Below are 57,671 nucleotides of genomic sequence, written 5' to 3' on the forward strand. Positions count from 1 at the left end.
CTCCCCGTCTCCCTCGCCGTCGGGGCCTGGCTCCTCGACCGGGCCCGCTGGTCCGGCGCGCCCGTCGAAGGGCGGGGAGTGGAGGAGGGAACCCCGGCCGAAACCTGCGCCGGGACCGGCCGCGAGCTCGCCGCCTCCGCCGGCCGCGTCGCCCTCCTCGTGATGGGCGACGGCAGCGCCTGCCGGACCGTGAAGGCCCCCGGCTACCTGGACGAGCGGGCCGCCGGCTTCGACACGGAGGCCGTCCGCGCGCTCGCCGGGGCCGACGTGCCCGCGCTGCTCGCCCTCGACGCGCGGCTCGCGCACGAGCTGAAGGCGTCCGGCCGCGCTCCCTGGCAGGTCCTCGCGGGCGCCGCCGAGGGCGCCGGACTCGACGGCCGACTGCTCCACGAGGACGACCCCTACGGGGTGGAGTACGTCGTCGCGGCCTGGTCCTGAACGACCCCGGAAACACCCTCGGAGGCATCCGGGCACATCCCGGGGCAGCCCGGAGCATCCGGGAGACACCCCGGACATGACGACGGCGGACGGCCGCAGAGCTACGCAGCTCTGCGGCCGTCCGCCGTCTCCGCCGGAGAACCGGCGGAGGGGGGAGACCGTCAGGCGGCCGGGGAGACCGTCAGGCGGCCGGCGGCGGCGTCACGCCACCGCCGCTGCCCGGAGTGCCACCGGTCCCGGGAGCACCACCGGTCCCGGGCGTCCCGCCGCTGCCCGGAGTGCCACCGGTCCCGGGCGTGCCACCGGCGCCCGGCGTGCCGTCGTTCCCCGGAACGCCGCCGTCCTTGTGGCCCATCCGGTCGATCGCGTCCTTCGCCTTGCCCGTACCGGAATGGATCTTGTCGCTGTACTTGCCCTTGGTCCTCTCGTCGACCACCTTCGCGGCCTTGTCCAGGCCCTGGTCGATCTTGTCCCCGTGCTGGTGCGCCAGATCGGCGACCTTCTCCTTGGCCGGGGCGAGCTTGGCCTTCAGCGAATCCATGAGACCCATGGGGGCACCTTCCCTCCGCGGACCCTCGCGGGCCCGTCCGTCGTGTCCTGCCCCCAGCACCCGGGGGCCTGCCTGCGCGCCTTCGGCCGCCTCGGCGCCCTCCGCACGGTCCGCCTTCCCGCTCTTCCCCGAAGAACTCACGCTTCTCCGGAGAGCGCGCGACCGCGTCCGTCTTGCTGCGCCGCCCGACAGGCCCTGGGGCGGGAACCTATGGCAAAAACTTGCCAAAACACCCATATCCACTCCTCACCCTACTCGGCGGGAGGGGCCCCCGCGACGACCGGCGCCCGAGCGCCGCGTACGGGGCGACGAGGCCGGAGGGGGCCCGTCACGCGGCTCGTTCGGGGACGGTGCCGGAGGTTTGCGAGACTGGGGCGGTGAGAAGCGCAGCTCCCGCCCCGCGGGTCATCGCCGTCGTCGGCCCCACGGCGGCCGGAAAGTCCGATCTGGGTGTGTTCCTGGCCCAGCAGCTCGGCGGCGAGGTCGTCAACGCCGACTCGATGCAGCTCTACCGGGGGATGGACATCGGGACCGCCAAACTGACGCCCGAGGAGCGCGGCGACGTCCCGCACCACCTCCTCGACATCTGGGACGTCACCGAGGCCGCCAGCGTCGCCGAGTACCAGCGCCTCGCCCGCGCCGAGATCGACCGGCTGCTCGCCGCCGGCCGCACCCCGGTCCTCGTCGGCGGCTCCGGCCTCTACGTACGGGGGGCCGTCGACGCCCTGGAGTTCCCCGGCACCGACCCCGCCGTCCGGGCCCGCCTGGAGGCCGAGCTCGACGAGCGCGGCTCCGGCGTCCTGCACGCCCGGCTCGCCGAGTCCGACCCCGGGGCGGCCCGCGCGATCCTGCCCAGCAACGGGCGCCGCATCGTCCGGGCCCTCGAAGTGATCGAGATCACCGGCAAGCCCTTCACCGCCAACCTCCCCGGCCCCGACTCCGTCTACGACACCGTCCAGATCGGCGTCGACGTGGCCCGTCCCGAGCTCGACGAACGGATCACCACGCGCGTGGACCGGATGTGGGAGGCCGGACTCGTCGACGAGGTGCGCGCCCTGGAGGCGCGCGGCCTGCGCGAGGGCCGCACCGCCGCCCGCGCCCTCGGCTACCAGCAGGTCCTCGCGGCGCTCGCGGGGGAGTGCACCGAGGACGAGGCGCGCGCCGAGACCGTGCGGGCCACCAAGCGGTTCGCCCGCCGCCAGGACTCCTGGTTCCGCCGCGACCCGCGCGTGCACTGGCTCAGCGGAGCCGCCGACCACCGGAGGGAACTCCCGCGAGAGGCGCTGTCGTTGCTCGAACGAGCGGTTACAGCCTGATCACGTGATGGCATCGGGACGCCCTGCCCGTCATTCCGGCGGTCGGGAGCGTGCCATCATCGAGCATCGATCGACCAAGTGGAGTCCGAGTGGGGAGGGCGCGTGGCGATGGAGGCCGGCCCTCGCGACAGAGAACAGCACGAAGCGGTCCCGGGCGACCCGACGGCGGTTCCGCCGGGTGACGCCCCCGGACGTCCCGGGCATCCCGCGGACGACGCTCCGGTGGGGCCCCCGGGGCTGACTCCGGACGGCCCCGACGACGCGGTCGGCACCGCCGTCGAGGTGGACGCCGACGAGGTCGAGGTCGAACTGCGCCCCCAGCGACGGCTGCGGATCTGGCAGCTCGCCCCGATCGTGGGCCTCGCCGCCGTCGGCTCCCTGATGTTCGCCTTCCCGCTCGCCTTCGGCTCCGGGGACGGCGGCGCCGTCGTCGCCATGCTCGGCCTGCTCATCAGCTCCTGCGCGGCGGGCTGGGGCGTGATGGCCGCCCGCAAGGTCGGCCACACCTGGCCCGGCCTCCCGGCGCGCGGCTCCGGCGAGCGCCCCGACTGGCGCGTCCTCGCCCTGTACGTGGCGACCATCGGGGCCCTGGTGACCCTCGCGGTCTGGCGCGTGGCCCGCCTCCGCTGAACCCGCATCGCGGGATTCGTACGCCCCGGTCCCGTATCCGTCGAACCCGCATCGCGGGATTCGTACGCTCCGCCCCCCCCCCCGTATCCGTCGAACCCGCGTCGCGGAGCACCCACGTGCCCCGCCCCCGCCGAGCCCGCCCCGCGGCACCCGCACGCCTCCGCCCCGTACAGTTGATCTCGTGACCAGCACGCAGACCTCCCCGCTCCGTTTCCTCAAGGGCCACGGCACCGAGAACGACTTCGTGATCGTCCCCGACGCGGAGAACGCCCTCGACCTGCCCCCCGCCGCCGTCGCCCGGCTCTGCGACCGGCGGGCCGGCATCGGGGGCGACGGACTGCTGCACGTCGTGCGCAGCGCCGCCCACCCCGAGGCCCGGCACCTGGCCGACGAGGCCGAGTGGTTCATGGACTACCGCAACGCCGACGGCTCGGTCGCCGAGATGTGCGGCAACGGGGTCCGGGTCTTCGCCCGCTACCTGGAGCACGCCGGACACGTCACCGCCGGCGAGGTGGCCGTCGCCACCCGCGGCGGGGTCAAGCGCGTCCACCTCGACAAGGACGGTTCCGTCACCGTGGCCATGGGCCGCGCGGTCCTCCCCGAGGCCGCCGCCACGATCACCGTCGACGGCCGCAGCTGGCCCTCCCGCAACGTCAACATGGGCAACCCCCACGCGGTCGCCTTCGTCGAGGACCTCGACCACGCCGGAACCCTGTTCACCGAGCCCGCCTACGCGCCCGCCTCGGTCTACCCGGACGGGGTCAACATCGAGTTCGTCGTCGACCGGGGCCCCCGCCACGTCGCCATGCGGGTCCACGAGCGCGGCGCCGCCGAGACCCGCTCCTGCGGCACGGGCGCGTGCGCCGTCGCCGTCGCCACCGCCCGCCGGGACGGCGCCGACCCCGCGGAGACCGGCACCCCCGTCACGTACACCGTCGACGTCCTCGGCGGGACCCTGGTCATCACCGAGCACCCCGACGGGCGGATCGACATGACCGGCCCGGCCGTCATCGTCGCCGAGGGCACCCTCGACCCCACCTGGCAGGCAGAGGCTCCCGCGAACGCCGCAGGCCCCGGAATCGAAACTGTCAACGACTGAATCATCGCTCGAATGGGTGATCCGATTCACGCTGAGCGAGAGCGTGACTGCGCCGCGTGGTGGGGTCGGTAGCATCAAGCACCGGCCCCCGGGCACGCCTGGCCCGCCCACCGCCGGTCTGTCGCCGGAGGTGCCCCATGAGCGCAGAGGCCACCAACCCTGTGAGCGCGGCGGAGGACGACGCCGCCGACACGACCGTCCGCAGACGCGGACGCGCCCGTATCGACCTGCGCCGGCTCGGCCGTGCCGCCCTGCTCGGCGCCACCGCCGGACCGGCCCCCCGTGACCGGCTGCCCGACGCCATCGGCCACGTGGCCGAGGCGCACCGCGCCCACCATCCCGAGGCCGACCTGACGGTGCTGCGCCGGGCGTACGTCCTCGCCGAGTCCTCGCACCGCGGCCAGTTCCGCAAGAGCGGCGAGCCGTACATCACCCACCCGCTCGCGGTCACCCTCATCCTGGCCGAACTCGGCGCCGAGACCACCACCCTGACCGCCTCCCTCCTCCACGACACCGTCGAGGACACCGAGGTGACGCTCGATCAGGTGCGCCGCGAGTTCGGCGACGAGGTCGCCTACCTCGTCGACGGCGTCACCAAGGTCGAGAAGATCGACTACGGCGCCGCCGCCGAACCCGAGACCTTCCGCAAGATGCTCGTCGCCACCGGCAACGACGTCCGGGTCATGTCGATCAAACTCGCCGACCGCCTCCACAACATGCGCACCCTCGGCGTCATGCGCCCCGAGAAACAGGCCCGGATCGCCAAGGTCACCCGGGACGTCCTCATCCCGCTCGCGGAACGCCTCGGCGTCCAGGCCCTCAAGACCGAGCTGGAGGACCTCGTCTTCGCCATCCTCCACCCCGAGGAGTACGAGACCACGCGCGCGCTCATCGCCGGCAACCCGCACGCCCCCGACGCGCTCGGCGCCGTCGCCGAACAGGTCGACGCCGTCCTGCGCGAGGCGGGCATCGGCGCCGAAGTCCTGGTCAGGCCGCGGCACTTCGTCTCCGTCCACCGCGTCCGCCTCAAGCGCGGCGAACTGCGCGGCTGCGACTTCGGCCGGCTCCTCGTGCTCGTCGCCGAGGACGCCGACTGCTACGCGGTCCTCGGCGAGCTGCACACCTGCTTCACCCCGGTGATCTCCGAGTTCAAGGACTTCATCGCGGCGCCCAAGTTCAACCTGTACCAGTCCCTGCACACCGCCGTCGCCGCCCCCGACGGGGCCGTGGCCGAGGTCCTCATCCGGACCCACCGGATGCACAAGGTCGCGGAGGCCGGAGTCGTCGCCCTCGGCAACCCCCACGTGGGACAGGAGCAGCCGGAGGGCACGGCGCCCCCGGCGCCCGAGGACGGCGAGCGCGTCGACCCCACCCACCCCGGCTGGCTCTCCCGCCTCCTCGACTGGCAGCAGTCCGCCCCCGACCCCGACACCTTCTGGACCTCGCTGCGCGCCGACCTCGCCGAGGACGACGAGATCACCGTCTTCCGCGCCGACGGCGGCGCTCCCGGCACGATCAGCCTGCCCGCCGGCGCCAGCTGCGTCGACGCCGCCTACGCCCAGCACGGCGAGGCCGCCCACTCCTGTCTCGGCGCCCGCGTCAACGGGCGCCTCGCACCCCTGAGCACCGTCCTGGGCGACGGGGACACCGTCCAGCTCCTGCTCGCCCAGGACCCCGTGTCCGGGCCGTCCCCGGAGTGGCTGGACCACGCCCGCACCCCCGCCGCCCGGATCGCCATCACCGAGTGGCTGCGGGCCCACCCCGAGAGCGCCGAGCCCCGGCTCCAGTCCCGTCCCGACGCCCAGCCCGGGATGCGGCCCGATCCCCGTCCGGCCACCGCCCGCCGCTCCGGCGCCGAACTCCACGCCGACCTGGACGGCGAGCAGCCCCCCGCCGTCCGGCCCGCCGGGTGCTGCACCCCCGTGCCCCCCGACGAGATCACCGGCTTCCGGGTGCGCGGCGGATCGGTCACCGTCCACCGCTCCGGCTGCGCCTCCGCCGACGCCATGCGCCGGGTCGGCCGCGCGCCCGTCGCCGTCCGCTGGGGCGACACCGCCCAGGGCCGGGTCACCCTCGTCGCCGAGTCCTTCGGACGGCCCGGACTCCTCGCCGACCTCACCGAGGCCATCGCCGCCGCCGGGGCCGCGGTCGTCTCCGCGACCGTCGAGCCGCCCAGCGAGCAGCGGGTCCGCCACACGTACACCCTCCACCTCCCCGACGCGGCGGAGCTCCCCGCCCTCATGCGCGCCATGCGGGACGTGCCCGGGGTGTACGACGTGAGCCGCGCCCGCCACCGCGCGTCCCCCCGCCCCCGCCCGCGCCGGACCTGACGGGACGCGACCGTGACCTGACGGGACGCGACCGTGACCGGGCGGGACGCGACCGTCACCGGGCGGGACGGGCACGCGGGCGCGGGGAAGGGGCTTACGGCCGGGCAGGGTGGGCACGCGCGCGAGGGAGGGACGTGCGACCGAGACCGGGCACGTGACCCCCAGGTGCGACCCCCTTCGGGTGGCGGGCGGGCGAGCCGCCCCGTCGCGCGGCGAAAGCCCTGGTAGCCGTAGGTCCAGTCCTCCGGAAAGGCCCTGGCCCATGCCGTTCGCCCGATCCCCCGTGCCGTTCGACCGCGCCCCCCTGCCCCGTGCCCGGTGGCTCCGCTCCGCCGCCCTGATCGCCTCCTCGGCCGGGCTCGTCGCCGCCTCCCTGCCCGCCCCCGCGCCGCTCGGCATCGGCGACCCGCTCTTCCCGCACCTCGGCAACCCGGGCTACGACGTCCTCGCGTACGCCCTCGACGTCGCGTACCCCGGCGTGAACACGAAGCCGCTCTCCGCCGTCACCCGGATCGACGCGCTCGCCACCGACGACCTGGAGCGGATCAACCTCGACTTCACCCACGGCGAGGTCTCCGCGGTCACCGTCAACGGCCGCCCCGCCGCGCACGCGAGCAGCGGCGAGGACCTGGTCGTCACCCCCGCCGCGCCCGTCGGCGAGGGCGAACCGGTCCGGATCACCGTCACCCACACCAGCGACCCCTCCGGCCCCGCCGACACCGGCGGCTGGGTCCGCACCGGCGACGGCCTCGCCATGGCCAACCAGGCCGACGCCGCCCACCGGGTCTTCCCGTCCAACGACCACCCGGCGGACAAGGCGTACTTCACCTTCCGGATCACCGTCCCCGACGGGCTCACCGCCGTCGCCAACGGCCTGCCCGCCGGCCGCGTCCGCCAGGGATCCCGGACCACCTGGACCTACCGCACCCGCCACCCCATGGCCACCGAGCTCGCCCAGATCTCCATCGGCCGCTCCGCCGTCGTCCACCGCGCGGGCCCCCACGGGCTGCCCCTGCGGGACGTGGTGCCCACCGCCGACCGGGAGCTCCTGGAACCCTGGCTCCGCAGGACGCCGGGGCACGTGGAGTGGATGGAGCGGCAGGTCGGCCCGTACCCCTTCGAGACGTACGGCGTGCTCGTCGCCGACGCCACCACGGGCTTCGAGCTGGAGACCCAGACCCTCTCGCTCTTCGAGCGCCGCCTCTTCGCCGACACGGCCCTCCCCGAGTGGTACGTCGACTCGATCATGGTCCACGAGCTGGCCCACCAGTGGTTCGGCAACAGCGTCTCGCCCCGCAGCTGGTCCGACCTGTGGCTCAACGAGGGGCACGCGAGCTGGTACGAGGCCCTGTACGCCGAGGAGACCGCCGGCCGGTCCCTGGAGCGGCGCATGAAGGCCGCCTACGCCGCCTCCGACGGGTGGAGGGCGGCCGGCGGGCCCCCGGCCGCCCCCGAGCCCCCCTCGCCGGACCACAAGATCAGCCTCTTCCGGCCCGTCGTCTACGACGGCAGCTCCCTCGTCCTCTACGCGCTCCGCCAGGAGATCGGCACGGACGCCTTCCGGCGCCTGGAGCGCGCCTGGGTCACCCGGTACCGGAACGGGAACGCCGCCACCGCCGACTTCGTCGCCCTGGCCGGCCGGACCGCCGGCCGCGACCTCACCGGCTTCTTCCGGGGCTGGCTGTACGGGGAGAGGACCCCGCCCATGCCCGGGCACCCGGACTGGCGCAGCGACCCGGCCCCGGGCGCGGGAAGCGCCCCGAAGACCGGGTGACGGGTCCGGCGGGCGGCGGAAACCCGGACAGCGGGCGCCGGTGGGCGCCGGGAAGCCCGGACGGCGGGCCACGGCGGGCCCTGGCAGGCGCTGGAAACCCGGATGACGGGCCTCGGCGGGCCGTGTCACCATCGTCCGGTCGGCGACGCGGCCGGGGCCCGGGAATCTTCCGGCACCCGCGCGCGTTGTCACCGTCACACACCTGTTTCTCCCCAGACGTAAGGATCCAATGACCTCCTCTTCATCCCCTTCCCAGGACAACCAGAGCTTCGCGGAGACGAGCCGTACCGAGAGCCTTCGGGCCGATGCCCTGATGGAAGAGGACGTCGCCTGGAGCCACGAGATCGACGGAGAGCGGGACGGCGACCAGTTCGACCGCTCCGAGCGCGCGGCCCTGCGCCGCGTCGCCGGCCTCTCCACCGAGCTCGAGGACGTCACCGAGGTCGAGTACCGCCAGCTGCGCCTGGAGCGCGTCGTGCTGGTCGGCGTCTGGACCTCGGGGACCGTGCAGGACGCCGAGAACTCCCTCGCGGAGCTCGCGGCCCTCGCCGAGACGGCGGGCGCCCTCGTGCTCGACGGCGTGATCCAGCGCCGCGACAAGCCGGACCCGGCCACCTTCATCGGCTCGGGCAAGGCGCGCGAGCTGCGGGACATCGTGGTCGAGACCGGTGCCGACACCGTCGTCTGCGACGGCGAGCTCAGCCCCGGCCAGCTCATCGCCCTCGAAGACGTCGTCAAGGTGAAGGTGGTCGACCGGACCGCCCTCATCCTCGACATCTTCGCCCAGCACGCCAAGTCCCGAGAGGGCAAGGCGCAGGTCGCGCTCGCGCAGATGCAGTACATGCTGCCGCGGCTGCGTGGCTGGGGCCAGTCGCTCTCCCGGCAGATGGGTGGCGGCGGCGGTGGCGGCATGGCCACCCGCGGTCCCGGTGAGACCAAGATCGAGACCGACCGGCGCCGCATCCGCGAGAAGATGGCGAAGATGCGCCGGGAGATCGCCGAGATGAAGACCGGCCGCGACATCAAGCGGCAGGAACGGCGCCGCAACAACGTGCCGTCGGTCGCCATCGCGGGGTACACCAACGCCGGCAAGTCCTCCCTGCTCAACCGGCTCACGGGCGCGGGCGTCCTCGTGGAGAACGCGCTGTTCGCCACGCTCGACCCGACCGTCCGCCGGGCCGAGACGCCCACCGGCCGGGTCTACACCCTGGCCGACACCGTCGGCTTCGTCCGGCACCTTCCGCACCACCTGGTCGAGGCGTTCCGCTCCACCATGGAGGAGGTCGGCGACTCCGACCTCATCCTGCACGTGGTGGACGGCTCGCACCCCGCCCCGGAGGAGCAGCTGGCCGCCGTCCGCGAGGTCTTCCGGGACGTCGGCGCGGTGGACGTGCCGGAGATCGTCGTCGTCAACAAGGCCGACGCGGCGGACCCGCTGGTCCTCCAGCGGCTGCTGCGGATGGAGAAGCACTCCATCGCGGTCTCGGCCCGCTCGGGCCAGGGCATCGAGGAACTGCTCGCGCTCATCGACGCCGAACTGCCGCGCCCCAGGGTCGAGATCGAGGCCCTGGTGCCGTACACGCAGGGCGGTCTGGTCTCGCGGGTGCACGCCGAGGGCGAGCTGGAGTCCGAGGAGCACACCCCCGAGGGCACCCTGCTCAAGGCCAGGGTGCACGAGGAACTGGCGGCGCTCCTGGCGCCGTTCGTGCCCGCCGCGCACTGACGACCCCGTACGCCGAAGGCGCCGGCCTCCTCCCTTCCGGGAGGGGACCGGCGCCTTCGGCCGTTCTCCGTACGGTGCGGGTCAGCGGGCGTACTTCTTGCTGACCATCTCGTGGGCCGCCTTGGCGCCGCTGCCGAGCTGCGGACCGGCGAGCCAGCCGTTGCCGCCGGCCGGGCCGATCGAGGTGTTCGACACGAGCGCCGTCTTCCCGTTCGGCAGCACCCGGAACCAGCCGCCGCCGGACGAACCGGCCGTCATCGTGCAGCCGATCCGGTACATCACCGGGGTCGCGGGCGCCGTGGTGAGCCGCGTCGCCCGGTCCACGCACTTGTGCATGATCACGCCGTTGTACGGAGCGGCCTGCGGGTAGCCCCAGGCGCCGATCGTCCCGGCCCGCGCGGGCGCCGGGGCGGAGAAGTCGACCGGCAGGGCGGCGCCGACGGTCTCCTCCAGGGACTTGGTGCCCCGCTGCGGCTTCACGTGCAGCACGGCGTAGTCGTACGGCCAGGCCTGGCCGGTGCCGCCGGACTTGATCCACTCGCCCGAGGTCACGGCCCAGTCGGCCCAGTACTGGCCGTACGGGTACACCTCGTGCGGCTTGGCGTTGCGCAGCGCGGCGGGGGACTTGCCCAGGTCGTTGTACGAGGGCACGAAGGTGATGTTGCGGTACCAGCCGCCCTTCTTGCCCGCGTGGACGCAGTGCCCGGCCGTCCAGACCAGGTTCGACTTCCCGGGGCGGCGGGGGTCCTTCACGACGGTGCCGGAGCAGACCATGTGGCCCTGCGGCGCGTCGAAGAAGATCTTGCCGACCGGGGCCGCGTTGCGGTGGTACGGCGTCTTCTCGGGCTGCGCCCGCACGGGCCGGGGCGTCGGGTCGGTGCCACTGGCACCGGCCTGGGCGGTGATCGTCTGGTCCGGGCTCTTCGCGGACTGCATGCGCGCCGGGTCCCAGAGGCCTTCGATCACCGGGTTGACGAAGTCCTCGGCCTCACGCAGCCAGGTCTCCCTGTCCCAGTTCTTCCACTCGCCGTCCTTCCACCTGTCCGGATCGACGCCGTGCTTCCTGAGCTTGTCGGCGAGGTCCTTGGTGAGGCCGGAGCCGCCGTCACCGGCGCCGTCTCCGCCGTCGGACGCGGGCGCGGAGCTGCTCGCCCCGGCGGCCGGCTTGTCGGCGGCGGCCGGGGTCCCGGTGGGGCCGCAGGCCGTGGCGGTCAGCGCGAGCGCCGTGACCAGGCCGAGGGCGGCGGGTATGAGTCGTGCGGAGCGCATGTGGTGAGTTCCCCCTGAGGTGTGTCCCGCTGAGATGTGTCCCGTCGAGGCCTTCTGCCGAAGTGCTTCGCCGGGACGTGTTCCGGTGCCCGGGGCCGGCCGCGGGCCGGCGCGGCCCGCGGGGCGGGTGCGACATGGGTGGAGGCGGGACCCGGGGGCCCCGCCTCCGTGCCTGGCCTACTGTCCGGCGTACTTCTTGCTGACCTCGTCGAAGATGCCCTTGGCCTCCGGGCCGAGACGCGGACCGGCGAGCCAGCCCGCCGTCGACGGGCCGATCGAGGTGTTCGACACCAGCGCCGGCTTGCCGTCGCCGCCCTTGGCGACCCAGCCGCCGCCGGACGAACCGCCGGTCATCGTGCAGCCGATCCGGTACATCGTCGGCTGGTTCGCCTTCAGGGACAGCCGACCCGGCTTGTCCTGGCACTGGAACATCTTCTGACCGTCGAACGGCGCCGCCGCCGGGTAGCCGGTCGCCGTCAGGCTCGCGATCTTCGGCACGGCGGGCGCGTTGAACTCCACCGGGAGCGCCGAACCGACCGTCTCCTCCAGCGACTTGGCCGAGGAGCCCTTCTCCGGGGTCACCTTGATGACCGCGAAGTCGTAGGGAGCGCCCGCGCCGCCCGTGCTCGCGCCCTCGGCGATCCACTGGTCGGAGGTCTTGACCCACTCCGCCCACCACACGCCGTACGGGGCGATCTGCTCCCGCGTCGCCTTCTCCAGGTCGGAGGTCGCCAGCGCCGAGTCGTTGTACGAGGGCACGAAGGCGATGTTGCGGTACCAGCCGCCCTTCTTCCCCTTGTGCACGCAGTGACCGGCCGTCCAGACCATGTTGGACCTGCCCGGGTGCGCCGGGTCCTTCACGACGGTGGCCGAGCAGACCATGGAGCCCTCGGGACCGTCGAAGAAGACCTTGCCGGACTCGGGGGCGTTGTCGTGGTACTTCGCGTCCACGGCCTTCGCCCGCACCGGGTCCGGAGTCGGGTCGGTGACGCCCTCGTCACCCGAGATGTCCTCCTCCTCGACCGGCTTGTCGGGGCGCTCGGCCTCCCGCATCCGGTCCGGGTTCCAGAGGTCCTCGATGATCGGGTTGACGAAGTCCTTGGCCTCACGCAGCCACTTGTCGCGGTCCCAGTTCTTCCACTCGCCGTCGCGCCACTTGTCGAGGTCGATCCCGTGTTCCTTCAGGCGGTTCTTCAGGTCTTCCGGAATCTTGATCTTCTCGGCCGGGTTCGAGCTCGCGGGCGCGCTGGGCTTGTCCCCCGCGTTCTCCTCGCTCGGCCCGCAGGACGTAACGGTGAGCGTCAGCGCCGCGACGGCGGCGGCCGCCGTCAGCAGCGGACGAATCGATCGCATCTCGTGATCCCCCTGGGACTGCGTCAACTTGTACGGCTCGTGCAATGGCTCGTTCACGGGCTTGCTCGTGGGCCTGCCCGTGGGTGAACAGTGGCCGAATCCGGGTGGACCGCGGCCGACGGCCCCCACTATGCCGGTGCCGGAGGGGACGGTACGCGCCCCGTCGGCGGTTCCGGGCACCGTTCGGCCGTTGCCGTGCCGTGATCCGGGACACGCCAAGAACTTGCTTCCGGCCCGTGATCCCGGGGAGTTCCCGTCGTTGGTACGTACGGGGGACACAACGGAGGCGCTCGGGACGGCCCTTGCGGCCACTTCGTGACGTCCCGATGTGCAACGCAACTGTTACAGCGGGAGGACACCGAGCCGTGGCCGTGACCGAATCAGCTCCGTCCGCCCCGGCGGAGCCGCACGCCCCGCCGACCCCGGCGGATGCGACGGACGAAGCGGATGAAAACCCCGAAGGCCCCTCGTCTCGCGCACGCTTCGAGAAGGCCGAAGGAGCCGGAGCCGGCGACGGTGAGGGAGAGGGCGTAGGGAGCGGAGGGACCGGGAAGGCCGGCGAGGACGACGGGGCCGGAGGGGCGCACGCGTCCCCGGCGGGGCGGACGGTGCGGGGGACCGGGTACGAGGGGATCCTGCGCCGCCAGTCCCTGCGCGAGTCCGCCGCCCGCACCTACGCCCGTTCCCTGCCGATCGTGCCCGTGCGGGCCCGGGGGCTGACCATCGAGGGCGCCGACGGCCGCCGCTACCTGGACTGCCTCTCCGGCGCCGGGACGCTCGCGCTCGGCCACAACCACCCCGTGGTCCTCGAAGCCGTCAAGAAGGTCCTCGCCTCGGGCGCCCCGCTCCACGTCCTCGACCTCGCCACCCCCGTCAAGGACGCCTTCACCTCAGAGCTGTTCGCCACCCTCCCCGGTGAACTCGCCGACGACGCCCGCATCCAGTTCTGCGGACCGGCCGGCACCGACGCCGTCGAGGCCGCCCTCAAGCTCGTCCGCACCGCCACCGGCCGCGACGGCCTCCTCGCCTTCACCGGCGCCTACCACGGCATGACCGCCGGAGCCCTCGCCGCCTCCGGCGGGGCCCACGACGTCCGCGTGACCCGGCTGCCCTACCCGCACCCGTACCGCTGCCCCTTCGGCACCGGCGGCGAACGCGGCGCGGAACTCTCCGCCCGCTGGACCGAGAGCCTCCTCGACGACCCCAAGAGCGGCGTCACCACCCCCGCCGGAATGATCGTCGAGGCCGTCCAGGGCGAGGGCGGCGTCATCCCCGCCCCCGACGGCTGGATGCGCCGGATGCGCCGGATCACCGCCGACCGCTCCATCCCCCTCGTCGTCGACGAGGTCCAGACCGGGGTCGGCCGCACCGGCGCCTTCTGGGCCGTCGAGCACAGTGGCGTCGTACCCGACGTGATGGTCCTCTCCAAGGCCATCGGCGGCTCCCTCCCGCTCGCCGTCGTCGTCTACCGCTCCGCGCTCGACGCCTGGGAACCCGGCGCCCACGCCGGCACCTTCCGGGGCAACCAACTCGCCATGGCCGCCGGCACGGCCACCCTCGCGTACGTCCGCGAGAACAAGCTCGCCGAACGGGCCGGCACCCTCGGCGCCCGCATCCTCGGACAGCTCCAGGGCCTCGCCGCGGCCCATCCGTGCGTCGGCGACGTCCGCGGCCGGGGCCTGATGATCGGGGTCGAACTCATCGACCCCGACGCGGCCGGACCCGACGACACCGTCCCGCCCGCCGCCCCCGCCCTGGCCCTCGCCGTCCAGCAGGAGTGCCTGGCCCGCGGGCTCATCGTCGAACTCGGCGGCCGCCACTCCGCGGTGGTCAGGCTCCTGCCGCCGCTCACCCTCACCGACGAGCAGGCCGCCGCCGTACTGGACCGCTTCGCCGACGCCCTCGCCGCCGCCGAACGGGCCCGCGCCCCCCACCCGCCCCCTTCCCGCAGGGCTCCGGCCCCCGTGCCCGCCCCCGGGCCGTCCCACTGACCCCGGACCGCCCCCGGCCCCACCCCCCAAGGAAGCCCGTGAACGCCACGCCCACCTCCCCGGCGCCCGCCACCACCCCCCTCCTCACCACCGGCCCCCTCACGGCCGGAACCTTCACCTCCGGGACGCTCGGCCCGGGGACGCCCACCTCCGAGAAGCCCGACTCGGAGAAGTTTGATTCGGAGAAGTCCGGCCTCGGAAGGTCCGACTTGGAGGAGCCCGACTTCAGGAGGCCCGGCCCCGAGCGTCCTGGCCCAGAGCAGCCTGGCTCGGAGCGGTCCGCCTCCGGCCGGCCTGGCTCGGAGAGGCCCGCCTCCGAGAGGTCCGTCTCCGAGAGGTCCGCGAGGCCCGCCTCCGCGAGGCCCGCTTCCGGGGGGCCCGACTCCGCGGAGCACACCGTCCCGCGCCAGCACGCCGGACCGTACGACCTCCGGTCCTCCCGGCCCACCGCCGACCCCCTGGACGACCCCGACCCGCGGCGCGCCGCCGACACCGCCACGGTCGAGAGCCTCCTGCGCTGCTGGGTCCGGGAGAAGAACCTCCCCGCCCCCGACTCCACCACCCTGCGCGTCCCCCTCGACGCCAGCGGCACCGCCCTCCTCGTTCCCGTCCACTACTGGTCGCCCACCGGCTGGCACCGCTTCGGCGCCCCCGCCCTCGAAGGGCTCCCCGCCTCGGCACCGACGGTCGACGCCGTCACCGTCGCCGCCCTCCTCAGCCGGGAGACCGGCCGCCCCGAGGGCACCGAACTCGTCGGCCGCGTCGCCGACTCCGCCCGCCGCACCGCCGACTTCATCACCGAGCGCCGCCGCCGGCCCCAGCCCCACCCGGACGCCGACCTGTTCCTCGCCGCCGAGCAGTCCCTCCTGCTCGGCCACCCCCTCCACCCCACGCCCAAGAGCCGCGAAGGCCTCACCGAGGCCGAGTGCCACCTCTACTCACCCGAGCTGCACGGTGCCTTCCCCCTCCACTGGTTCGCCGTCGACGCCTCCCTCCTGGCCTCCGACTCCGCCTGGACCGAACAGGGTCGGCCCGTCACCGCCGAGCAGCTCGCCCTCGGCCTCGCCGAGGGCCTCGCCGTTCCCACCGGCACCGTGCCCCTGCCCCTCCACCCCTGGCAGGCCCGCGAACTCCGCCACCGCCCCGACGTCCGCGCCCTCCTCGACGGCGGCCTCCTCCACGACCTCGGCCCCCACGGCACTCCCTGGCACCCCACCTCCTCCATCCGCACCGTGCACCGCCCCGGCGCCCCGGCCATGCTCAAGCTCTCCCTCGGCCTGCGCATCACCAACTCCCGCCGCGAGAACCTCCGCAAGGAACTCCACCGCGGCGTCGAGGTCCACCGGCTGCTCCGGACCGGCCTCGTCGACGAGTGGCAGACCGCCCATCCGGGCTTCGACATCGTCCGCGACCCCGCCTGGCTGGCCGTCGACGCCCCGGACGGCACCCCCGTCCCCGGCCTCGACGTCATGATCCGCCACAACCCCTTCGGCCCCGGCGACGACGCCGTCTGCATCGCCGCCCTCACCGCCCCCCGCCCCTGGCCCGGGTCCACCACCATGCGCTCCCGGCTCGCCGACGTCATCGGCCGGCTCTCCGCCCGCACCGGCCGTCCCACCGCCGCCGTGGCCGCCGAGTGGTTCCTCCGCTACCTCGACCACGTCGTCCGCCCCGTCCTCTGGCTCGACGGACACGCCGGCATCGCTCTGGAGGCCCACCAGCAGAACACCCTGGTGATCCTGGACCCGGAGGGCTGGCCGGTCGGCGGCCGCTACCGCGACAACCAGGGCTACTACTTCCGCGAGTCCCACCGCGGCGAGCTGGAGAGCCGCCTCCCCGGCATCGGCGCCCACAGCGACACCTTCGTCTCCGACCCGGTCACCGACGAGCGCTTCGCCTACTACCTCGGCATCAACAACGTCCTCGGCCTGATCGGCGCCTTCGGCGCCCAGCACCTCGCCGACGAACGCGTCCTGCTCGCCGCCCTCCGCAGCTTCCTCACCTCCGCCACCGGCCTGGGCTCGCCCCTCCCGCACCGGCTCCTGGAAGCCGCGACCCTGCGCAGCAAGGCCAACCTCCTCACCCGCCTCCACGGCCTGGACGAACTCGTCGGCCCGGTCGACACCCAGTCCGTCTACGTCACCGTCACCAACCCCCTCCGCGCCTGACCCGCACCCGGCCCCGTCCCCTCACCCTCGACCGCCCCGGCGCCGTCCCCGCCGTACCCGCCCCCACCGACGACCCCACGTTCCGACCGCACCGCCGAGAGGAGAGCGACACCGTGTCACCCACCCGCCCCCCGGTCGACCCACCGGGGGACGACACCCTCGACCTGAGGGTCGACGACCTCGTCGCCCTCCTCACCCGCGGAGCACCACCGCAGCCCCCGGCCGCCAGTACCCCCACCGACGACTCCTCCGTCGACGTTCCTTCCCCTCCCCTCATCACTCCCGCCGCCGGCACCCCTGCCGTCGATGCCTCCGGCTCCGACACTCCCGCCGCACTCCTCTTCCGCGGCGGTCACCCGCACCGCGAACTCCTCGACGGCGACCTGCTCGACTCCGTCGCCTCCTGGAGCCCCGCCGCCACCCCGGTCGGCTCCTTCCGGCTCGTCCCCGTCCGGCTCGAACGAGACCTTCCGCTCCTCACCCGGTGGATGAACGACCCCGCCGTCGCCGCCTTCTGGGAGCTCGCCGGACCCGAGACCGTGACCGCCGAGCACCTCCGCGCCCAACTGGAGGGAGACGGCCGGAGCGTCCCCTGCCTCGGCCTGCTCGACGGCACACCCATGAGCTACTTCGAGATCTACCGCGCCGACCTCGACCCGCTCGCCCGGCACTATCCGGCGCGTCCCCACGACACGGGCGTCCACCTGCTGATCGGAGGCACCACCGACCGGGGCCGGGGCGTCGGCACCACGCTCCTGCGGGCCGTCGCCGACCTGGTCCTCGACCACCGCCCCCGGTGCACCCGCGTCCTCGCCGAACCGGACCTCCGCAACACCCCCTCCGTCTCGGCCTTCCTCGGCGGCGGCTTCCGCTACGCGGCGGAAGTCGACCTCCCCGACAAAAGAGCCGCCCTCATGATCCGTGACCGCGCCCTGCGTCACGTCCTCTGAACAACCCCCTCCCTTGCGTACACCGCTCGTCCCACAGCGGTCCCACCCCGAGGAGTCCTCGTGTCGACGTCCCCTGCACCCCACGGCTCCGCACAACCCGCCCCTTCCGCTCCGACCCCTGCCATTCCGACCCCCGTCATTCCGGCCCCCACCTCTCCCGCCCCCACCTCCGTCCCGGCACCCGCCCCCGCCTCCGCATCCGATGTCCCGCCCTCCACATCCGACGGCCTCCCCTCCGCGTCCCACGCCCCGGCCTTCGGGGCCGACGCGCCGAGCTCCCGGTCCCACGCCTCCTCGTCCGACACCCCGGCCCCCGCGCCCGAACTGCTCGCGCCCCCCGAGCTGAACGCCGCCGCCTGGGCCCGGGCCTCCTCCCGCCTCATCGCCAAGCTCCTCGCCGAGTTCGCGTACGAGGAGGTCCTCGAACCCGTCCCGGTCGAAGACCAGGACGGTGACCCCGACCGCCACGCGCTGCGGCTGGACGACGGCACCACGCTCACCTTCCGCGCCCGCCGCGGCGCCTACGGCAGCTGGCGCGTCGCCGCCGACTCGATCGCCCACGAGGGCCGGCCCCTGACCGATCCCTTCGACCTCCTGGTCCGCGCCCGCGGCCTCCTCCGGCTCGACGGCGCCACCCTCGGTCACCTCATCCGCGAACTCTCCGCCACCCTCGCCGCCGACACCCGCCTCGACCACACGGCCCTCACCGCGGACCGCCTGGCCGAGCTCTCCTACGCGGAACTCGAAGGCCACCAGACCGGCCACCCCTGGCTCGTCCTCAACAAGGGACGCATCGGCTTCTCCGCCTCCGACACCGCCCGCTGGGCCCCCGAGGCGCGCCGCCCCGCCCGGCTGCCGTGGATCGCCGTCAGCCACCGCCTCGCCGCCTACCGGGGCGTCCCCGGCCTGGAAACCCCGGACCTCCTCTACACCCGGGAACTCGACCCCGAGGTCCGCGCCGCCTTCCGCGCCGCCCTCGCGGCCCGCGGCCACGCACCCGACGACTACCTCCTGCTCCCCGTCCACCCCTGGCAGTGGGACGAGGTCCTGCTCCCGCTCTACGCGCCGGCCGTCGCCGCCGGCGACATCGTCCCCCTCCCCACCGACGGCGACCTCCGTCTGCCGCAGCAGTCCGTCCGCACCTTCCTCAACACCAGCCGTCCCGACCGGCACACCGTCAAGCTCCCCCTCTCGGTGCTCAACACCCTCGTCTGGCGCGGGCTGCCCACCGAGCGCACCCTCGCCGCCCCCGCCGTGACCGCCTGGGTCCACGGACTGCGCGACGCCGACCCGTTCCTGCGGGACGAGTGCCGCGTGATCCTCCTCGGGGAGGTCGCCTCCGTCACCGTCGAGCACCCGTTGTACGACCGGCTGCCCGAAGTCCCGTACCAGTACAAGGAACTGCTCGGTGCGATCTGGCGGGAGCCCCTGGGACTGCCCCCGGGCGAGCGCGCCCGCACCCTCGCCGCCCTCCTGCACACCGACCCGGCCGGCCGGGCGTTCGTGGCCGAACTCGTCGAGCGCTCGGGACTCGCCCCCGCCGTCTGGCTCCAGCACCTCTTCACCGCTCTGCTCCCTCCCCTGCTGCACTTCCTCTACCGCTACGGCACCGTCTTCTCGCCCCACGGCGAGAACGCGATCGTCGTGTACGACGCCGACGACGTCCCCGTACGCCTGGCGATCAAGGACTTCGTCGACGATGTGAACATCAGTGCCCACCCGCTTCCCGAACACGCCACCCTTCCGGACGACGTGCGTGGCGTCCTGTTGACGGAGGAGCCCGGTTTCCTGACCCAGTTCATCCACTCGGGGCTCTTCGTCGGCGTCTTCCGCTACCTCGCACCGCTCTGCGAGGAGCAACTCGGCGTGCCCGAGGAGGACTTCTGGGCCCTCGTCCGCGCCGAGATCCTGCGGCACCAGGCGCGCTTCCCCGAGCTGAAGGAGCGCTTCGAACTCTTCGACCTCCTCACCCCCCGCATCGAGCGGCTCTGCCTCAACCGCAACCGTCTGCATCTGGACGGCTACCGGGACCGGTCCGAGCGCCCCCACGCGGCCGTCCACGGGACCGTTCCCAATCCGCTCGCATGACCGGGCTGTCAGCGCCGCCCCGTAGGGTGGGAGGGCTATGACGAAGCCATCCCTCCCCGACCTCCTCCATGCCGCCGTCTCCGCCGTCGGCGGCACGGAGCGGCCCGGCCAGGTCGCCATGGCCGAGGCCGTGGCCGAGGCCATCGACGACAACTCCCACCTCCTCGTCCAGGCCGGCACCGGCACCGGCAAGTCGCTCGGCTACCTCGTGCCGGCGCTGGCCCAGGGGGAGCGGGTCGTGGTGGCCACGGCCACCCTGGCGCTGCAGCGCCAGCTCGTCGAGCGCGACCTCCCCCGGACGGTCGACGCACTGCACCCGCAGCTGCGCCGGCGCCCGCAGTTCGCCATGCTCAAGGGCCGGTCGAACTACCTCTGCCTGCACCGGCTCCACGAAGGGGTGCCGCAGGACGAGGAGGAAGGCCTCTTCGACCCCTTCGAGGCGGCCGCGCCCACCAGCAAGCTGGGCCAGGACCTGATCCGTCTGCGGGACTGGTCGGACGAGACGGAGACCGGCGACCGGGACGACCTGACGCCGGGCGTCTCCGACCGGGCCTGGGCCCAGGTCTCGGTCTCCTCCCGGGAGTGCCTCGGCGCGAGCAAGTGCGCGTACGGGGCGGAGTGCTTCGCCGAGGCGGCCCGCGAGCGCGCCAAGCTCGCGGACGTCGTCGTCACCAACCACGCGCTGCTCGCCATCGACGCCATCGAGGGCGCCCCGGTGCTCCCGGAGCACGAGGTGCTGATCGTCGACGAGGCCCACGAGCTGGTCTCCCGCGTGACCGGCGTCGCCACCGGTGAGCTCACCCCGGGCCAGGTCAACCGCGCGGTGCGACGGTCCGCGAAGCTCGTGGACGAGAAGGTCGCCGACCAGCTCCAGACCGCCGCCGAGGGCTTCGAGCGGGTCATGGAGCTGGCGCTGCCGGGCCGGCTGGAGGAGATCCCGGAGGACCTCGCGTACGCCCTGATGGCGCTGCGGGACGCGGCCCGCGCCGTGATCACGGCCCTGGGCTCGACCCGCGACCGGTCCGTGCAGGACGAGGACGCCGTGCGCAAGCAGGCCATGGCCTCCGTGGAGACCGTCCACGGCGTCGCGGAGCGGATCACGCAGGGTTCCGAGTACGACGTCGTCTGGTACGAGCGGCACGACCGCTTCGGTGCCTCGTTGCGGGTCGCGCCGCTCACCGTCTCCGGTCTGCTCCGGGAGAAGCTGTTCACCGAGCGGTCCGTGGTGCTCGCCTCGGCCACGCTCAAGCTGGGCGGCGACTTCAACGGCGTCGGGGCCTCGCTCGGCCTCGCCCCCGAGGGCACCACCGGCGACGACCTGCCGGTCTGGAAGGGCATCGACGTCGGCTCGCCGTTCGACTACCCCCGGCAGGGCATCCTGTACGTCGCCAAGCACCTCTCCCGCCCCGCGCGCGACGGGGACCGGGGCGACATGCTCGACGAGCTCACCGAACTGATGCAGGCGGCCGGCGGGCGGACCCTGGGCCTCTTCTCCTCCATGCGCGCGGCGCAGCAGGCGGCGGAGGAGCTGCGGACCCGGATCCCGGAGCTGCCGATCCTGCTCCAGGGCGAGGACACCCTGGGCGAGCTGATCAAGAACTTCGCCGCCGACCCGAAGACCTGCCTCTTCGGCACGCTGTCGCTCTGGCAGGGCGTGGACGTCCCGGGTCCCAGCTGCCAGCTGGTCGTCATGGACAAGATCCCGTTCCCGCGCCCGGACGACCCGCTGATGAGCGCGCGCCAGAAGGCCGTCGAGGAGTCCGGGGGCAACGGCTTCATGGCGGTCGCGGCGACCCACGCCGCCCTGCTGATGGCGCAGGGCGCGGGCCGTCTCGTGCGGGCCACCGGCGACCGGGGCGTCGTGGCGGTCCTCGACCCCCGGCTCGCCACGGCCCGCTACGGCAGCTACCTCAAGGCCTCGCTGCCCGACTTCTGGTACACCACCGACCGCAACCAGGTGCGGAAGTCGCTCGCGGCCATCGACGCCGCCTCGAAGGCGGCGAGCGTCTGAGGGAGAAGGCGTCAGGCGTCTGAGAACGAGGACGGGGAGCGCCCGAGAACCGGGCCCGGACACGGCAGGGCCCCGGAACCGGCGCAGAGGGTTCCGGGGCCCGGTCAGAGCCGACGGGATGCGGTCACACCCGTCGCAGCACCGCCACGACCTTGCCGAGGATGGTGGCCTCGTCGCCGGGGATGGGCTGGTACGCGGCATTGTGCGGCAGCAGCCAGACGTGGCCGTCCTCGCGCTTGAAGCGCTTGACCGTGGCCTCGCCGTCCAGCATCGCGGCGACGATGTCGCCGTTCTCCGCGACGGGCTGGCGGCGGACGGTGACCCAGTCGCCGTCACAGATCGCGGCCTCGATCATCGAGTCGCCGACGACCTTCAGGACGAACAGCTCGCCGTCGCCGACCAGCTGCCGGGGGAGGGGGAAGACGTCCTCGACGGACTCCTCGGCCAGGATCGGACCGCCGGCGGCGATCCGGCCGACCAGCGGGACGTATGACGCGGCGGGCTTGCCGGTGGTGTCCGTGGGCTGGGTGCTGGGCTGGTCGGAGCCGCGGACCTCGTACGCCCGGGGGCGGTGCGGGTCGCGGCGCAGGAAGCCCTTGCGCTCCAGGGCCATGAGCTGGTGCGCCACGGAGGAGGTGCTGGAGAGGCCCACCGCCTGTCCGATCTCGCGCATCGACGGCGGGTAGCCGCGCCGCTGGACCGAGTCGCGGATGACCTCGATGACCCGGCGCTGCCGGTCGGTGAGGCCGGAGCTGTCGGCCCGGATGCCGGGAGGTCGCCCGGGGAGGGCGCGGGCGGGGCGCCCGGGCTCCTCGCCGTTCATGTTCACGTCACTCATGGCGTGCACCGCCTCGAGTCGGCCCTGGGAGCGGTCCTGGGCGGTGATGGTGGCACTGTCTGCGGTGGTGGTCACGTCGTCGGCCCCTCTCGAATGGTCTCCCTGGCTGGCACAACGGTAGTAGCTTTCGAAAGGTTGCGCCAAACACACGTTCGAGTGAAAATTCGCGGATTGCCCTACGCCTGTATGGGGAGAGGTGTATGCGTGCCGTGGTCGAGGGGGCACCTCGCCGCCGCCCCGAACCGGCTCTTCCGGTAGCCTTCGCGGCCGGGACGTGATCACCCGCGAACACCCGCGACCGGTCGGTGATCCCTTCGGTGTCCTACCCGACGGGGCGGAATCCCGGGAGCGGGCGCGCCGCGACACGCGGAAGACCCGGAAACGCCTCCAACCCAAGATCTAGTGGTTGGATGTCATCGGCCACCCAGGGGTAGTGGTCCCGGTCTGCCGGGGGTGCTCGCATCGCCTATGCTGGTGGTCGCTTCGCAGGGCCTTGACGGGTCGTGCGAGGCTCGTCAGTCGTGCCGTGAGGGAGGCTTTGGAACCAATGCACTGCCCCTTCTGCAGGCACCCCGACAGCCGTGTCGTCGACAGTCGCACCACCGACGACGGGACGTCCATCCGACGCCGTCGCCAGTGCCCCGACTGCTCCCGTCGTTTCACGACGGTGGAGACCTGCTCGCTCATGGTGGTGAAGCGTTCCGGCGTCACCGAGCCCTTCAGCCGTACCAAGGTCATCTCCGGCGTGCGCAAGGCGTGTCAGGGGCGACCGGTCACCGAGGACGCCCTCGCCAAGCTCGGCCAGCGGGTCGAGGAGGCGGTGCGCGCCACCGGCAGCGCCGAGCTGACCACCCACGACGTGGGCCTGGCGATCCTCGGCCCCCTGCGGGAGCTCGACCTCGTCGCGTACCTGCGCTTCGCGTCCGTCTACAAGGCCTTCGACAGCCTGGAGGACTTCGAGGCCGCCATCGCGGAGCTCCGCGTGCGGCCCCCCGTCGAGAACCCCGGGAGCGGCGCGACCCCAGAGGTCCCCGTTCCCGCCACCGCCGCCGACTGACCGGCGGTCCGGGCCGCACGACGGCCCGGTGCGACCGGCCGCCGTCGTGCGGCCCGGCAGACGTGCCCCGAACGGCCCTCCGGCCTTCGTGGCGGCAGTACTGAACGACGTACCAGAAGACGGTGCCCTGGGACTATCTGGGCGCCAAAGTGTGTTTTGCCCGTATATGGGAGGCGGCATGACAGAGACGGCGAGCGGCCCGGCACGTGGTTCCCGCACCAAGGGAGCCAAGTCGGCGAGCAAGGGCCTGCGCATCGAGCGCATCCACACCACCCCCGGCGTGCATCCGTACGACGAGGTGACGTGGGAGCGCCGGGACGTCGTCATGACCAACTGGCGCGACGGCTCGGTCAATTTCGAGCAGCGCGGCGTCGAGTTCCCCGACTTCTGGTCGGTGAACGCGGTCAACATCGTCACCAGTAAGTACTTCCGCGGCGCGGTCGGCACCCCGCAGCGCGAGACCGGTCTCAAGCAGCTCATCGACCGGATCGTGAAGACGTACACGAAGGCCGGCGAGGAGTACGACTACTTCGCCTCGCCCGCCGACGCCGAGATCTTCGAGCACGAGCTGGCCTACGCCCTCCTGCACCAGATCTTCAGCTTCAACTCGCCGGTCTGGTTCAACGTCGGCACCCCGCAGCCCCAGCAGGTCTCCGCCTGCTTCATCCTGTCCGTCGACGACTCCATGGAGTCCATCCTCGACTGGTACAAGGAAGAGGGCATGATCTTCAAGGGCGGCTCCGGCGCCGGCCTGAACCTCTCCCGCATCCGCTCCTCCAAGGAGCTGCTCTCCTCCGGCGGCAACGCCTCCGGCCCGGTCTCCTTCATGCGCGGCGCCGACGCCTCCGCCGGCACGATCAAGTCGGGCGGCGCCACCCGCCGCGCGGCCAAGATGGTCATCCTCGACGTCGACCACCCCGACATCGAGGACTTCATCGAGACCAAGGTCAAGGAGGAGGAGAAGATCCGCGCCCTCCGTGACGCGGGCTTCGACATGGACCTGGGCGGCGACGACATCACGTCCGTCCAGTACCAGAACGCCAACAACTCCGTCCGCGTGAACGACGCGTTCATGAAGGCCGTCGAGACCGGCGGGAAGTTCGGCCTGCGCGCCCGCATGACCGGCGAGGTCATCGAGGAGGTCGACGCCAAGGCGCTCTTCCGCAAGATGGCCGAGGCCGCGTGGGCCTGCGCCGACCCGGGCATCCAGTACGACGACACGATCAACCGCTGGCACACCTGCCCCGAGTCCGGCCGCATCAACGGCTCGAACCCGTGCAGCGAGTACATGCACCTGGACAACACGTCCTGCAACCTCGCCTCGCTGAACCTGATGAAGTTCCTCAAGGACGACGGCAAGGGCAACCAGTCCTTCGACGTCGAGCGCTTCGCCAAGGTCGTCGAGCTCGTCATCACCGCGATGGACATCTCCATCTGCTTCGCCGACTTCCCCACCCAGAAGATCGGCGAGAACACCCGCGCCTTCCGCCAGCTCGGCATCGGCTACGCCAACCTCGGCGCCCTCCTGATGGCGACCGGCCACGCGTACGACTCCGACGGCGGCCGCGCCCTCGCCGGCGCCATCACCTCCCTGATGACCGGCACCTCGTACAAGCGCTCCGCCGAACTCGCCGCCGTCGTCGGCGCGTACGACGGCTACGCCCGCAACGCCGAGCCGCACCAGCGCGTCATGAAGCAGCACGCCGACGCCAACACCGCGGCCGTCCGCGTGGACGACCTGGACTCCACGATCTGGGCCGCCGCCACGGAGGCCTGGCAGGACGTGATCCGCCTCGGCGCCAAGAACGGCTTCCGCAACGCCCAGGCCTCGGTCATCGCCCCCACCGGCACCATCGGTCTCGCGATGTCCTGCGACACCACCGGCCTGGAGCCCGACCTCGCCCTGGTCAAGTTCAAGAAGCTCGTCGGCGGCGGCTCCATGCAGATCGTCAACGGCACCGTCCCGCAGGCCCTGCGCCGCCTGGGCTACCAGGAGGAGCAGATCGAGGCGATCGTCGCCCACATCGCCGAGCACGGCAACGTGATCGACGCCCCGAGCCTCAAGACCGAGCACTACGAGGTCTTCGACTGCGCCATGGGCGAGCGCTCCATCTCCGCGATGGGCCACGTCCGTATGATGGCCGCCATCCAGCCGTGGATCTCGGGCGCCCTCTCCAAGACCGTGAACCTGCCGGAGACGGCCACGGTCGAGGACGTCGAGGAGGTCTACTTCGAGGCCTGGAAGATGGGCGTCAAGGCGCTCGCGATCTACCGCGACAACTGCAAGGTCGGCCAGCCGCTCTCCGCCAAGAAGAAGGAGAACGAGAAGGCCGAGGTGACCGCGAAGTCCGAGGCGACGATCCGCGAGGCCGTCGAGAAGGTCGTCGAGTACCGCCCGGTCCGCAAGCGCCTGCCCAAGGGCCGCCCGGGGATCACCACCTCCTTCACCGTCGGTGGCGCCGAGGGCTACATGACCGCCAACTCCTACCCGGACGACGGTCTCGGCGAGGTCTTCCTGAAGATGTCGAAGCAGGGTTCGACCCTGGCCGGCATGATGGACGCCTTCTCCATCGCCGTCTCCGTCGGCCTCCAGTACGGCGTCCCGCTGGAGACGTACGTCTCGAAGTTCACCAACATGCGCTTCGAGCCGGCCGGCATGACGGACGACCCGGACGTGCGGATGGCACAGTCGATCGTCGACTACATCTTCCGCCGCCTGGCGCTCGACTTCCTGCCCTTCGAGACCCGGTCCGCCCTCGGCATCCACTCGGCCGAGGAGCGCCAGCGCCACCTGGACACCGGCTCGTACGAGCAGCCCGAGGACGACGAGGTCGACGTCGAGGGCCTGGCCCAGTCGGCGCCCCGCACCCCGGAGCTGAAGGCCGTCGCCACCGCCCCGGCCCCGAAGGCCGAGGTCCCCGCCCCGAAGCAGGCCCACACCTCGGCGGAGCTCGTCGAGATGCAGCTCGGCATCAGCGCCGACGCCCCGCTCTGCTTCTCCTGCGGCACGAAGATGCAGCGGGCCGGCTCCTGCTACATCTGCGAGGGCTGCGGCTCCACCAGCGGCTGCAGCTGATCCGCCCGTGAGAGGGGCGTCGACCGACCGGTCGGCGCCCCTTTCGCGCACCCCCGCTTCCGTGGTCGGCGGGGTCAGGCGACCGGAGAGCCCAGAAGGGCGCCGAAGGTCTGGGGGTCGGCGTCGAAGCCGCACGGGATCGGGCGGTACGACCAGCTGTCCGGTCCGGTGCGGGTGAACTCCACGACCGTCGCCGCCAGGGCGTCCGGGACGTCCGCGAAGTCGTGGGTCAGGAGGTCCGTGTAGCCCTCGCGGACCCGCACGCCCGTGCTCGCTATGTCACCGAAGGACAGCCGTCCGCCGCTCTGCTGTATGGCCACGCCCACCACCACGCGCGCGTACCTCGGTGCCAGCCGGTCCAGCTCCACGGTCATGGCCTCGTCGTAGCCGAACCCCTGGCCCGTACGGCTGTCGCGGTGGAGCGTGATCGTGCCGTCCGGGGAGCGGCTGCCGAAGTGCACCAGCTGGGCCGGCGCGCCGTGCGGGTCGTCGGCGGTGAAGACGCCGGCGACGAGGTCCAGGTCGTGGGCCGGGGCACCGGCCGGGGCGGGATCCCACTTGAGCGTCACCTCGACGCGTCCCACCCCTTTGTTGAGTCCGCTCATGGTGCTTCCCCTCTCCGCGCGCGCCCCCGCGCACGCCTCGCCTCGTACCGTCGACCCGTTCGAAGAGCCCTTGGTCGCGTGCCGATCACTCATGGTGTCATGCGTCTACGACAGGGGGGTCGGCGCCGAAGGGGGAGAACGGTGCGGGGAGCGGTGACGAGCCGGATCTCGACGCCTCTCTGGCTCGAATCGAGCGGGTCGCCGGAGGAACGGTGAACCCGGCGGTGACGAGGGGCCCCTGACGGACCTTCACGCGCGCGTGCCCGGGGCTTTCCGTTCGAGAGCGAGGGGAGCGCGCGGGCCCGGGGCGCGTGCGCCCGCCGGGGACTGCCGGGGTGCTCTCCGGCCCCGTACGATGGCGCGGTGCTGGTCAAGTGGATTCGCTGCACCGTGGTGGACCGTCGAGGGTTCGAGCGGGGGCAGCGGAAATGGGCGGGGCTGCTCGGTGAGCCGGGGTTCCGGGGGCAGGGCGGCGGATGGAGCCGGGGTCGGCCGGACGTCGCCCACATCTTCGCGTTCTGGGAGAGCCGGGCCTTCTACGACTCCTTCATGGCGCGCTCGCACGACCGGCTCGCGGCGTCGCAGGTGGGCACGTTCCGCAACGGCCAGGTCAAGCTGTTCGACCACCGCTTCGACGTGAAGACGGGATTCGAGCCGCGCTTCGCCGACGCCGACGTGGCGCGGGTGGCGCACTGCCGTGTCCACGAGGACCGCGCCGAGCACTTCGCGCTCATGCAGGAGAAGGTGTGGAACCCCGCGATGGCCGGATCCCCCGGCATGCTGCGGGGCATGTTCGGCGAGGCGCCCGGCAGCGAGTTCCTGGTCCTCTCGATGTGGCAGTCCACCGCCGAGCACGGCAAGTACCGGGAGGAGCGGGTGGAGCGGCTCGGTCTGCGGGCCCGGACCGCGGCCGACGTGGCGGCGCTGAACGGGGACGTGGTGCGGCTCGAACCGTCCTGGACGGTCTGAGGACGTCCGTCGTCCGTGCCCTGCGAGAACCCCTCCCGCACCCCCTCGGTCGAGCCTTCCGAAGAGCGGCGATCTAGGGTCGGGGTATGGCACGACCGCGGCGCATCGTCCTCGTACGACACGGAGAGTCCGAGGGCAATGCCGATGACACGGTGTACGAACGGGAGCCCGACCACGCCCTGCGGCTCACCGGGACCGGGTGGCGACAGGCGGAGGAGACGGGGGAGCGGCTGAGGGAGCTCTTCGGCGAGGAGGCGGTCAGCGTCTACGTCTCGCCGTACCGGCGCACCCACGAGACCCTTCGCGCCTTCCGGCTCTCCCCGGACCAGGTCCGGATCCGCGAGGAGCCGCGCCTGCGGGAGCAGGACTGGGGCAACTGGCAGGACAGGGAGGACGTACGCCTCCAGAAGGCCTACCGCGACGCGTACGGGCACTTCTTCTACCGCTTCGCCCAGGGGGAGTCGGGCGCGGACGTCTACGACCGCGTCGGGGCCTTCCTGGAGAGCCTGTACCGCAGCTTCGAGGCGCCCGACCACCCGCCCAACGTCCTCCTCGTCACCCACGGACTGACCATGCGCCTCTTCTGCATGCGCTGGTTCCACTGGACGGTCGCGGACTTCGAGTCGCTGTCGAACCCGGGCAACGCCGAGACGCGCGTCCTCCTGCTCGGCGAGGACGGGAGGTACCGTCTGGACAGGCCGTTCGAACGCTGGCGTACCCCGGAACCGTACGGACGCACCGGATAGAGTGGCAGACCGATGACCGCTGACTCCTCACCCGACCGGCGCTTCGACCGCGCCCTGGCCAGCCTGCGCGGGCTGTCCGTGGGAGACGCCCTGGGCTCCCAGTTCTTCGTACCCGTCCACTACCCCCTCCTGAAGCGGCGCGAGCTGCCGCCCGGACCCTGGCAGTGGACCGACGACACCGAGATGGCCTGTTCCGTCCTGGCCGTCCTCGCGCGACACGACCGGATCGACCAGGACGCCCTGGCCCTGTCCTTCGCGCACCACCACGACTTCGACCGGGGCTACGGCCCGGCGGTCAACCGGATGCTCAGGCTCATCCGGGAGGGCGGCGACTGGCGGGAGCTGGCCGCCGCGCTCTTCAAGGGGCAGGGCTCCTGGGGGAACGGCGCCGCGATGCGGATCGCCCCGCTCGGAGCCTGGTACGCGGACGATCCCGAGCAGGCGACCCACCAGGCCGAGATCTCCGCGTACACGACGCACCAGCACCGCGAGGCCGTGGTGGGCGCCATGGCCGTCGCCGCCGCGGCCGCCCTCGCCGCCGACCCCGCCGGGCCGCCCACGCCCGAGGCGCTGCTCGACGGGGTGATCGCCCTGGTGCCGCGCAGCGCGGTCGGAGCGGGTCTGCGCAGGGCCCGCGACATGCTCGACTACGGCGACCCCGGCACGGTCGCCGCCGTGCTCGGCAGCGGACGGCGCACGAGCGCGCACGACACGGTCCCCTTCGCCCTCTGGTCGGCCGCGCGGGCGCTCGGCGACTTCGAGCGGATGTTCTGGACGACCGCGCAGGTCGGCGGCGACGTCGACACGACCTGTGCCATCGCGGGGGGCGTGGTGGCCGCCACGGCGGCCGGCGCGCCGCCGGCGGACTGGCTGGCGCAGACCGAGGAACTTCCGGAGTGGGTCCCCGCCGCGGTCTCCTGAGACCGTGATCCGGTCTCATCGGGCCCGGCGGGCGATGCCTGCCGGGCCCGGCTGCTCCTTTCGGCTTCGCGCATGCGATTCTTCGGCTGCGGTCAGGAGCTGGTGTCCGGCATTTCGCCGTGACCCGTCCTTTTGATCGTCTCCTTTTCCAGCAGGGGAGATGAGGGGTGAAGGTGACCTGCCGCTCCTGATCTCCTCCGTTCCGATGGTGTGCTGTTGCTGGATGTGCGGAAGCGAATCCAGGAAGGGCTGGGGCGCGGTGGTGTCGGGGCCGGGGCGCGGTGTGGCGGGGCTCCTCGGGAGCTTGGCGGGAATCCGGGTATCGCGGGCGGTGCCGGGCGGCGTAACCTGTCTGGCGCCATGCCGTACGAACCCCCCACCCACACCGTCGAGCGATCGCTCCGAGCCACCACCGGAGCCAGGATCGTCGCCGGAGTCGACGAAGTCGGGCGCGGGGCGTGGGCCGGTCCCGTCACGGTCTGCGCGGCCGTCACCGGACTGCGCCGGCCCCCCGAAGGGCTCACCGACTCCAAGCTGATCACCCCCAGGCGCCGTGCCACCCTCGCGGTGGAACTGGAGCAGTGGGTCACGGCGTACGCGCTCGGCGACGCCTCCCCGCAGGAGATCGACGACCTCGGGATGACCGCGGCGCTGCGGCTCGCGGCGATCCGGGCCCTCGAAGGCCTCCCCGTGCGGCCCGACGCGGTGATCCTCGACGGCAAGCACGACTACCTCGGCGGCCCCTGGCAGGTCCGTACGGTGATCAAGGGCGACCAGTCCTGCATCGCCGTGTCCGCCGCCTCCGTCCTCGCGAAGGTCCGCCGGGACACCCTCATGGCGGAGCTGGAGGCCGGGACCGGGGCGGGGGAGTACGCGCCGTACGCCTTCGGCGCCAACGCGGGCTACCCCTCGCCGGTCCACCGGGCCGCCCTCGAAGAGCTGGGCCCCACTCCGCACCACCGGCTCTCCTGGTCCTACCTGGACGCGCTGCCCCGGTGGCGCCACCTCAAGAAGGTCCGCCTCTCCGTCGAGGCGGCCGCGCTGGAAAGCGGGGGCCAACTCGGCTTCGACTTCTGAACTTCCGGTCACGGGGCCGCCGAAGGGCTGCTCACGCGCCCGGGGTGCACCTGTGTGCCCACCCGCCGATGCCCCGCGCAGCGGCGTTTGATAGACATCCACCCATGCCTCTCATCCCCGAGGAGCCTCAGATTCACGAGAGCGCCCAGGGTCCCCGCGCCACCGCGGCCGCCGGCCGCCCCGCGTCGACCCCCCGTCCCGTACCCGGTCCGCGTTCCGCGGCCTCCCCGCGCCCCGGACGTCCCGTTCCCGGACCCGCCCGGCCCGCGCCCCCGAAGCCGCGCCCCGCGCCCGGGAAGACCCCGGCCGGTGGCACGGAGAATCGTTCCGACCAGCGGTCCGCCCCGCAGCTCCAGCTGATCCCGGCCCCCGTCGACGGCGCGCTCGACGCCGCCGAGGAGGCCCTGGACCTGCTCCTGGAGAGCGGCCGGGCCCCCGGCGAGGTCCTGGTCCTCACCACCGGCGAGCAGCACCCGTGGGCGGCGCACGAGCTGTCCTTCGGCGAAGCCGCCTACTGGGCCCAGCAGGAGACCGGCGACGACGTGTTCTTCGCCGACGCCTCCGCCGTGGAGCGGGCCGCCTCCCGGCCCGTGGTGATCGTCGCCGTCAACGGCGGGGACGAGGGGGCGACCGCCCGTGCCCTGCCGGCGGCGATGGCCCGCGCGGGCGTGCTGCTCGTCGTCTGCGGCGACCCGCAGCGCATCACGGAGCTCCTCGGAGTGGGCGCCGGCGTCTGACCGGCGATCGGCCGACCGCCGACCGTCGACAGGTCGGCCGATAGACCGACCTGTCGCCGATCGGTCGATCAGCGACCGACCGATCGACCGATCCTCCGTCGGGCCTTACCGGGCCCGGCGGAGGCCGGTGGCGCTCCGGTGCCGTTTCGTCTTCGTCCGCGGCGCCCGTGCGATCAGCGCGCGGCGGCGCGGCGCAGCGGTTCGGCCGCGCCGCTCGCGGTCCTCGGCGTGATCAGGCCGAACTCGGCCGGCCCCTCGCCGAGCGGCACGGGGAGCGAGTCGGAACTCGGCCGACGGCCTCCCCGGCCCTCGCCGAGCACCTGCCAGCCCCCTCGGGTCAGCGTGATGTACGCGCCGCAGCGCAGCCCGTGCAGCGTGCAGGCGTCCCGGAGCCCCCACATCCAGGCCCCGTCCTCCTCCGTCCAGCGCTCGTCGCCTTCGCGGCAGTACAGCAGCACCGCAGTCCGTACGGGAGTGCGTCTCCGGAGGTCGTGCGGAATGACGCGCCGCAGGTGCGCCAGGAGCGCGTTGCGGAACTCCCAGCCGTCCGCCGGCGCGGAGCGGCGGACGAACGAGGCGCTCGCGGCGATCCGCTCCTCGTGGTCCAGGACCGCGAGGACCGCCGTCGCGGGCGTGGGCGCGTGACGGGAGTGCAGGCCGCCGACGACCTCGCGCGGATTGCGCAGCAGGGGGATTCCCGCCGCGGCCCACTCGGAGGGTTCGAGTATCCGGGCGAGGCGGCTGGCGGACCCGGACGACGATCTGAGCGAGGCGGCTGTGGGCGGAGCGAATCCGAGGGTCACGGTCCTCCCTTCGGATACGCGCCCGCTGGGCGGGCAAGGTCGGGTGAGGGCGCACCACGGCACAGTCCTTCCGGACCGCTGACGGGCCTTGTGGGGCGGTGGTCCAATTCTTGCGGGCCCGTGCGCGAGCGGCAATGAGCAATTGAGGCCGCTGACGGGAATGCGTTGGTATGCCACTCATATCCCTGCCCAGTTGCCCATTGTTCACTCCCCGTTCGTCCGACGGTTTCCTCTCCACGCGGCGGGCACCCCGCGGGCACCAGCGGAAACACCCCTTCCGCTCGTGGACGGGCCGTCACGCTGGGTGAGTTCGCCGATTGTCAGTGGCATCGGGTTGCATGGAGGCATGGACAACCTGGAGCTCCGCGCCGAAGCCGATGCCGTCCTCGCCGAGCTGGTCGGCGCCCCCGAGGGGACGGCGCGACTGCGGGAGGACCAGTGGCTGGCGGTGGCCGCCCTGGTGGAGGAGCGACGGCGGGCCCTGGTGGTGCAGCGCACCGGCTGGGGCAAGTCGGCGGTCTACTTCGTCGCCACCGCCCTGCTGCGCCGCCGCGGTTCGGGACCCACCGTGATCATCTCGCCGCTGCTCGCGCTCATGCGGAACCAGGTCGAGGCGGCGGAGCGGGCCGGCATCCGGGCGCGCACCATCAACTCGGCCAACCCCGAGGAGTGGGACACGATCTACGACGAGGTCGAGCGCGGCGAGACCGACGTCCTCCTCGTCAGTCCGGAGCGCCTCAACTCCGTGGACTTCCGCGAGCAGGTACTCCCGAAACTCGCGGCCACCACGGGTCTCCTGGTGGTCGACGAGGCGCACTGCATCTCCGACTGGGGCCACGACTTCCGCCCCGACTACCGCCGGCTGCGCACCATGCTCACCGAGCTCGCTCCCGGGGTGCCGGTCCTCGCCACCACCGCGACCGCCAACGCCCGGGTGACCGCGGACGTGGCCGAGCAGCTCGGCACCGGAGCCGGCGAGGCGCTGGTGCTGCGCGGCTCCCTGGAGCGCGAGAGCCTGCGGCTCGGCGTGGTCCGGCTGCCGGACGCCGCGCACCGGCTGGCCTGGCTCGCCGAGCACCTGAACGAACTGCCGGGCTCCGGGATCGTCTACACGCTGACGGTCGCCGCCGCCGAGGAGGCCACGGCCTTCCTGCGCCAGCGCGGTTTCCCCGTCGCCTCCTACACGGGCCGCACGGAGAACGCCGACCGCCTCCAGGCCGAGGCCGACCTCCAGGAGAACCGGGTCAAGGCGCTCGTGGCGACCTCGGCCCTCGGCATGGGCTTCGACAAGCCCGACCTCGGCTTCGTGATCCACCTCGGCTCGCCGTCCTCCCCGATCGCCTACTACCAGCAGGTGGGCCGGGCCGGCCGTGGTGTGGAGCACGCCGAGGTGCTGATGCTGCCGGGCAAGGAGGACGAGGCGATCTGGCGCTACTTCGCCGACACCGCCTTCCCGCCCGAGACGCAGGTCCGCCAGACCCTGGCGGCCCTCGCCGACGCGGGACGACCGCTGTCCGTGCCCGCCCTGGAGGCGGCGGTCGACCTGCGGCGCACCCGCCTGGAGACGATGCTCAAGGTCCTCGACGTGGACGGCGCCGTACGCCGGGTCAAGGGCGGCTGGGAGAGCACCGGGCGGCCCTGGACGTACGACACCGAGCGGTACGCGTGGGTGGCGCGGCAGCGGGCCGCCGAGCAGCAGGCCATGCGCGACTACGTGAGCGCCTCCGGATGCCGGATGGAGTTCCTGCGCCGACAGCTGGACGACGAGGGCGCGGCCCCGTGCGGCCGCTGCGACAACTGCGCGGGAGCCTGGGCCGACACCTCCGTGTCGCCGGAGACGCTGACGGGCGCGACCAGGGAACTGGACCGCCCGGGCGTGGAGGTCGAGCCGCGCCGGATGTGGCCGACCGGCATGCCCGCCCTGGGGATCGAACTCAAGGGCCGCATCCCCGCCGGAGAGCAGTGCTCCACCGGAAGGGCCCTGGGCAGGCTCTCGGACATCGGCTGGGGCAACCGCCTGCGTCCCCTCCTCGCGGAGAACGCGCCGGACGGGCCGGTCCCGGACGACGTCCTCAAGGCCGCGGTGGCGGTCCTCGCCGACTGGGCGCGCTCCCCGGGCGGCTGGGCGCCGGACGTCCAGGACGCCTCCGCCCGGCCGGTGGGCGTCGTCGCCGTACCGTCCCTGGCCCGCCCGCAACTGGTCGGCTCCCTCGCCCGGGGCATCGCGGACATCGGCCGCCTCCCCTACCTGGGCACCCTGACCTACACCGGGCCGGACGGCGCGCACGCGGTGCGCCGCAGCAACTCCGCACAGCGCCTCAGGGCACTCTCCGGCGCCTTCGCCGTCTCCGAGGAGCTGTCCGGTGCCCTGGCGGCCGCCCCCGGCCCCGTGCTGCTCGTGGACGACTTCACCGACTCCGGCTGGACCCTCGCGGTCGCCGCCCGGCTGCTCCGCCGAGCGGGCGCCGCGCAGGTGCTCCCCCTGGTCCTCGCCGCGGCCGGCTGACCCTTGGCCCCGCCGGATGCCTCGGACCGGGCCGGAGCGCCCGGCCCGGCAGGCGCCTCCGGTCACGGCAGGAGCGCCGTCACCGACTCCACCGTGTCCGCGTCCCCCGGGAGCTTGTCCTCGCGGTAGCGGACCACACGGGCGAAGCGGAGGGTGACGCCGGCGGGGTAGCGGGTGGAGCGCTGGACGCCGTCGAAGGCGATCTCGACGACCAGTTCGGGGCGCACGGTGACGCCCCAGGGCTCCTCCGTGACCGCCAGCTTCCTCAGGCGCTCGGTCTGCCAGGCGAGCAGGGCGTCGGTCAGGCCCTTGAACGTCTTCCCCAGCATGGCGAAGGAGCCGTCGGCCGCCCGCGCGCCCAGGTGCAGGTTGGACAGCGTCCCGGTGCGCCGGCCGTGGCCCCACTCGGCGCCGAGGACCACCAGGTCCAGGGTGTGCACCGGCTTCACCTTCAGCCAGGAGGCGCCCCGGCGCCCCGCGCTGTAGGCCGCGTCGAGGGACTTCACGACCACACCCTCGTGGCCCCGTTCGAGCGCCGCCGCGGCGAACGCCGCCGCGGCCGCGCGCTCCTCCGGATCGGCCGGGTCCGCCACCACGAGGCGACGCACGCGCTGTGCCTCGGGCACCAACCGGTCGAGCAGCGAACGCCGTTCGGCGGCCGGGGTGGCGAGCAGGTCCTCGCCGTCGGCGTACAGCACCTCGAAGAAGACCGGGGAAAGCGGCACCGTCGTCTGCGCACCCGCCACGTCGAGGGTGGAGCCGGTCCGTCCGGACGTCTCCTGGAACGGCCGCGGCCGCCCCCGCTCGTCGAAGGCCAGCAGCTCCCCGTCCAACACCACCTGCCGCACCGGGAGCGCGCGGACCAGCGCCACCACCTCGGGGGTCCGGTCGGTGATGTCGGCGAGCGTACGGGTGAAGACGCGCACGTCGTCACCGTCGCGGTGCACCTGGATGCGGATGCCGTCGAGCTTCTCCTCCAGGGCACAGGGCCCGGTCCTGGCGAGGGCCTCGTCGACGTCCTTGGCGGTGTGGGCCAGCATCGGCAGTACCGGACGTCCCACCGTGAGCCGGAACCCGGCGAGGGCGGAAGGGCCTCGGGAGAGCAGCACCTCGGCGACGGCGGCCGGCGAACCGCTCAGCATGACCGCCTGCCGGACGTCGGCGACCGGCGCTCCGGCCGCCGAGGCGAGGCCTTCCACGGCCACGGCGTCGAGGGCACCCTGCCGCAACTCCCCGCTGATCAGCCGGAAGAGGAACCGCTGCTCCTCCTCGGTGGCCGCGCCCATCAGCTCGTCGAGGAGCCTCTTCCGCTCGCCCTGCGCCCCCTTGCCGGACACGGCGGCGATCCGGGTGAGGAGCGCGTCGACCTCCCGCACCCCGAGCCGCGGCTCGACGGCGGGTTCCCGCCGCTCCTTGAGTGCGCTCCAGCCGACGCCGATCCTGCGCTGGGGCAGCCGCCCGGCCATATACATGATCACGACGGGGGCGTCCGCGGGGTCGGCCGCCCGGAACAGCTCGGCCAGCAACGCGACCTTCTCCGTACGCGCGGAGGCGGCACCGATGTCCCGGGACGCCCGTGCGATGTCGGCGAGTCTCATGCGGAAAGCCCTCTCAGTCGATACGGCCCTCGATCAGGCCCTGCTCGCGCAGTCTGCTCACCCGCGCCCACACGGTATGGCGCGGCACACCGAACCGCTCGCCGTCCCTTCACCGCCCGGACTCCGCGCACCGGCGGCGGGAGGCACCCGCCGGCGAGAACCCGCGGTGCGAGCCGGACCCACGGGCCTCAGATCGTCCGTACCGACATCGCGTACGACCGGCCGTTGCACACCTCCAGGTGTCCGACCTCGGCCTCCAGGGCCTCCTTCGGCACCTCGGGGCTCTCGGAGAACAACTGCACGTCCACGGCCCCGTCGGTGATCTCCCACACCCCGGCGACCCGTCCCCGGTACACCACCACGGGCGTGATCCAGCCGGACGTACGACTCACCGCCTTGCGCCGCTCCGCCAGCAGGATGCGCGTGTCGGACGTGCCCGGCCCCAGCACGTACTGGTCGAACCCGGCCAGCAGCCGCACCTCTTCCGACGGCCCGGTCGCCGCCAGCGCGTCCACGTCCTCGGCGCGCATGTAGCACGCCGTTCCGTCCACCTCCACCTTCGTCAGTTCCTCGCCGAGCGAGGCGAACCAGCCCCTCACCACCGTCTTGCGGTGCGCGTTCCGCGTCAGCCAGGCGTCGAAGGTCTCCGGGGTCGCCGGTCCGTGCGCCCCGAGATAGGCGGGGATCACGGTGCGGGCCGCCTCCTCCGGTTCGATCGTCCCGGTCCAGCCGGGGACCCGGTCGCGCGGCGAGGCGAAGGTGATGCGGTTCCCCCGGTTCGGCCCGTGGCAGAGCCTTCCCGTCCAGGCCAGCGGCTTGAGCACCGTCCCCCAGCCGGACGTCAGCTGCGCCTCCAGGGCGGCGAACCGGTCGTGGGCGACCAGGGCCTCGGTGAGTTCCTGACGGGTGAGGGTCCTGTCGGCGAGGATCTCGTCGACGGCCTCGCCGAGAGCCGTCATCTGCGTCGGCGTGACCCCGAACGTGCGTTGCCAGGCCGGCTTCTCCCAGGTACGCGCCGCGGCCATCAGGGAGAGGTAGGCGGCCACGTGGTCGGCCGCCACGAGGTGCAGCGTGCCCCGCATGACCCAGGTCTTGACCACTTCGCGGGCCTCCAACGCCTTCTCCACGGCGCCGGCCTCCGGCTTCCGCTGTCGGGTGGCGAGGGCGAGCTCCGCGGACGAGGCCACCTGCGCCTGCACTCCCGCGAGCTCCCGCACCAGCTCCGTGACGGAAGCCGTCCGCCGGGGAGCGAGGCTTTGCCGCCGCAGCCGCCAGGCGAGTACCTGATCCTGAGTCACCTGCATGAGCGCTCCTCGGCGTAGGTCGCAGATCGCCTGCCATCCTGCCCGAACGGGGCATCGGGAAGCGCCCGTTCCGCCGGTGAGCGGCAGAGTTCCCGCCGCCCCGGCTGAACCGGACGAACGCTGCCCACGCCGCTTCGCAGCGCGATCGGATCTTCGAGAACGTCGTGTGGGTCATGCCTCCATGCAACCCGGTGTCTCGGACATCGGGGGCACCAGCGACGAATCTGTGGATAACTCGGAAGACCGTCAGATGCCTCGATCCGTGAGTTATCCACAGGGGTTTCGGATTTCGGAAGAACGCGAGAACGTCCTCGCCATGAACACGAATCGCCACGAAACCAGCGGACCCTCCCGTACCCAGCAGATCACCCTGCGCGGCCCGGCCGAACTGGCCGACGCCCTGCCGTTCATGCTGGGCTTCCACCCCACCGATTCCGTCGTCCTGGTCGCCCTCCACGGCGAACGCGGCCGCTTCGGCGGTCGGGTCAGGCTCGGCATCCCGAGCTCGCCCCGCGAATGGGCGTCCACCGCCGACCACCTCGCCGAGTGCCTCGTCGAAGGAGGTGCCCGGGCCGGCGCCCGCCCGGACGGCATCGTCGTCTTCCTCTGCCAGGACCCTGCCCCCGGCGAGACGGGCCGCCGCGTCATGGAGCGTCTGCGCCCCTTCTCCCAGCGACTGCGCACCGCCTGCGGAGCCCTCGACATTCCCGTCTACGAAGCCCTCTGCATCTCCGACGGCCTCTACTTCTCCTACTGTTGCCCCGACGCGCGCTGCTGCCCGCCCGACGGCACTCCGCTCGCGCTCAGCGGTACGACGGTGATGGCGGCGACCGCCGCGTACGCCGGAGTGCGGCTGCGGGGCTCCCTGCGGGACATGGAAGCCCGGCTGAAGCCGACCGGCGGAGCCGGGGAGGAAGAGCAGCGGGCCGCGCTGGACGCGGCCGCAGCCTCGATCGTCCCCCGGATCCTCGAAGGCGCCGAAGACCGGGGGCGCACGGAGCTGCGCGAGGAGACCCTGCGCGTCGCCCGCGAGATCCTCCGCCGCTTCGCCGACCCGAAAACTCCGAAGTCCCCGAAGCCGCGGGCGAGCACGGCGAACCCGCCGGGCGTGTCCATTCCCGGAAAGGCCGTCGCCGACACGGCCGAGGGCGACGCGGCCGACGACGCCCTGATCACGCCCGACGAGGCCGCCGCGCTGATCATCGGCCTCCAGGACCGGGTCACCCGGGACCGTGCCGCCGAATGGATGGAGGGCTGGGAGGGCACCGCGGCCCTGCGGCTCTGGCGCGTGCTGGCCCGGCGCTGCGTCACGCCCTACCAGGAGCACGCCGCCGCACCCCTCACCCTCGCGGGCTGGACGGCCTGGTCCACCGGTGACGAGCCGACGGCCAGGGTCGCCCTCGGGCTCGCGCTCGAAGCCGACCCCGAGTACGTCTTCGCCCAGCTGCTCCACCAGGCGTGCAACGAGGGACTCGACCCCGAATCGCTCCGCTCCTGCCTGAGGGGCGAGCGGGACTCCCGGACCGCCCCGGAGCAGGTCGTCCCGGTGTCCTCCCGGCGGATCCGGATGCGCGCCTCCCACCGGCAGGGCGCCCGTCCGGCCCTGGGCAGGGCCGGGCGGCAGACCGGAACGCGGGACCGGCGGACGGCGGCCGGAGTCCGGCCCGGCGGGCCCGCCGCCGACCGGCCGGGAGGCGGCTCTCCGCGCCACGGCGGACCGCGCGGCACCAGGAGCGACCGATGACGGCCGTGACCCGGCCGCCCGCGGACGCGTTCAGCTCTCTGGCGGAGACGCACGTACCGTGCCGCCGACATTCCGCCGGCCACCCGGCCCGCACAGAGAGCATCCCGTACCCGCCATGGCCCCCAGCCCCGCCCCGACCCCCGGCCGCCCCGCCGGCCGCGCCTCCGGCACCGTGCTCCCGCGCGCGACGCGCCCGGTGGAACTCCCCTCGGTGCACGGAGCGCTCGTCTGCGTCGCCCTGCCCGCCCTCGCCGTCTGCGCCGAGCACGGCCAGCTCACCGGCGAGGGACCGGAAGGCGTGTACGCGGCGGGACGGCGACTCCTCTCCCGCAGCGTCCTGCGGGTGGCGGGCCGGGAGCCCGTCGCCCTCCAGGGCCGCATGGCGTCCGCCGACCGGGCGGTGTTCCTCGGCGTCCTGCGTGTCCCCGGAGAAGCGGGACCCGACCCCGGTCTCACCGTCGAACGCACACGGAGTGCCGACGGCACCGAAGGGATCACCCTGCGCAGCGCCGCCGCCCGCCCCCTCAGGCTCCCCGTGGAAATCGCTCTGGGAACGGATCTCGCGGACCTGGGAGCGGTGGCGACCGGCAGGCCCGGACCCGAACTCACGGCGAGCGTCCACGGAACCGGACTGCGCTGGACCGGGAGCGACGGGCGGTCCGCCGTCGTCACCGCGGATCCGGCGCCCATGGACTCCCTGGCGGCGGCGGGAGTCCTGCGCTGGGAGGCCGAGTTGGCTCCCGGAGCCGCGTTCACGATCCGGCTCCGGGTACGAGGAGGGGCAGGGGCCCGTCCCGCGGGCGCCCCGGGGGCGGGCCCCGGACGACCGGGCGGCCACCTCCTCGCCGAGGCCCGGGCCGAGGCCGACGACCCGCGTGTCGGAGAACTGCTGCGCACCTCCGTCGAGGATCTGCGGGCCCTGCTCCAGCGCACCCCGGAGCACCCCGGGGACGTGTACCTCGCCGCCGGCGTCCCCTGGCGCTGCGGACCGGTCACCGCCGAAGCGCTCTGGGCGGCCCGGATGGCCCTCCCCCTCGGCACCCGACTCGCCGCCACCACCCTGCGCGCCGCCGGACGCACCCAACTCCCCGGAGAAGGAAAGGAGCCAGGACGTCTCACCGGGCCCCTCAGAGACGCGGGTCCAGGCCTTCTACCCCGTTGCACGGGCATCGAGGCCACGCTCGCCTTCCCGGTCGTGCTCGCCGAGGCCCGTCGCTGGGGACTGCCGTCGACGGACTCGGAGGAACTGCTCCCCGTCGCGGAGCGCTGCCTCGACTGGCTGCGCCGCGCCGTCGGAGCGGACGGCCTCGTGCCGGACCCGGGGCCCGCCGGACCCCGGCGGGCCGAGACGCAGGCGCACGCCCACCGGGCGGCCCTGCTCGGCGCGGACCTCCTCGACGCCTGCGGAAGACCCGGCGGCGACGCGCTGCGCGACACGGCGAGGACGCTGCGCGAGCGGTTCCGGCGCGCGTTCTGGACCGACGACGGTGCGGGCGGCGGTCCCGTCCTCGCCCGTACGGCGGACGGCCGGACCTGGCACCGGCCGGGCGGCTGGGCAGCGCATCTGCTCGACACCGGGCTCCTGGGCGGCGGCCGGTACGCGCAGGGCCTGCTGGACGGGGCGGAGACCGAAAGGGTGACCCGGCTGCTCGGCAGCCCGGCCCTCGACTCCGGCTGGGGGCTGCGGGGCCTGGGCGCCAAGGAACCGGACCACAACCCCTTCGGCCACCGGACGGGCGCGGTCCGGACCCACGACACGGCGGTCGCCGTGGCCGGTCTCACCGCCGCGGGGTACGGGAAGGAGGCCGCCTCCCTGCTGCGGGGACTGCTTGGCGCGGCGGAGGTCTTCGGCCACCGTCTCCCCGAGATGTACGCGGGCGAGCAGCGGACGGCGGGCGGACGCCCGGTGCCCCACCCGGCCGCGTGCCGGCCGGCGGCCGTCGCGGCCGCCGGGGCGGTACACGCCCTTCTCGCCCTCGCCGGGATCCGGCCCGACGTGCCCGGCCGGTCAGTCTCGGTGTACCCGCCGGCCTCCGCGCCCCTCGGAGCGCTCCGCCTGTCGGGGCTCGTGGTCGCGGGCGAGCCGTTCGCCGTGCGGGTGAGCGGGCTGGGTCTCGGTATGGTCGAGGAGGCCGCGGACGGTCTTCAACTGGGGGTGTGACGGAATGGCGGGTACGGACACGAGGGACGCTTCGCCGCACGCCGGGGAAGTCGTCGCCGAAGATCCCGCGGGGCGTGTTTATCGTCAGGAAGACGACTATGATCGCGGCATGCCTCCCTACGACCCGTCGGCCTTTCCGCCCTTCGCCGTCACCGTCGACCTGGTCGTGCTCACCGTGCGGCGCCACGCGCTCTGCACCCTGGTCGTACGGCGCGGAGAGACGCCGTTCCAGGGGCGTTGGGCCCTGCCCGGCGGCTTCGTGCGGGCGGAGGAGGACCTCGGTGCCGCGGCGGCGCGCGAGCTGGTCGAGGAGACCGGCCTCTGCGCGTACGATCCGACCGCCCCGGCACCCGTGCCGAGCAACGGCGCGCACCTGGAGCAGCTGGCGACGTACGGGGCGCCCGACCGTGATCCCCGGATGCGGGTGGTGAGCGTCGCGCACCTGGCCCTCGCCCCGGACCTGCCCGCGCCCAGGGCGGGCGGCGACGCCAACAGTGCCCGCTGGGCCCCCGTCGAAGAACTGCTCGGGGAGGACGCGGCCGCCGGCGCCGAGGGCAGGGGAGCGGGAACGCTCGCCTTCGACCACTCCCGGATCCTCGCCGACGGGGTGGAGCGCGCCCGTTCCAAGATCGAGTACTCCTCCCTGGCCACGGCCTTCTGCCCGCCGGAGTTCACGGTCGGAGAGCTGCGGCGCGTCTACGAGGCGGTCTGGGGCGTGGCCCTGGATCCGCGCAACTTCCACCGCAAGGTGACCGGCACGCCCGGCTTCCTGGTTCCGGCCGGTGGCACCACGACCCGTCAGGGAGGGCGTCCCGCTCAGCTCTTCAGGGCAGGTGGGGCCACCCTCCTCAACCCGCCCATGCTGCGCCCCGAGGTCTGAGGGCAGGGACATCCGGCGCCCCAGGGCACCAATCCTGCGCGGAAAGTCTGAAATATAGCGTTATCTTGCTGCGGTAGCGCCGCCCTGCCGCGGAGCGGTGTCACCTACCGCGAGAGAAGCGATGCTCCAGGCAATCGGACTGACCAGCACTCCCCGCAGCGATCGCCCGCCCGCCGTGGACGACCTGTCCTTCGAGGCCCGGCCGGGCGCCGTGACCGCCCTCCTCGGCTCCTCGGGCTCCGGCAAGACCACCGCCCTCCGACTCATGCTCGAACTCGAGCCGGGGCGCGGGATCACCTACTTCCGCGGTCGGCCGCTGCACCGCATCGCCCACCCCCACCGCGAGGTCGGCGTGCTCCTCGGCGACGTCCCCGGCCACCCCTCCCGCACGGTTCGGAGTCAGCTCCGGATGCTCTGCGCCGCCACGGGGGCCCCGGCCTCACGCGCCGAGGAACTGCTGCGGAGCGTGGGCCTCACCGGTCTGGACCGCCGGCCGATCGGCAGCCTGCCGATCGGCGCGGACCGCCGACTCGGCCTCGCCTCGGCCCTGTTGGGCGCACCCCACACGCTTCTGCTCGACGAGCCGGGCGCCGGTCTCTCCGCCTCCGAGAGCACGTGGCTGTACGGCTTCCTGCGCGTCCACGCCTCCGAGGGGGGCACGGTGCTCTACACCACGGCGGACCCCAAGGACGCCGCCCGCAACGCCGACCGGGTCGTCACCCTCGACGGCGGTCGGCTCGTCGCCGCACAGGAGGCCGCCGAGTTCGCCCGCACCCGGCTGCGCCCCCGGGTCACCGTCCGCACCCCGCACGCCGCGCGTCTGGCCGCGGTCGTGACCCAGGAGGCGAGGGCTGCCCGTCGGCCGGTCGAGGTGGTCGCGGAGGGCGGCAACCGGCTGTCCGTCTACGGCAGCGACTGCGCGTCCGTCGGCGACACGGCCTTCCGGCACGGCGTACCGGTCCACCGTCTCGCTGACGAGACGGGCGACACCGGTGTGACCAGGGTGACCGGTGCACCCGGCATCGATGCCGGCGTGGGGGTCGAGCGAAGCGCCGAGGGGGAGGGCGGCGTCGGCGGGGAAAACGCCGCTGGATCAAGCTCCACCGCCACCGCCACCGCCACCGCCACCGCCACCGCCACCGCCACTGCCAGCGCCACAGCCACTGCCGCGTCCGCGTCCGCGTCGCGGGGCGTCGTCGGCTCGCCCCCCGCGACCGTCGCCCATGGCGATCCGGCGGAGCGGCCGGTCGTCGCCCGGCGGCCGATGCGCTCGCCCCTGCGCCCGCTCCGTTACGAGGTCCGGCGGCTCCTGGGCGTGCCGTCCACGCCGCTCGTCGTGGCGGGCGTCCTCCTCGTCTCCGTGACGCTCGCCCTGCTCCTCGGGCGGGGCGGCCGCACCGCGCTGCCCGCCGTCCTCGCCGGCTGGCCCGCGATCTCCCCGCTGCCGCCCGCCGCCCTGGGGGCCGGTCTGCTCGGTGCCCTCTCCTTCGCGGAGGAGTACCGCTACCCCGCGCTCACCACGGGCCGCGGAGCCGTGCCCCGCAGGCCGGGCCTGCTGCTCGCGAAGCTCACCGCGGCCGCGGCCGTCGCCATTGCGCTCGGGGCGCTCGTCGTGGCGGTCGATCTGGGGGCCCTGCGACTCCTCTACGGAGCCGAGTTGATCCCCGTACCGCGCAAATGGCCGACGTTCTGCGCGAATTGGCTGGGGCTGCTCGTCGGTTGCGCCTGGGCCGGAGTGCTCGGCGCCGGAGTGTTCCGGGCCGCCGCGGCCGGGATGGCGGCCGTCCTCGCCGTACCGGTCGCCTTCGTGCCGCTGTTGCAGAAGGTGCTGACGGGGCCGTCGGTGCGGTCGGCCGCCGGACTCCCGGCGCGGCTGCGCGAGTTCGCGGGCCCGCACTGGACTCCGGCCGCGGACCGCTGGCTGACCGGGGGGCTGCGCGTGCTCGGGCAGCCCGCAGGAGTGGCGCTCTCCCTGACGTTGACGGGATTGTTCTGCGCTTATCTGCTCACCGGTCTTCGCCGCAGGGTCCGTTGGTGACCACGCGCGGACCGAAAGGTTCCGGGTCGCCGTCAACTGCCGCGCAATACGGGCGTTATGTCCGATTGATCGTCAATTGTGTAAGGGGTGCCGATCACCCTTTCGTGTGCTTTTCACCAAAGACCTCAAGAGGTGCGGAGGCAGCGCCGACAAAGGATGCGTGAGTACCCTTGCGCACACCATGATGACCGCCGCCCGCTCCGTCGACTCCGGCCTCGGCGCCACGGGCGATCTCGACCGCTACCCCTACGCGGAGACCCCCGCCGCCGGGCGCGTGGGTCCGCCCTCCTGGGAGGGGGTGGACACCGACCTGGGCCGCGTCGGCCGCAGAAGCGCGGGCAGCCGGGGGCGCGGGCTGCACGGTCAGCTCGTCCAGCAGCTCGGTCAGATGATCGTCTCCGGCGACCTCGGAGCGGACCGTCCGCTCGTTCCCGAGGAGATCGGCCAGCGGTTCGAGGTCTCGCGCACCGTCGTGCGCGAGTCGCTCCGCGTCCTCGAGGCCAAGGGGCTCGTCAGCGCCCGCCCCAACGTCGGCACCCGGGTCAGGCCCGTCAGCGACTGGAACCTCCTCGACCCCGACATCATCGAGTGGCGCGCCTTCGGCCCGCAGCGGGAGGACCAGCGCCGCGAGCTGAACGAGCTGCGCTGGACGATCGAGCCCCTGGCCGCCCGCCTCGCCGCCGGACACGGCCGCGAGGACGTGCAGCAGCGCCTCGCCGACATGGTCGAGATCATGGGCCACGCGTTCGCCCAGGGGGACGCCGTCACCTTCTCCCGGGCCGACACCGAGTTCCACTCCCTCCTCATCCAGCTCGCCGGGAACCGCATGCTGGAGCACCTCTCCGGCATCGTCGTCGCCGCGCTCCAGGTCTCCGGCAGCCCCGCCACCGGCTGCGACCGGCCGAGCGAGGCCTGCATCGCCCATCACGCCCGGATCGTGGAGGCGCTCGCCGCCGGCGACGCGCAGGGCGCCGAGGCGGCCATGCGGCAGCTGCTCACGGTCCACCCCGAGGTGGAGCGCGTCGTCCCGGCCCCCCGCGAACACTGACCCGCGGGCCGTGGCCGGGAGCGGGCGGGCGCCGCGTGCCGCCGGACCCGGGCGCCGCTCGGGCCCGGCAGGCCCGCTCGTCGATGCCCCGGGGAGCGGTGGCGTGAATGTACGCTGATCGGTAGATAGGGGAGTTTTGCCCCGAATGAGGTGTGACTCGGGCCACGAAGATTGGGCGTAACACTCCTCCGACCCGTGCGATGACCTAAGAGGTGACGCCGAGGAAGGAATACAGCAGCCGACGGAGGCGCTGTGCAGTTCCCCGGTCCAGCCCGCGCCGTCGGCACATCCCCGTCGACGGTCGTCGGCTCCAGCCCGATCCAGGGCGGGGCCGGAAGCCGTTTCCATCGTTCCGAGAGGTTGTTCGTGTCGGCCAGCACATCCCGTACGCTCCCGCCGGAGATCGCCGAGTCCGAGTCTGTGATGGCGCTCATCGAGCGGGGAAAGGCTGATGGGCAGATCGCCGGCGATGACGTGCGTCGGGCCTTCGAGGCTGACCAGATTCCGCCAACCCAGTGGAAGAACGTTCTGCGCAGCCTCAATCAGATCCTCGAGGAAGAGGGTGTGACGCTGATGGTCAGTGCAGCGGAGTCGCCGAAGCGCGCCCGCAAGAGCGTCGCAGCGAAGAGCCCGGCCAAGCGCACCGCCACCAAGACCGTCACCGCCAGGGCGACCGTGACGAAGTCCGCCGTCCCGGCCGCGGCCCCCGCCGCCGAGGGCGCCGACCCGGCCGACGAGGCCGGTTCGACCGCCAAGAAGGCGGCCGCTAAGAAGACCGTCGCCAAGAAGACGGTGGCCAAGAAGACCGTCGCCAAGAAGACGGCGGCCAAGAAGAGCACGTCCAAGAAGGACTCCGAGGAGCTCATCGAGGGCGAGGAACTGCTCGAGGACGTCGCTCCCGGCAAGGGCGAGGACGAGGAGACCGAGGGCGAGACCAAGGGCTTCGTCCTGTCCGACGAGGACGAGGACGACGCTCCGGCGCAGCAGGTCGCGGTCGCCGGCGCCACCGCCGACCCGGTCAAGGACTACCTCAAGCAGATCGGCAAGGTCCCGCTGCTCAACGCCGAGCAGGAGGTCGAGCTCGCCAAGCGCATCGAGGCCGGCCTGTTCGCCGAGGACAAGCTCGCCAACTCGGACAAGCTCGCGCCGAAGCTCAAGCGCGAGCTGGAGATCATCGCCGAGGACGGCCGCCGGGCCAAGAACCACCTCCTGGAGGCCAACCTCCGTCTGGTGGTCTCACTGGCCAAGCGCTACACCGGCCGCGGCATGCTCTTCCTGGACCTGATCCAGGAGGGCAACCTGGGTCTGATCCGCGCCGTCGAGAAGTTCGACTACACCAAGGGCTACAAGTTCTCCACGTACGCCACCTGGTGGATCCGTCAGGCGATCACCCGCGCCATGGCCGACCAGGCCCGCACCATCCGCATCCCGGTGCACATGGTCGAGGTCATCAACAAGCTCGCGCGCGTGCAGCGCCAGATGCTCCAGGACCTGGGCCGCGAGCCCACCCCGGAGGAGCTGGCCAAGGAGCTCGACATGACCCCGGAGAAGGTCATCGAGGTCCAGAAGTACGGCCGTGAGCCGATCTCCCTCCACACCCCGCTGGGTGAGGACGGCGACAGCGAGTTCGGCGACCTCATCGAGGACTCCGAGGCGGTCGTCCCGGCCGACGCGGTGAGCTTCACGCTCCTCCAGGAGCAGCTGCACTCCGTCCTCGACACGCTCTCCGAGCGCGAGGCGGGCGTCGTCTCGATGCGCTTCGGCCTCACCGACGGCCAGCCGAAGACGCTGGACGAGATCGGCAAGGTCTACGGCGTGACGCGGGAGCGGATCCGTCAGATCGAGTCGAAGACGATGTCGAAGCTCCGTCACCCGTCGCGTTCGCAGGTGCTGCGCGACTACCTCGACTGACACGACCGGCACGCTCGCCCTCGTACGGATCCGAAGATCCGTACGAGGCACATAGCGGTACACCGAAGGGCCCGGCTCCCCGAAAGGGGGAGCCGGGCCCTTCGGGTGTGCGCCGCGGCTCCGGGTGCTGGACGCTGGGTGAACCGACATCACCGGAGAGTCAGGAGGCTCCATGCGTGGTTCCCTCACCCGAGCATTGACGGGTGCTCTGGGACTGATCACCGCGGCGGCGGGACACCTCGCCCTCGCCGCCCCCGTGGCCGCCGACAGCGTCGTGGTGGGCGGCCGGCAGGTCGGGATCGCGGACGCGCCGTGGGTCGTGGCGCTGTCCAGCCGTGACCGGTTCGGGGGTACGCGTGCGGGACAGTTCTGCGGAGGCGTGGTCGTCGCGCCCACCAAGGTCCTCACCGCGGCCCACTGCCTGGGCCGGGAGGTGCTCGGCGGCGAGCCGTGGGAGGTGCGCGACTTCGCGGTCATCGCGGGCCGCGCCTCGCTGCGCGGTCAGGGCGGCCAGGAGGTACGGGTCTCCGACACCTGGATCAATCCCGACTACGACCCGACGACCAACTCGGGCGATCTGGCGGTCCTGACGCTGGTGAGCGCGCTGCCGGAGTCGTACGTGATCGGTGTCGCCCGCGAGGGGGGCACCGCGTACGCGCCCGGGACGGCCGCGGACGTCTACGGCTGGGGAGACACGAGCGGCAGGGGCAACTACGCCTCCGCGCTGCGGACGGCGCGCGTCCAGGTGCTGCCGGACACGGCGTGCGAGCGGGCGTACCCGGGCGGTTCCGGAGTCCGGTACCAGGGCAACACCATGGTGTGCGCGGGCGACCCGCAGGGCGGCAAGGACGCGTGCCAGGGGGACAGCGGAGGCCCGCTGGTGGCCGAGGGGCTCCTCATCGGCCTGGTGTCCTGGGGCAGCGGCTGCGGCGAGGCGGAGAACCCGGGCGTCTACACGCGCGTCTCGGCGGTGCTGCCGGAGCGCTTCTGAGACGTCCCCGAAGGCTCCCCGGCGGTCGGCTCGGTCGGCTCCGGAGCATCCCCCGGGTGGCATCCCCCGGGTGGGTCCGGAAGCGCCACCGGGGGCGCCGCCGGATACGAGAACGGGCGGTCACTCCCCGCAGTGCGGAGGTGACCGCCCGCCGTCCGGTCAGCGACCGGCCCTGGGCTCGTCGTGGATGCGGGGCGTCAGTGCTCGTCGCCCACGGTGCGGGCCGGCACGTCGGTCAGCCGGTCCGTCTCATCCTGTATCTCAACGGCGATCTTCTTGAGTTCCGGCTCGAACTTACGTCCGTGGTGGGCGCAGAAGAGCAAGTCACCTCCGCTGGTCAGGACGACACGCAGGTAAGCCTGGGCGCCGCAGCGGTCGCAGCGGTCAGCGGCCGTCAGGGGGCTCGCGGGGGTCAGAACAGTAGTCACGTCGCCTCTTCTCTAGCTCGACGAGCTGTCGTACCAGGGTCAACATCCAACCAGGCCGAAAACGTTCCCGCTCGTGGCTTTTCCTTGAAACTTCTTCCCAAGGTGGCTGTCTGCTGCCGGTTGGCGGCGAATGAGCCGTATTGCGTCGCTCTACGGATTTCGCATGGCTTGTCTCGGTCAGGCCCTCCCGGCGTGGTTGCCGGTTGTTGATGAGGACGTGCCCGGAGCCTAAATGGTTCATGCCTGGAAGGGAACGTGATGTTCACGTCACCCGATCGAGGGATCGAACACGCATGCGACTCTGGACTAGCATGAGGAAACGGGGAGGGTGGCGTGACAACGGCTCTACCAGGCATCGGTACCCTCTGAAGCCGGTGACCGACGCCGGGCCTTACCCACCGGGCCAGATTTCAAATTCAGCGAGGAGCGAACCGCGTGACCGCCGAGACGTCCGTGCCGTCCAGTGCGCTGCTGACCGCAGACCGTGACGGTTCCAACTACACCGCGCGGCACCTGCTCGTACTGGAAGGGCTCGAAGCGGTCCGCAAGCGCCCCGGCATGTACATCGGGTCCACCGACAGCCGCGGCCTGATGCACTGCATCTGGGAGATCATCGACAACTCGGTCGACGAGGCCCTCGGCGGCTACTGCGACCACATCGAGGTCGTCCTCCACGAGGACGGCTCCGTCGAGGTCCGGGACAACGGCCGGGGCATCCCGGTCGACATCGAACCGAAGACCGGGCTCTCGGGCGTCGAGGTCGTCATGACCAAGCTGCACGCCGGCGGAAAGTTCGGCGGCGGGTCGTACGCGGCGTCCGGCGGTCTGCACGGCGTCGGCGCCTCCGTGGTCAACGCCCTGTCGGCCCGCCTCGACGTCGAGGTCGACCGGAACAGCGCGACCCACTCGATCAGCTTCCGCCGCGGCGTCCCCGGCGTCTTCACCGAGCAGGGCCCCGACAGCCCCTTCGACCCGGCCAACGGCCTCCGCAAGGGCAAGCGGATCCCCAAGACCCGCACCGGAACCCGCGTCCGCTACTGGGCGGACCGGCAGATCTTCCTCAAGGACGCCAAGCTCTCCCTGGAGACGCTCCACCAGCGCGCCCGGCAGACCGCCTTCCTCGTGCCCGGCCTCACCATCGTCGTCCGCGACGAGCGGGACCTGGAAGGGGTCGGCAAGAGCGAGGAAACCTTCCGCTTCGACGGGGGCATCAGCGAGTTCTGCGAGTACCTCGCGCAGGACAGGGCCGTCTGCGACATCCAGCGCCTCACGGGGCAGGGCACCTTCAAGGAGACCGTCCCGGTCCTCGACGAGCGCGGCCACATGACCCCGACCGAGGTCACCCGCGAGCTCGTCGTCGACGTCGCCCTGCGCTGGGGCACCGGCTACGACACCACGGTCAAGTCCTTCGTCAACATCATCGCCACCCCCAAGGGCGGCACCCACGTCTCCGGCTTCGAGCAGGCCGTCACCAGGACGGTGAACGAGGTGCTGCGCTCGGCCAAGATGCTGCGCGTCGCCGAGGACGACGTCGTCAAGGACGACGCCCTGGAGGGGCTCACGGCCGTCGTGACCGTGCGCCTCGCGGAGCCGCAGTTCGAGGGCCAGACCAAGGAGGTCCTCGGCACCTCCGCCGCCCGCCGGATCGTGGCGAACGTGGTGGCCAAGGAGCTCAAGGCCTTCCTCACCTCCACCAAGCGGGACGCCAAGGCGCAGGCCCGTGCCGTCCTGGAGAAGGCCGTCGCCGCGGCCCGTACCCGGATCGCGGCCCGCCAGCACAAGGAGGCGCAGCGCAGGAAGACCGCGCTCGAGTCCTCCTCCCTGCCGGCCAAGCTGGCCGACTGCCGCAGCGACGACGTGGAGCGCAGCGAGCTCTTCATCGTCGAGGGCGACTCGGCCCTCGGCACGGCGAAGCTCGCCCGCAACAGCGAGTTCCAGGCCCTGCTGCCGATCCGAGGCAAGATCCTCAACGTCCAGAAGTCCTCCGTCGCGGACATGCTCAAGAACGCCGAGTGCGGCGCGATCATCCAGGTCATAGGAGCGGGCTCGGGCCGCACCTTCGACATCGACGCGGCCCGCTACGGCAAGGTCATCATGATGACCGACGCCGACGTCGACGGGTCCCACATCCGCACGCTGCTGCTGACCCTCTTCCAGCGGTACATGCGGCCCATGGTCGAGGCGGGGCGGGTCTTCGCGGCCGTCCCCCCGCTGCACCGCATCGAGCTCGTCCAGCCGAAGCGGGGCCAGGACAAGTACGTCTACACCTACTCGGACAACGAGCTGCGACAGACCCTGCTGGAGTTCCAGCGCAAGGGGGTCCGCTACAAGGACTCCATCCAGCGCTACAAGGGCCTGGGCGAGATGGACGCCGACCAGCTGGCGGAGACCACGATGGACCCGCGCCACCGCACCCTGCGCCGGATCAACATCGGCGACCTGGAGGCCTCGGAGCAGGTCTTCGACCTCCTCATGGGCAATGACGTCGCGCCCCGCAAGGAGTTCATCACCAGCTCGGCGGCGACCCTCGACCGCTCGCGCATCGACGCCTGAGGAATCCGGCCCGCGGGCGGAGCCGAACGCTCCGCCCAGGGGCCGTGCGGTACGCATATCAGCACGGTTTTGTCAGGCCACCTGGGAAAAGAGTCACCTGATGAGGTGAAGTCGGGGAGGAGAAGAGTCCGGGAAGTTCCCGCTCTGTCCATCCTTGTGCACGCGGCCGAAACGGTTCGCTGACAAGGAGAGTTGGACCGGTGGAGCAGGTGGACAAGCAGGAGGGGCGCGGCGCTTCGGCGGTGCCGGTCGACGACCCCTGGGACGACGCGCCGACCGCCGGCCCGGACGGGCGCACGGAGGCCGGGGCGACCGGCGACGGGCGCTCGGGCGCGGTGCCGCGCCAGCGGGTCGCCAGCGCGGCGGAGATCTATCTGGAGGTCCAGCGGAGCCCCGCCTTCCAGGAAGTGCGCCGCCGCTACCGCCGGTTCGTCTTCCCCGCCACCCTCGCCTTCCTGGCCTGGTACCTCGCCTACGTCGTGGCGGCGACCGCCGCGCCCGGGCTCATGGCCCGGCCGGTCGCCGGAGCGGTGAACGTGGCGATGGTCGCGGGCCTCGGCCAGTTCCTCACCACCTTCCTGCTGACCTGGGCGTACGCGCGCCACGCCCGGCTGCGCAGGGACCGGGCGGCGCTTGAACTGCGCTGGGACACGCAGGAGATGACCCGAGGGGCGGTGCGGCGATGACCGGAGACCACCAGACCCTGGCCCTCGTGCTGTTCAGCGTCTTCGTCGCCGTGACCCTGGGCATCACCACCTGGGTGAGCCGCAGCCGGCACGGCTCGGCGGAGGAGTTCTACGCCGGGGGACGCCTCTTCTCGCCCCTGGAGAACGGCTTCGCCATCGCCGGCGACTACATGTCGGCGGCGTCCTTCCTCGGCATCTCCGGCCTGATCGCGCTCTACGGCTACGACGGCATGCTGTACTCCGTCGGATTCCTCGTCGCCTGGCTCGTCGTCCTCCTGCTCGTCGCCGAACTGGTCCGCAACTGCGGGCGGTTCACCCTGGCCGACGTCGTCGCCGCGCGGATGGCCGAGCGCCCCGTGCGGATCGCCGCCGGAACGTCCTCGGTGGCCGTCTCCGTGCTCTACCTGGTGGCGCAGATGGTGGGCGCCGGAAGCCTGGTCGCCCTGCTCCTCGGCGGCACCAGCGAGGCGGCCCGCTCCTGGACGGTGATCGGGGTGGGCGCGCTGATGGTGATCTACGTGTCGCTCGGCGGCATGCGGGCCACCACCTGGATCCAGATCGTCAAGGCGGTCCTGCTCATGGCGGGCACGGTCGCGCTCAGCGTCCTCGTCCTGTTCCGCTTCCACGGCGACGTGAACAGCCTGCTCTCCACCGCGGCCGAACGCAGCGGCCACGGGCTCGACTTCCTCGCCCCCGGGCTCCGCTACGGCGGGGACTGGACGGCCCGCCTCGACTTCATCAGCCTCGGCCTCGCCCTGGTCCTGGGCACCGCCGGCCTGCCGCACATCCTGTCGCGCTTCTACACCGTGCCGACCGCCCGCGCCGCCCGCCGCTCCGTCGTCTGGTCCATCGGACTCATCGGCAGCTTCTACCTGATGACGATCGTGCTCGGCTTCGGCGCGGCCGCCCTGATCGGCCCCGACGAGGTCCGGGCCTCCAACGCGGCCGGGAACACCGCCGTACCGCTGCTCGCGCTCGACCTCGGGGGCGGGGCGGGCTCCACCGGGGGCACGGTGCTCTTCGCGGTCGTCGCCGCCGTCGCCTTCGCGACCATCCTCGCCGTCGTCGCGGGGATCACCCTCGCCTCCTCGGCCTCCGTCGCCCACGACCTGTACGCCTCGCTGCGCCGCAAGCACGCGAAGCAGTACAGCGAGGTGGCCGTGGCCCGGGTCGCCGCGGTGGTGATCGGCGCCGCCGCCATCGGCCTCGGACTGCTCGCCAGCGACCTCAACGTGGCCTTCCTCGTCGGCCTGGCCTTCGCCGTCGCCGCCTCCGCCAACCTGCCGGTGCTGCTCTACTCGCTGTTCTGGCGGAAGTTCACCACCAGGGGCGCGGTCTGGGCGGTGTACGGCGGGCTCGTCCCGGCCGTCCTGCTCGTCCTGGTCTCGCCGGTCGTCTCCGGCAGCCCCGAGTCGCTGTTCCCCGGCGTCGACTTCCACCTCTTCCCGCTGCAGAACCCGGGCGTGGTCTCCATCCCGCTCGGCTTCCTCGCCGGATGGATCGGCACGGTCACCTCGACCGAGCCGCCCGACGAGGCGCGGCACGCGGAGACCGAGGTCCGGGCGCTGACCGGCGCGGGAGCGGTCTGATCCGCACGGAGACGGCCCGGCCCGTACGGCGAAGGACCTGTTCGCACGGAGACGGGCCGGCCCGTGTCAGGCGCTGGGCGGTGAGCTCGCCCAGGCGTACCGGTGCTCGGGGCGGCCCGTCTCCCCGTACCGGAGCGAGAGGCGCACCCGGCCGGTCCGTTCCAGGAGCTTGAGGTAGCGCTGTGCGGTCTGGCGGCTGACGCCGGACCGCTCCGCGATCTCCTGCGCGGACAGCGGCCCGTCGGCGGCGAGCAGCACCTGCCGGACCAGCTCGGCCGTGGTGGGGGAGTGCCCCTTCGGCAGGTCGGGGGCGACGGAGCCCGCCGCCAGGACCCCGAAGATCCGGTCCACCTCCGCCTGTTCGGCCTCGCCCCCGCCCTCCAGGGTGCGGCGGAGCGTCGCGTACGCCTCCAGCTTGCCGCGCAGGCCGGCGAAGTTGAACGGCTTGACCAGGTACTGGAGGGCGCCGTGCCGCATCGCCGCCTGCACGGTGGCCACGTCCCGGGCCGCCGTCACCATGATCACGTCGCACTGGTGGCCGCGCGCGCGGAGCTTCCGTACCGCCGCGAGGCCGTTCTCGTCCGGCAGGTAGTGGTCCAGGAGGACCAGGTCCACCGGCCGCTCGTCCAGGACGGCGAGCGCCTCGGCGGTCGAATGGGCGGTGGCGGCGACCCGGAAGCCGGGCACCTTGGCGACGTAGGCGGCGTTGATCCGCGCCACCCGCACGTCGTCGTCCACCACGAGCACGTCGATGAGCACGTCGGTCATCGCACCTCCTCGACGGGTTCCGGGGCGGCCGGGACGCCGGGCGGGGCGTCGCTCAGGGCGTCGGGGAGGACGACGGTGAACTCGGCCCCGCCGCCGGGGCGCCCGGACACGGTCGCGGTGCCGCCCCGGCGCTCGGCGAGCCGGCGCACCAGGGCGAGGCCGAGCCCCCGCTTCCCGTGGGACGGCAGGGCCTTCGTCGTCCAGCCCTCGGTGAAGATCAGCTCGCGCCGTTCCTCCGGCACCCCGGGGCCGCTGTCCGAGACCCGCAGCACGACCGTACGGCCCTCGGAGCGGAAGGAGACGCCGACGCGGGCGTCCGGGGTGCCGGCGGCCGCGTCCAGGGCGTTGTCGACCAGGTTGCCGACGACGGTGACCAGCTCGCGCGGGTCGACCAGCCGGTCCGGCAGGAGCGAGTCCGGCGCGAGCCGCAGCGAGACGCCGCGCTCGGCGGCGACGGTGGCCTTGCCGACGAGCAGCGCGGCCAGGAGCGGGTCGTGGACCTTCTCGGTGACCTGCTCGGCGGTGGCCCGGTGCACCCCGACCACCTCGGTGACGAACTCCACCGCCTCCTCGTGCATCTCCAGCTCCAGGAGGCCGAGGAGGGTGTGCATCCGGTTGGCGTGCTCGTGGTCCTGGGCGCGCAGGGCGTCGATGAGGCCCCGGGTGGCGTCCAGCTCACGGCCGAGGTGCTCCAGCTCGGTGCGGTCACGGAGGGTCGCCACCGCGCCGCCGTCGTCCGTGGGCATCCGGTTCGCGATCAGCACCCGGTGCCCCCGGACCGTGACCAGGTCCTCGCCGGTGACCCGGCCCGCCAGGACGTCGGCGGTGCGGCCCCGGCCGAGGACCTCGTCGAGCGGCCGCCCCGCCGCCTCGGGGCCGAGGCCGAGGAGCCGCTGCGCCTCGTCGTTCACGAGCCGCACGGAGCCGTTGCGGTCCAGGGCCACCACGCCCTCCCGGATGCCGTGCAGCATGGCCTCCCGTTCGACGAGGAGCGCGGAGATGTCGGAGAACGCCAGGTCGTGCGTCTGCCGCTGGAGCCGCCGGGAGATCAGGTACGCGGCCAGGGCCCCGGCCGCGAGCGCGCCGCCCGCGTAGGCGAGGAGACCGGGGATCGCGCCGAGGAGCCGGTCGCGGACGCTGTCGTACTCGATGCCGACGGAGACCGCCCCGACGGTCCGCCCGTCCGCGTCGCGCAGCGGCACCTTGCCGCGCGCCGACCGGCCGAGCGTGCCGCTGTCGATCTCCATGACCTCCCGCCCGGACAGGGCCGCGCTCGGGTCGGTGGAGACGACCCTGCCGATCTGCGCGGGGTCGGGGTGCGACCAGCGCACCCCGCGCACGTCCATGACGACGACGTACTCGGCGCCCGTGGAGGTCCTGACCCGCTCGGCCTCCGCCTGCACCGGGCCCCGCGCGGACGGTGGGCCGCCGGTGAGGTCGGCGGCGAGCCGGGGCGAGGCGGTCGTCCCGGCGATGGCCAGGGCCCGCCGCATGGCCTGGTCGTCGAGCTGGGCGCTCAGCGGCGCCAGGAAGAGGCCGGTGGCGAGGACGGTCACCCCGGTCGCGACGGCCAGCTGCATCAGCAGGACCTGCGAGAACACCCGCCGGGGCCACCCGAACCGCCGACGGCGCGTGAGGGGGCGCGGGGATCCGGTCCGTACGGGGTTCATGCCCGAAAAGGTACGGGGACACGCCCCGGCACCGGAAATGAGCGGCGGACGGGAGCGGAGGCGGGAGGGCGTGCGGCGCCGGAGCGGGGGTAGGCCCCGGGAGACCGAAGCCCGTCCCGGGGCACCTGCTCCAAGGGACTCGAACCCGTCCCGGGGCGCCTGCCTCAAGGGACCGAAGCCCATCCCGGGGCGCCTGCCCCAAGGGACCCGAACCCGTCCCGAGGCAACCGCCTCAAGGAACCGAAGCCCGTCCCGGGGCCCCGCCCCCAGGGACCCGAACCCTTCCCGGGGCGCCCGCCCCGCGACACCCGACCCGCCCACACGCACCCGCTCCGTCCCGGAAGCCCGTCGCGGGCCCGTGGCCCGCCTATCCTGGGCCTTTCCCGCGGAGCGGCACGCCGCGGGCACCACGACCGAGCACGACCGGAGGCACGTCCCTTGACCACGCAGCAGATCCCCGTCGTCGTCCTGGCAGGGTTCCTCGGGGCCGGGAAGACCACGCTCCTCAACCATCTGCTGCGCAGCGCCCGGGGCACCCGCATCGGGGTCATGGTCAACGACTTCGGCGACATCGGCATCGACGCGATGACCGTCGCCGGCCAGGTCGGCTCCACCGTCTCCCTCGGCAACGGCTGCCTGTGCTGCGCCGTCGACGCCAGTGAGCTCGACGAGTACCTGGAGGTCCTGACCCGGCCCGAGTCCCGGCTCGACGTGATCGTGATCGAGGCGAGCGGACTCGCGGAGCCGCAGGAGCTGGTCCGCATGGTGCTCGCCAGCGAGAACGAGCGGATCGTGTACGGAGGGCTCGTCGAGGTCGTCGACGCGGCCGAGTTCGGGGCCACCCGGCAGCGGCACCCCGGGACCGACCGGCACCTGGCCGTCGCCGACCTCGTGGTCGTCAACAAGGCCGACCGGGTCTCCGCCGACGAGCTGCGGAGCGTGCGGGAGACGGTGGCGGGCCTCGCCGGACGTGCCGCCGTGATCGAGGCCTCCCACGGACGCGTCGATCCGGAACTGCTCTTCGACCGGGTCGTGCCGGACGGCGAGATCGAGGGCCAGATGTCGATCGAGGACGTCCTGTACGGCTCCGACGAGGCCGACCACGCGCACGCGTCCTACGAGACCGTCTCGCTGACGGCCTCGACGCCGCTCCACCCGCGCCGCCTGATGGCGTTCCTCGACTCCCGCCCCGAAGGCCTCTACCGGATCAAGGGCTTCATCGACCTCGGCGCCGCCGACCCGGCCAACCGCTACGCCGTGCACGCCGTCGGACGCTT

42 protein-coding genes (2 of these 42 cut by a window edge) are annotated in these 57,671 nt (G+C 73.0%); 31 read left to right on the top strand and 11 right to left on the bottom strand.

Going from position 1 to position 57,671, the window contains the following annotated elements; genetic code table 11:
- On the top strand, nucleotides 1–438 hold the 3' portion of the coding sequence (locus ACWGSR_RS24135) for a class III extradiol dioxygenase subunit B-like domain-containing protein (RefSeq protein ID WP_453568865.1). The gene continues 270 nt to the left of window position 1, outside the view; 438 of the gene's 708 nt are visible here — the last part of the coding sequence; its start codon lies off the left edge, out of view; it ends in the stop codon at nucleotides 436–438.
- A gap of 181 nt (nucleotides 439–619) precedes the next feature.
- On the opposite strand, the gene ACWGSR_RS24140 is transcribed toward ACWGSR_RS24135, so the two are convergent.
- Nucleotides 620–988: an antitoxin gene (locus ACWGSR_RS24140; protein ID WP_376237729.1), complete on the bottom strand. Its 369-nt coding sequence runs from the start codon at nucleotides 986–988 to the stop codon at nucleotides 620–622.
- Nucleotides 989–1,365: 377 nt separating this feature from the next.
- On the opposite strand from ACWGSR_RS24140, the gene miaA reads away from it, so the two are divergent.
- The 6 genes from miaA to hflX all read left to right on the top strand — a co-directional run bounded on the left by miaA (nucleotide 1,366) and on the right by hflX (nucleotide 9,860).
- A complete protein-coding gene (gene miaA, locus ACWGSR_RS24145; RefSeq protein WP_376237727.1) occupies nucleotides 1,366–2,304 on the top strand; it encodes a tRNA (adenosine(37)-N6)-dimethylallyltransferase MiaA in 939 nt (312 codons plus the stop codon).
- A 108-nt stretch (nucleotides 2,305–2,412) separates the two neighbouring features.
- Entirely contained in the window at nucleotides 2,413–2,934 is a 522-nt protein-coding gene (locus ACWGSR_RS24150; protein ID WP_453568976.1) for a hypothetical protein, read from the top strand.
- A gap of 181 nt (nucleotides 2,935–3,115) precedes the next feature.
- On the top strand, nucleotides 3,116–4,033 hold the full coding sequence (dapF, locus tag ACWGSR_RS24155; protein WP_453568868.1) for a diaminopimelate epimerase: 918 nt from the start codon (nucleotides 3,116–3,118) through the stop codon (nucleotides 4,031–4,033).
- Between the two features lie 137 nt (nucleotides 4,034–4,170).
- The gene (locus ACWGSR_RS24160) at nucleotides 4,171–6,363 is read left to right on the top strand and encodes a RelA/SpoT family protein (protein ID WP_453568870.1); all 2,193 of its coding nucleotides are present in this window, start codon (nucleotides 4,171–4,173) and stop codon (nucleotides 6,361–6,363) included.
- Between the two features lie 262 nt (nucleotides 6,364–6,625).
- A complete protein-coding gene (locus ACWGSR_RS24165) occupies nucleotides 6,626–8,137 on the top strand; it encodes a M1 family metallopeptidase (protein WP_453568872.1) in 1,512 nt (503 codons plus the stop codon).
- Between the two features lie 229 nt (nucleotides 8,138–8,366).
- Complete coding sequence (gene hflX / locus ACWGSR_RS24170; RefSeq protein ID WP_376237716.1) at nucleotides 8,367–9,860, top strand: GTPase HflX; 1,494 nt, start codon at nucleotides 8,367–8,369, stop codon at nucleotides 9,858–9,860.
- 81 nt (nucleotides 9,861–9,941) lie between these two features.
- Here the strand turns inward: hflX and ACWGSR_RS24175 are convergent, their stop codons facing one another.
- Complete coding sequence (locus ACWGSR_RS24175) at nucleotides 9,942–11,129, bottom strand: trypsin-like serine peptidase (protein ID WP_453568874.1); 1,188 nt, start codon at nucleotides 11,127–11,129, stop codon at nucleotides 9,942–9,944.
- Nucleotides 11,130–11,306: 177 nt separating this feature from the next.
- Entirely contained in the window at nucleotides 11,307–12,482 is a 1,176-nt protein-coding gene (locus ACWGSR_RS24180) for a trypsin-like serine peptidase (protein ID WP_376237710.1), read from the bottom strand.
- A gap of 608 nt (nucleotides 12,483–13,090) precedes the next feature.
- Here ACWGSR_RS24180 and ACWGSR_RS24185 point away from each other — a divergent pair.
- The 5 genes from ACWGSR_RS24185 (at nucleotide 13,091) to ACWGSR_RS24205 (ending at nucleotide 21,690) form a co-directional block, all read left to right on the top strand.
- Complete coding sequence (locus ACWGSR_RS24185; RefSeq protein WP_453568877.1) at nucleotides 13,091–14,473, top strand: diaminobutyrate--2-oxoglutarate transaminase family protein; 1,383 nt, start codon at nucleotides 13,091–13,093, stop codon at nucleotides 14,471–14,473.
- 38 nt (nucleotides 14,474–14,511) lie between these two features.
- Entirely contained in the window at nucleotides 14,512–16,641 is a 2,130-nt protein-coding gene (locus ACWGSR_RS24190; protein ID WP_453568879.1) for an IucA/IucC family protein, read from the top strand.
- A 113-nt stretch (nucleotides 16,642–16,754) separates the two neighbouring features.
- A complete protein-coding gene (locus ACWGSR_RS24195; protein ID WP_453568881.1) occupies nucleotides 16,755–17,591 on the top strand; it encodes a GNAT family N-acetyltransferase in 837 nt (278 codons plus the stop codon).
- Between the two features lie 324 nt (nucleotides 17,592–17,915).
- Complete coding sequence (locus tag ACWGSR_RS24200; protein WP_453568978.1) at nucleotides 17,916–19,679, top strand: IucA/IucC family protein; 1,764 nt, start codon at nucleotides 17,916–17,918, stop codon at nucleotides 19,677–19,679.
- A gap of 37 nt (nucleotides 19,680–19,716) precedes the next feature.
- Nucleotides 19,717–21,690, top strand: coding sequence for an ATP-dependent DNA helicase (locus ACWGSR_RS24205; protein WP_376237700.1), 1,974 nt, complete (start codon nucleotides 19,717–19,719; stop codon nucleotides 21,688–21,690).
- Nucleotides 21,691–21,814: 124 nt separating this feature from the next.
- Here the strand turns inward: ACWGSR_RS24205 and lexA are convergent, their stop codons facing one another.
- On the bottom strand, nucleotides 21,815–22,603 hold the full coding sequence (gene lexA / locus ACWGSR_RS24210) for a transcriptional repressor LexA (protein ID WP_053648539.1): 789 nt from the start codon (nucleotides 22,601–22,603) through the stop codon (nucleotides 21,815–21,817).
- A 472-nt stretch (nucleotides 22,604–23,075) separates the two neighbouring features.
- Here lexA and nrdR point away from each other — a divergent pair, with 472 nt between their 5' ends.
- Nucleotides 23,076–23,585 (top strand): transcriptional regulator NrdR, encoded by a 510-nt coding sequence (nrdR, locus tag ACWGSR_RS24215; RefSeq protein WP_030220839.1) that lies wholly within the window; start codon nucleotides 23,076–23,078, stop codon nucleotides 23,583–23,585.
- 178 nt (nucleotides 23,586–23,763) lie between these two features.
- Nucleotides 23,764–26,661, top strand: a complete 2,898-nt coding sequence (locus tag ACWGSR_RS24220) for a vitamin B12-dependent ribonucleotide reductase (RefSeq protein ID WP_376237695.1) — start codon at nucleotides 23,764–23,766, stop codon at nucleotides 26,659–26,661.
- Nucleotides 26,662–26,735: 74 nt separating this feature from the next.
- Here the strand turns inward: ACWGSR_RS24220 and ACWGSR_RS24225 are convergent, their stop codons facing one another.
- Nucleotides 26,736–27,266, bottom strand: coding sequence for a TerD family protein (locus ACWGSR_RS24225; protein WP_376237692.1), 531 nt, complete (start codon nucleotides 27,264–27,266; stop codon nucleotides 26,736–26,738).
- A gap of 363 nt (nucleotides 27,267–27,629) precedes the next feature.
- Between ACWGSR_RS24225 and ACWGSR_RS24230 the strand changes: the two genes are divergently transcribed.
- The 5 genes from ACWGSR_RS24230 to ACWGSR_RS24250 all read left to right on the top strand — a co-directional run bounded on the left by ACWGSR_RS24230 (nucleotide 27,630) and on the right by ACWGSR_RS24250 (nucleotide 31,716).
- Entirely contained in the window at nucleotides 27,630–28,235 is a 606-nt protein-coding gene (locus ACWGSR_RS24230; protein ID WP_376237690.1) for a YdbC family protein, read from the top strand.
- 86 nt (nucleotides 28,236–28,321) lie between these two features.
- Nucleotides 28,322–28,981, top strand: coding sequence for a histidine phosphatase family protein (locus tag ACWGSR_RS24235; protein ID WP_376237688.1), 660 nt, complete (start codon nucleotides 28,322–28,324; stop codon nucleotides 28,979–28,981).
- Between the two features lie 12 nt (nucleotides 28,982–28,993).
- Entirely contained in the window at nucleotides 28,994–29,902 is a 909-nt protein-coding gene (locus ACWGSR_RS24240) for an ADP-ribosylglycohydrolase family protein (RefSeq protein WP_376237685.1), read from the top strand.
- Nucleotides 29,903–30,262: 360 nt separating this feature from the next.
- On the top strand, nucleotides 30,263–30,979 hold the full coding sequence (locus ACWGSR_RS24245) for a ribonuclease HII (protein ID WP_376237683.1): 717 nt from the start codon (nucleotides 30,263–30,265) through the stop codon (nucleotides 30,977–30,979).
- Between the two features lie 104 nt (nucleotides 30,980–31,083).
- The gene (locus ACWGSR_RS24250; RefSeq protein ID WP_453568886.1) at nucleotides 31,084–31,716 is read left to right on the top strand and encodes a hypothetical protein; all 633 of its coding nucleotides are present in this window, start codon (nucleotides 31,084–31,086) and stop codon (nucleotides 31,714–31,716) included.
- 173 nt (nucleotides 31,717–31,889) lie between these two features.
- Here the strand turns inward: ACWGSR_RS24250 and ACWGSR_RS24255 are convergent, their stop codons facing one another.
- A complete protein-coding gene (locus tag ACWGSR_RS24255) occupies nucleotides 31,890–32,519 on the bottom strand; it encodes a hypothetical protein (RefSeq protein ID WP_453568888.1) in 630 nt (209 codons plus the stop codon).
- 346 nt (nucleotides 32,520–32,865) lie between these two features.
- Here ACWGSR_RS24255 and ACWGSR_RS24260 point away from each other — a divergent pair, with 346 nt between their 5' ends.
- Nucleotides 32,866–35,025 (top strand): RecQ family ATP-dependent DNA helicase, encoded by a 2,160-nt coding sequence (locus tag ACWGSR_RS24260; RefSeq protein ID WP_453568890.1) that lies wholly within the window; start codon nucleotides 32,866–32,868, stop codon nucleotides 35,023–35,025.
- Between the two features lie 62 nt (nucleotides 35,026–35,087).
- On the opposite strand, the gene ACWGSR_RS24265 is transcribed toward ACWGSR_RS24260, so the two are convergent.
- Nucleotides 35,088–36,623 (bottom strand): ATP-dependent DNA ligase, encoded by a 1,536-nt coding sequence (locus tag ACWGSR_RS24265; protein ID WP_453568892.1) that lies wholly within the window; start codon nucleotides 36,621–36,623, stop codon nucleotides 35,088–35,090.
- 188 nt (nucleotides 36,624–36,811) lie between these two features.
- Nucleotides 36,812–37,927: a winged helix DNA-binding domain-containing protein gene (locus ACWGSR_RS24270; protein WP_453568894.1), complete on the bottom strand. Its 1,116-nt coding sequence runs from the start codon at nucleotides 37,925–37,927 to the stop codon at nucleotides 36,812–36,814.
- 316 nt (nucleotides 37,928–38,243) lie between these two features.
- Here ACWGSR_RS24270 and ACWGSR_RS24275 point away from each other — a divergent pair, with 316 nt between their 5' ends.
- From ACWGSR_RS24275 to ACWGSR_RS24305, 7 genes are all read left to right on the top strand, one after another.
- Nucleotides 38,244–39,671 (top strand): DUF4192 domain-containing protein, encoded by a 1,428-nt coding sequence (locus ACWGSR_RS24275; RefSeq protein ID WP_453568896.1) that lies wholly within the window; start codon nucleotides 38,244–38,246, stop codon nucleotides 39,669–39,671.
- A 115-nt stretch (nucleotides 39,672–39,786) separates the two neighbouring features.
- Complete coding sequence (locus tag ACWGSR_RS24280; protein ID WP_453568898.1) at nucleotides 39,787–41,832, top strand: glycogen debranching N-terminal domain-containing protein; 2,046 nt, start codon at nucleotides 39,787–39,789, stop codon at nucleotides 41,830–41,832.
- A 109-nt stretch (nucleotides 41,833–41,941) separates the two neighbouring features.
- Nucleotides 41,942–42,712 carry an NUDIX hydrolase gene (locus tag ACWGSR_RS24285; RefSeq protein WP_432088182.1) on the top strand — a complete coding sequence of 257 codons (771 nt, stop codon included), beginning with the start codon at nucleotides 41,942–41,944 and terminating at the stop codon, nucleotides 42,710–42,712.
- A 121-nt stretch (nucleotides 42,713–42,833) separates the two neighbouring features.
- Entirely contained in the window at nucleotides 42,834–44,750 is a 1,917-nt protein-coding gene (locus tag ACWGSR_RS24290; RefSeq protein ID WP_453568900.1) for an ATP-binding cassette domain-containing protein, read from the top strand.
- Nucleotides 44,751–44,910: 160 nt separating this feature from the next.
- Nucleotides 44,911–45,798 (top strand): FadR/GntR family transcriptional regulator, encoded by an 888-nt coding sequence (locus ACWGSR_RS24295; RefSeq protein WP_453568902.1) that lies wholly within the window; start codon nucleotides 44,911–44,913, stop codon nucleotides 45,796–45,798.
- Nucleotides 45,799–46,164: 366 nt separating this feature from the next.
- Nucleotides 46,165–47,709, top strand: coding sequence for an RNA polymerase sigma factor (locus ACWGSR_RS24300; RefSeq protein WP_376237655.1), 1,545 nt, complete (start codon nucleotides 46,165–46,167; stop codon nucleotides 47,707–47,709).
- Nucleotides 47,710–47,881: 172 nt separating this feature from the next.
- Nucleotides 47,882–48,700, top strand: coding sequence for a S1 family serine peptidase (locus tag ACWGSR_RS24305; RefSeq protein ID WP_453568904.1), 819 nt, complete (start codon nucleotides 47,882–47,884; stop codon nucleotides 48,698–48,700).
- A gap of 197 nt (nucleotides 48,701–48,897) precedes the next feature.
- On the opposite strand, the gene ACWGSR_RS24310 is transcribed toward ACWGSR_RS24305, so the two are convergent.
- Complete coding sequence (locus tag ACWGSR_RS24310; RefSeq protein WP_030211728.1) at nucleotides 48,898–49,128, bottom strand: DUF7455 domain-containing protein; 231 nt, start codon at nucleotides 49,126–49,128, stop codon at nucleotides 48,898–48,900.
- A 435-nt stretch (nucleotides 49,129–49,563) separates the two neighbouring features.
- Here ACWGSR_RS24310 and ACWGSR_RS24315 point away from each other — a divergent pair, with 435 nt between their 5' ends.
- The 3 genes from ACWGSR_RS24315 to ACWGSR_RS24325 all read left to right on the top strand — a co-directional run bounded on the left by ACWGSR_RS24315 (nucleotide 49,564) and on the right by ACWGSR_RS24325 (nucleotide 53,956).
- Nucleotides 49,564–51,681, top strand: a complete 2,118-nt coding sequence (locus tag ACWGSR_RS24315; protein ID WP_453568906.1) for a DNA gyrase/topoisomerase IV subunit B — start codon at nucleotides 49,564–49,566, stop codon at nucleotides 51,679–51,681.
- A 200-nt stretch (nucleotides 51,682–51,881) separates the two neighbouring features.
- Entirely contained in the window at nucleotides 51,882–52,367 is a 486-nt protein-coding gene (locus ACWGSR_RS24320) for a DUF485 domain-containing protein (protein ID WP_453568908.1), read from the top strand.
- Nucleotides 52,364–53,956: a solute symporter family protein gene (locus ACWGSR_RS24325; protein ID WP_376237643.1), complete on the top strand. Its 1,593-nt coding sequence runs from the start codon at nucleotides 52,364–52,366 to the stop codon at nucleotides 53,954–53,956. Before ACWGSR_RS24320 ends, ACWGSR_RS24325 begins: the two co-directional genes overlap by 4 nt.
- Nucleotides 53,957–54,022: 66 nt before the next feature.
- Here ACWGSR_RS24325 and ACWGSR_RS24330 read toward each other — a convergent pair whose 3' ends face one another.
- Nucleotides 54,023–54,724, bottom strand: coding sequence for a DUF7342 family protein (locus ACWGSR_RS24330; protein WP_453568910.1), 702 nt, complete (start codon nucleotides 54,722–54,724; stop codon nucleotides 54,023–54,025).
- A complete protein-coding gene (locus ACWGSR_RS24335; RefSeq protein ID WP_453568912.1) occupies nucleotides 54,721–56,394 on the bottom strand; it encodes a sensor histidine kinase in 1,674 nt (557 codons plus the stop codon). Before ACWGSR_RS24335 ends, ACWGSR_RS24330 begins: the two co-directional genes overlap by 4 nt.
- Nucleotides 56,395–56,832: 438 nt before the next feature.
- On the opposite strand from ACWGSR_RS24335, the gene ACWGSR_RS24340 reads away from it, so the two are divergent.
- Nucleotides 56,833–57,671 carry the 5' portion of a CobW family GTP-binding protein gene (locus tag ACWGSR_RS24340; RefSeq protein ID WP_376237636.1) on the top strand. Its footprint extends 247 nt past the window's final position, so the window shows 839 of its 1,086 coding nt (coding positions 1–839); it begins with the start codon at nucleotides 56,833–56,835; the stop codon falls past the right edge of the window.

The organism is Streptomyces sp. NPDC055632 (genome assembly GCF_053618675.1).

What these genes read in the sequence shown, in the direction of transcription:
- ACWGSR_RS24225 (WP_376237692.1), bottom strand. Translation starts at nt 27,266, where the DNA reads ATGAGCGGACTCAACAAAGGGGTGGGACGCGTCGAGGTGACGCTCAAG.
- ACWGSR_RS24160 (WP_453568870.1), top strand. Translation starts at nt 4,171, where the DNA reads ATGAGCGCAGAGGCCACCAACCCTGTGAGCGCGGCGGAGGACGACGCC.
- ACWGSR_RS24335 (WP_453568912.1), bottom strand. Translation starts at nt 56,394, where the DNA reads ATGAACCCCGTACGGACCGGATCCCCGCGCCCCCTCACGCGCCGTCGG.
- ACWGSR_RS24260 (WP_453568890.1), top strand. Translation starts at nt 32,866, where the DNA reads ATGGACAACCTGGAGCTCCGCGCCGAAGCCGATGCCGTCCTCGCCGAG.
- ACWGSR_RS24270 (WP_453568894.1), bottom strand. Translation starts at nt 37,927, where the DNA reads ATGCAGGTGACTCAGGATCAGGTACTCGCCTGGCGGCTGCGGCGGCAA.
- ACWGSR_RS24285 (WP_432088182.1), top strand. Translation starts at nt 41,942, where the DNA reads ATGCCTCCCTACGACCCGTCGGCCTTTCCGCCCTTCGCCGTCACCGTC.
- ACWGSR_RS24250 (WP_453568886.1), top strand. Translation starts at nt 31,084, where the DNA reads ATGCCTCTCATCCCCGAGGAGCCTCAGATTCACGAGAGCGCCCAGGGT.
- ACWGSR_RS24330 (WP_453568910.1), bottom strand. Translation starts at nt 54,724, where the DNA reads ATGACCGACGTGCTCATCGACGTGCTCGTGGTGGACGACGACGTGCGG.
- ACWGSR_RS24235 (WP_376237688.1), top strand. Translation starts at nt 28,322, where the DNA reads ATGGCACGACCGCGGCGCATCGTCCTCGTACGACACGGAGAGTCCGAG.
- ACWGSR_RS24175 (WP_453568874.1), bottom strand. Translation starts at nt 11,129, where the DNA reads ATGCGCTCCGCACGACTCATACCCGCCGCCCTCGGCCTGGTCACGGCG.
- nrdR (WP_030220839.1), top strand. Translation starts at nt 23,076, where the DNA reads ATGCACTGCCCCTTCTGCAGGCACCCCGACAGCCGTGTCGTCGACAGT.
- ACWGSR_RS24165 (WP_453568872.1), top strand. Translation starts at nt 6,626, where the DNA reads ATGCCGTTCGCCCGATCCCCCGTGCCGTTCGACCGCGCCCCCCTGCCC.
- hflX (WP_376237716.1), top strand. Translation starts at nt 8,367, where the DNA reads ATGACCTCCTCTTCATCCCCTTCCCAGGACAACCAGAGCTTCGCGGAG.
- ACWGSR_RS24180 (WP_376237710.1), bottom strand. Translation starts at nt 12,482, where the DNA reads ATGCGATCGATTCGTCCGCTGCTGACGGCGGCCGCCGCCGTCGCGGCG.
- ACWGSR_RS24305 (WP_453568904.1), top strand. Translation starts at nt 47,882, where the DNA reads ATGCGTGGTTCCCTCACCCGAGCATTGACGGGTGCTCTGGGACTGATC.
- ACWGSR_RS24240 (WP_376237685.1), top strand. Translation starts at nt 28,994, where the DNA reads ATGACCGCTGACTCCTCACCCGACCGGCGCTTCGACCGCGCCCTGGCC.
- ACWGSR_RS24290 (WP_453568900.1), top strand. Translation starts at nt 42,834, where the DNA reads ATGCTCCAGGCAATCGGACTGACCAGCACTCCCCGCAGCGATCGCCCG.
- ACWGSR_RS24150 (WP_453568976.1), top strand. Translation starts at nt 2,413, where the DNA reads ATGGAGGCCGGCCCTCGCGACAGAGAACAGCACGAAGCGGTCCCGGGC.
- ACWGSR_RS24325 (WP_376237643.1), top strand. Translation starts at nt 52,364, where the DNA reads ATGACCGGAGACCACCAGACCCTGGCCCTCGTGCTGTTCAGCGTCTTC.
- ACWGSR_RS24275 (WP_453568896.1), top strand. Translation starts at nt 38,244, where the DNA reads ATGAACACGAATCGCCACGAAACCAGCGGACCCTCCCGTACCCAGCAG.
- ACWGSR_RS24245 (WP_376237683.1), top strand. Translation starts at nt 30,263, where the DNA reads ATGCCGTACGAACCCCCCACCCACACCGTCGAGCGATCGCTCCGAGCC.
- ACWGSR_RS24140 (WP_376237729.1), bottom strand. Translation starts at nt 988, where the DNA reads ATGGGTCTCATGGATTCGCTGAAGGCCAAGCTCGCCCCGGCCAAGGAG.
- ACWGSR_RS24205 (WP_376237700.1), top strand. Translation starts at nt 19,717, where the DNA reads ATGACGAAGCCATCCCTCCCCGACCTCCTCCATGCCGCCGTCTCCGCC.
- ACWGSR_RS24265 (WP_453568892.1), bottom strand. Translation starts at nt 36,623, where the DNA reads ATGAGACTCGCCGACATCGCACGGGCGTCCCGGGACATCGGTGCCGCC.
- ACWGSR_RS24220 (WP_376237695.1), top strand. Translation starts at nt 23,764, where the DNA reads ATGACAGAGACGGCGAGCGGCCCGGCACGTGGTTCCCGCACCAAGGGA.
- ACWGSR_RS24280 (WP_453568898.1), top strand. Translation starts at nt 39,787, where the DNA reads ATGGCCCCCAGCCCCGCCCCGACCCCCGGCCGCCCCGCCGGCCGCGCC.